Raw genomic sequence first — 48,965 nt, forward strand, 5'->3', positions numbered from 1 at the left:
GGCCCGGTGCCCTCGGGGGAGGGGTAGAGGACGACGCCGAAGCCGTGCTCCGCCGCGACCCGGGACGCGCCCGCGTAGACCCGGGCGAAGAACTCGTTCGTCAGCGCCGGGACCACCAGCAGCGCCGTCCGGGTGCCGCCCATGCGGAGGCTGCGGGCGGCGAGGTTGGGGCGGTAGCCGAGGTCGGCGGCGGCCTGGCGGACGGTGGCGGCGGTGCGTTCGGAGACGCGGCCGCGCCACTTCCCGCCGAGCACGAGCGAGACGGTGGCCTGCGAGACGCCGGCGCTGCGCGCGACATCGCGGCTGGTCACGGCCGGTGGAGCCATGCTGCACCGCCTTTACGAATAGACCCGGGAACGGACGCCATGGTACGTATACGTACAGCAAGTTATACGTACAACGTCATGGCATCACCAGGGTGAGGGGCGGGCCGATGTCCACCGGTTACATGCAGCTGCTGCGCACGAGACATGCCGCGCGGCTGCTCGCCGGCACCCTCCTGGGCCGGCTGCCGAACGCCACCGCCGCCCTGGCGATCGTGCTGTTCACCCGGGCCGAAGGCGGCTCGTACACGCTCGCCGGCATCCTCTCCGCCGTGTACGGCGTGGGCACGGCCGTCGGGCAGCCGCTGCTCGGCCGGGCCGTCGACCTGTGGGGGCAGCCGCGCGTCATGCTCCCCGCCGCGATCCTGTCGGGCCTCGGCATGGCGCTGTACGCCGCTGTGGGCCTCGAGCCGCTGCCGGTCGCCTACGCCGCCATGGTGATCGCCGGCGTCTTCACACCGCCGCTGGAGGGCGGGCTGCGGGCGCTGTGGCCGAGCGTGGTGGGGCGCGGCGAGAAGGTGCACGCCGCGTACGCGCTGGACGCCGTCGCGCAGGAGCTGATGTTCGCGCTCGGCCCGCTGTTCCTGACGCTCCTGGTCGGCGCCTGGAGCGAGGCCGCCGCGCTGCTCGTCATCAACGCCGCCGGCGTCCTCGGTGCGCTGTCCGTCGTCATCTCGGGGCCGTCCCGCCGCTGGCGCTCCGAGCCGCGGGAGGCGCACTGGCTCGGCGCGCTGCGCTCCAAGGGCCTGCTCGTGCTGCTCGGCACCTTCTTCTTCGTGGGGCTCGCGCTCGGCTCCATCGCCGTCGCGGCCGTGGCGTACGGGACCGAGGAGCACAACGACGCGGCCGCCAGCTATCTGCTCTCGGCGCTCGGCTTCGGCGCCCTCATCGGCGGCCTGACCTACGGGGCGCGGCAGTGGGCGGGGCGGGCGGAGAAGCGGCTGCTGCTGCTGATCGGCTGTCTGGCGGTGGGCTATCTGCCGCTCGCGCTGACGCCCGGCGTGGCGGCCATGACCGTACTGGCCGCCGTCTCCGGGGTGTTCCTGGCGCCCGCGCTCGCCTGCTCCTTCGTCGTCGTGGACCGGGTCGCGCCCACGGGGACGGTGACGGAGGCGTTCTCGTGGCTCGTGACCACCTTCGGCGTCGGCGCCGCGGTCGGCACCGGGGTGGCGGGACCGGCCGTGGAGACCGGCGGCGCGCCCGGCGGTTTCCTGGTCGCGGGGGCCGGCGGGATCGCCGCACTGGCCGTCCTGCTGGCCGCCGTTCCGGTACTCATGCGCCCCGTAGGCACCGCCGGACCAGGAGTGTTGCCGGAAAATGATCGAATCGGTGCGGTCGAACCCGGTTTCACGACCGGGCATCAGGCGTAATGTTCAGTCATGGACCGCCGCATCTTCGGGCTGGAGAACGAGTACGGCGTCACATGCACGTTCAGGGGGCAGCGCCGGCTGTCGCCGGACGAGGTGGCGCGGTACCTCTTCCGCCGAGTCGTTTCCTGGGGCCGCAGCAGCAACGTCTTTCTCCGTAACGGGGCCCGTCTCTATCTCGACGTGGGCTCGCACCCGGAGTACGCCACTCCTGAATGCGACAACGTCATCGAGCTCGTCACCCACGACAAGTCCGGTGAGCGCATTCTCGAGGGGCTGCTGGTGGACGCGGAGCGCCGGCTGCACGAGGAGGGCATCGCCGGCGACGTCTACCTCTTCAAGAACAACACCGACTCCGCCGGGAACTCCTACGGCTGCCACGAGAACTATCTGGTGGCCCGGCACGGCGAGTTCTCCCGGCTGGCCGACATCCTGATCCCCTTCCTGGTGACCCGCCAGCTGATCTGTGGCGCAGGGAAGGTGCTGCAGACCCCCCGCGGCGCCGTCTACTGCGTGAGCCAGCGCGCCGAGCACATCTGGGAGGGCGTGTCGTCCGCGACCACCCGCTCCCGGCCGATCATCAATACCCGCGACGAGCCGCACGCCGACGCCGAGCGCTACCGGCGCCTGCACGTCATCGTGGGCGACTCCAACATGTCCGAGACCACGATGCTGCTGAAGGTCGGGGCCACGGACCTCGTCCTGCGCATGATCGAGGCAGGCACGGTCATGCGCGACCTCACTCTGGAGAACCCGATCCGGGCCATCCGCGAGGTCAGCCATGACATGACAGGGCAGCGCAAGGTGCGGCTGGCCAGCGGGCGCGAGGCGTCCGCGCTGGAAGTCCAGCAGGAGTACTACGAAAAGGCCGTGGACTTCTGCGAGCGCCGCGGTATCCGCAGCGGCACCATCGAGCGGGTCCTGGAGCTCTGGGGCCGTACGCTCGAGTCCATCCGCAATGAGGAACTGGACAAGATCTCCACCGAGATCGACTGGGTGATGAAGCACCAGCTCATCGAGCGCTACCGGGCGAAGAACAACATCACGCTGTCGCACCCCCGGATCGCCCAGATAGACCTCGCGTATCACGACATCCACCGCCGCCGCGGCCTGTACTACCTGCTGGAGCGGAAGGGCCAGGCGGCCCGGGTGTGCAATGACGTGAAGATCTTCGAGGGCAAGTCGGTGCCACCCCAGACCACCAGGGCGCGGCTGCGCGGCGACTTCATCCGCCGGGCACAGGAGCAGCGCCGGGACTTCACGGTGGACTGGGTGCATCTGAAGCTGAACGATCAGGCGCAGCGCACCGTGCTGTGCAAGGACCCGTTCCGGTCGGTCGACGACCGGGTGGAGAAACTGATCGCCGGGATGTGAGTCCGTACCTGCGTCCGTAACGGGCCGGAAGGGGTCTGTGACCGAGGGTGTGAGGGCCGTAATGGCCGCATAAAGGGATACGCCATCCGGGCCCGGCCCAGGCGTGTGACCTTCAGGGGCCGGGCAGTCGAGGCCGTACAGTGGCAGGACTGCCTGGCCCCTCACATTCGGTTTGGACCTCCATGAACCTCCGTAAGACGACGCGCCTGGGCGCGGCCCTGGTCGTTCCTGCCCTCCTCTTCACCGCTGCCTGCGGCTCCGACGACGGCTCCGACTCCGGGAAGGGCTCGGGCGCCACGGTGTCCCAGGTGTCCGGGAAGTTCGGGCAGCAGCCGAAGATCAGCGCGCCCAAGGACGCCAAGGCTCCGGACGAGGTGGCGGTCAAGACCCTCGTCGAGGGCAAGGGCGACAAGATCGCCAAGGGTGACCAGGTGCGCCTGGACATCGCCGGGCAGGCGATGAAGGACAAGCGCGACCTCGGCTCCACCTGGGCCACCGCCAAGAAGGGCGACAAGGGCCCGCACCAGCAGCTGATCGAGAAGATCGGCCAGCCGAGCCAGAGCCTGCCCCCGAAGGTGCAGGAGGCGCTCGTCGGCGCCAAGCCCGGCAGCCGGCTGCTCGTCGAGGGCACCGCGGGCGCCATCGTCGGCAAGGCGCTGAACCCGCAGGCGGGCATCAAGAAGACCGACGGCCTCACCTGGGTGCTCGACGTCCAGGGCGCCGCCAAGGTCGACTCCAAGGCCGAGGCCGAGGGCAAGAACGCCGCCGTGAAGGCCGGCCTGCCGAAGGTCGAGAGCCCGGCGCAGAAGCCCGCCAAGATCACCATCCCGAAGGGCGAGGACGCCCCGGAGAAGCTCGAGCAGCAGACGCTGATCAAGGGCGACGGCAAGACGGTCAAGGCCGGCGACGGCGTCATCGCGCAGTACACCGGCGTGGCGTGGGAGGACGGCAAGAAGTTCGACTCCTCCTGGGACAACGGCGGCGCCACCCCGTTCCAGATCGGCACCGGCGCGGTCGTCAAGGGCTGGGACAAGGCGCTGGTCGGCAAGAAGGTCGGCGACCGGGTGCTGATGGTCGTCCCGCCGAAGGACGCCTACGGCACCGACAAGAAGGCGCACAAGCTGGGCGGCAAGACCCTGGTCTTCGTCGTCGACGTCGTCGGTACGGTCTGAGCCGGGCCTGTTCGGGAAAGCGGCGGCGGGTCTGGAAGACTTGGCCCGTCATCGCATTGAGGAGTATTCGTGAGCATCGACAAGCCCGAGGTCGACTTCCCCGGCGGCGAGCCCCCGGCCGACCTGGAGATCAAGGACCTGTGGGAGGGCGAAGGCCCGGTGGCGAAGGCCGGCGACAACGTCGCCGTGCACTACGTCGGGGTCTCGTTCTCCTCCGGTGAGGAGTTCGACGCGTCCTGGAACCGCGGCCAGCCGCTGCGCTTCCAGCTCGGCGCCGGCCAGGTCATTCCCGGCTGGGACAATGGCGTGCAGGGCATGAAGGTCGGCGGCCGCCGGCAGCTGATCATCCCGCCGCACCTGGCGTACGGCGACACCGGCGCCGGCGGCGGCCGGATCAAGCCGGGCGAGACGCTGATCTTCGTCTGCGACCTGGTGTCCGTCTGACCACAGACGTACCCAGCGGCCCCCGTCCTGTGAGGCGGGGGCCTGCGCTTTTGCGGCGGGCCGCGGTAGCGGTACCGTCGAGGTTTGCAGCCGCCCGGGCGCGGCTGACGGGCGAAGGGGACAAGGGACGTCGATGGCGATCGCCAAGGCAGAGCGGTTGATGAACCTGGCGCTGTGCCTGCTCAGCACGCGTCGCCCGCTCACCAAGCGTGAGCTGCGCGGCTCCATCGAGGCGTATGTCGAGGCCTTCGGCCAGGGGCAGTACCGGCCGGAGCCCGATGCCGCCGATGAATCCTTCAACCGGATGTTCGAGCGCGACAAGGACGATCTGCGCGAGCTCGGCATGGTCATCGAGACGGTCGAGAGCCTCGACGGCGAGACCGGCTATCTGGCCCGCCGCGACCGCAACACCCTGCCGCCCGTCGCCCTCGACCCGGAGGAGGCCGCCGCGCTCGGCCTCGCCGCGAAGGTGTGGCAGCACGCCCGGCTGGCGGGCGCCGCGAGCGGCGCGCTGCAGAAGCTGCGCGCGGGCGGCATGCCGGACGGCGGCGACCCGTACGAGGGTGGACACAGCGCCATCGAGCCGCGGATCCCGGCGCGGGAGGCCGCCTTCGAGCCGCTGATGCTCGCCTGCCGGGACCGGCGTCCGGTCGTCTTCGACTACCGCAAGTCCAACTCCCCGCAGCCCCAGCCGCGCCATGTCGAGCCGTGGCAGCTGGAGTGCTGGCGGGGGCAGTGGTATCTCGCCGGGTACGACCGGGACCGGAGCGCCGAGCGGGTGTTCCGGCTGTCCCGGATCACCGGCAAGGTGCGCAACCGCGGCCGTGGTTTCACCGCCGAGGTGCCCGACCGGGTCACCGTGCGCGAGACGGTGGCGGCCTGGGCGGGCGAGCTCACCGACCGTACGGCCCGGATCCGGCTGCGGACCGGGGCCGGCTATCCGCTGCGGGCCAAGGCGCTGTCGGCGCGGGAGGCGGCCCAGCCGGGGTGGGACGAGCTGGAGATTCCGTACGGGCACGGGCTCGACGCCTGGCTGGTGGAGTTCGGTCCCGATGTGGTGGTGCTGGAGCCGGCGGAGCTGCGCGCCGATGTGATCGACCGGCTGCGCGCGGTCGCCAAGGGCTGAAGGGGAGCGACGTAACGGCCATGGCCAATGCCATCGATCAGACCCGGCGGATGCTGTCGCTGGTCACGTATCTGCGGGAGCGGAACGGGGCCCGGGTGGGCGATGTCGCCCGCGCCTTCGGGATCAGCGAGGACGAGCTGATCTCCGATCTTGATGTGCTGCCGATGTGCGGCACCTCCTTCCGCGGCGGCGATCTGCTGGACATCGACACGGACGGGGAGCGGATCTGGTTCCGCAACCCCGGCGCCACCGACACCGGCGAGCCGCTGCGGCTCGCGGCCGACGAGGCGACGGCGCTGCTGGTCGCGGCGCGGGCGGTGGCCACGCTGCCCGGGCTGCGGGCGGGGGACCGGGACGCGCTGGTACGGGCGACGGCGAAGCTGGAGGCGGCCGCGGGGGAGGTGGCTTCGGCATCGTCGCGGCTCTCGGTCACCTTCGAGTCGGAGGGCGGCGTCTTCGCGGATGTCGACCGGGCGATCTCGGAGGGGCGGCGGCTGTGGCTGCGCTACTACTCGCCGGCCCGGGACGAGCTCACCGAGCGCGAGGTCGACCCGATCCGGCTGTTCGCGGTGGGGCACACGTACGTGGAGGCGTGGTGCCGGCTGACGGAGGCGCGGCGGACCTTCCGGCTCGACCGGGTCGCGGAGATCAAGATCCTCGACGAGCCGTCGGATCCGCCGCCGATCGAGCCGCGGGACCTGTCCGAGGGGATCGTGCGGACCACGGACGAGGATCCGGAGGTCGTGGTCGAGGTGGGGCCCGGCGGGCGCTGGGTCGCCGAGTACTACCCGCACGACAGCGCCGAGGAGCTGCCGGACGGCGGGCTGCGGGTGACGCTGCGGGCGCCGGACCCGTCGTCGCTGCGGCGGCTGGCGCTGCGGCTCGGGCGGGACGGCCGTATCACGGCGCCGAGCGATCTCGCCGATGCGGCGCGGGAAGCGGCGGTCAAGGCGCTGGCGGCGTACGAGGACGCGTAGGGTGACCGTCATGTTCTGGGCCATGATCGCCGTCGTGCTCGGGTTTGCCGGGATCGCCGTGCTCGGGGTGCTCGCCATCCGCGTCGGGATCGAGGTGCGGCGGCTCGCGCGGGAGGTCGCGGCCTCCGAGCGGGCCGTGTCAGCTGCGGCGGAGTCACTGGAGCGGGCCGCAACGCCACTGGTGAAGCGGAGGTGACCCTCCCCACCAAGGGGTAGTGGGGGGTACGCTTCAAGCTGGCCGTGGCCCTGCGAGCGAGGCGGGGGCCGCAACCAGGTGTCCGCACAGGCATTGCCGGGCGTTCACCCAGTCGGGTTACGATCCCAGCCAGACCCACGCCGCCTCGGTGAGAAGGTATAGCCAATGTTTGGACGGCTCGGAGCACCCGAGATCATCCTGATCCTCGTTGTCATCATCCTGCTGTTCGGCGCGAAGAAGCTTCCCGACATGGCCCGGTCCCTCGGCAAGTCCGCGCGGATCCTCAAGAGCGAGGCCAAGGCGATGAAGAAGGACGGCAAGGACGACGACGCCGCCCCGTCGGACCCGCCGGCCAACGAGGCCCCGAAGACCATCCAGGCCGCTCCTGGCGACGTCACCAGCTCCCGTCCCGTCACCGAGCCGTCCGACCAGACCACGCAGCGCTAGTACGCTGCGCACGGTGGTCGTACCGGACATGCGCATGAGATGAGGACGTGGGTTGCTGAAGGTTGCCCGCCGCAGCGAACGCGAGGACAGGGACCCCGAGGGGCGGATGCCACTCGCGGAGCACCTGCGCGAGCTGCGTAACCGCCTGGCGAAGGCGTTGCTGGCGATCGTGCTGGTCACGATCGTGGCGGCGTTCTTCTACATGGACATCGTCGACTTCTTCACGAAGCCGGTGCTCGATTCGGTCGGCTGCAGTCAGTCGTTCGAGCAGCTGGCCAAGATGGAGGAAGGTGAGCGCTGCGCGCAGATCACCATCAATGGTCTGCTGACGCCCTTCACCCTCGCCCTGAAGGTGTCGCTGATGGCCGGCCTCGTCCTGGCCTCGCCGATCTGGCTGTACCAGCTGTGGGCCTTCCTCGCGCCCGGCCTGCACCGGCACGAGAAGAAGTACGCGCTCAGCTTCGTCGCCGCCGGTTTCCCGCTGTTCCTGCTCGGCGGCCTCTTCGCGTACCTCGTCCTGCCGACCACCGCGTCGGTGCTGATCGAGTTCACGCCCTTCGGCGTGGACAACCTGCTGCCGCTCGACGACCTGCTCGACCTGATCGTCCGCATGGTGGTCGTCTTCGGTCTCTCCTTCGAGATGCCGCTGCTGCTGGTCATGCTGAACATCGGCGGCGTCATCACAGGGCGCCGGATGATCGGCTGGTGGCGCGGCATGATCATGGGCATCACGGTCTTCGCCGCGATCGCCACCCCCTCCACCGACCCGCTGACGATGCTGGCGCTGGCGCTGCCGATCGTGATCCTCTACTTCGGCGCGTCGTTCTTCTCGCTCGCCAATGACCGGCGCCGGGACCGTATCGAGGCGGCCAAGACCGACCCGGACGAGGCCGAGGACCTGGACCTGCCGGAGGACGTCGGCGACGTCGAGACGGTGGCGGCGGCGCCGGTGCTGCCCGAGCAGTCCACCGGCAGCTCCGACGACGACGGCCCGGCCCGTCGCAACGGCTACGACGACATCACCTGATCCGCGCCGGGCGCGGCAGCCGCGGGCGGTCACCGTAAAAGATCGCGTGCACTGTCACACCCGGCCGGTAGGCTCGGTTCCAAGATGACCGACGACGAGACCCTCGCGCCCGCCGAGGCGTACGCCGCATCCCGGCGTCGCGCCGTAGAGCAGGCCACCGACCTGTACGCCTTCCGCGAGCTGTACGACTTCGCTCTGGACGAATTCCAGGTCGACGCGTGCCAGGCCCTCGAGGCCGGGAAGGGGGTGCTGGTCGCGGCCCCCACCGGCTCGGGCAAGACGATCGTCGGCGAATTCGCCGTGCACCTCGCCCTGGCCCAGGGCCGCAAGTGCTTCTACACCACACCCATCAAGGCGCTGTCGAACCAGAAGTACGGCGATCTGGTGAAGCGCTACGGCGCCGACAAGGTCGGCCTGCTGACGGGGGACAACTCCGTCAACTCCGAGGCCCCGGTGGTGGTGATGACCACCGAGGTGCTGCGGAACATGCTGTATGCCGGTTCCCAGACCCTCACCGGACTCGGCTATGTGGTCATGGACGAGGTGCACTACCTCTCCGACCGCTTCCGCGGCGCCGTCTGGGAGGAGGTCATCATCCACCTCCCGGAGTCGGTCACGCTGGTCTCCCTGTCGGCGACCGTCTCCAATGCCGAGGAGTTCGGCGCCTGGCTCGACACCGTCCGCGGCGACACCGAGGTGATCGTCTCCGAGCACCGCCCCGTGCCGCTGTGGCAGCACGTGATGGCCGGGCGGCGGATGTACGACCTGTTCGAGGAGAAGGCCGGCAAGAAGGGCGGCACCGCCCGCGAGGTCAATCCCGATCTCGTACGGCTGGCGCGGATGGAGGCCTCCCGGCCGTCGTACGGGCGGGACCGCGGCGGCCGCCGCCGGATGCGCGAGGCGGACCGCGAGCGGGAGCGGCGCGCCCGCAGCCGCGTCTTTACGCCCAGCCGGGTCGAGGTCATCGAGCGGCTCGACGCCGAGGGGCTGCTGCCCGCGATCACCTTCATCTTCAGCCGCGCCGGCTGCGCGGCCGCCGTGCAGCAGTGCCTGTACGCCGGGCTGCGGCTCAACGACGAGGCGGGCCGGGTGCAGGTCCGCGAGATCGTCGAGGAGCGTACGGCCGACATCCCCCGCGAAGACCTCCATGTGCTGGGCTACTTCGACTGGCTGGAGGGCCTGGAGCGGGGCATCGCCGCGCACCACGCCGGGATGCTGCCGACCTTCAAGGAGGTCGTCGAGGAGCTCTTCGCCAAGGGCCTGGTCAAGGCGGTCTTCGCGACCGAGACGCTGGCCCTCGGGATCAACATGCCGGCGCGCTCGGTGGTGCTCGAGAAGCTGGTGAAGTGGAACGGCGAGCAGCACGCCGACATCACTCCGGGTGAGTACACGCAGCTGACCGGCCGCGCCGGGCGCCGTGGCATCGATGTCGAGGGCCACGCGGTGGTGCTCTGGCAGCGGGCGATGAGCCCGGAGCATGTCGCGGGTCTCGCCGGCACCCGCACGTATCCGCTGAAGTCCTCCTTCCGGCCGTCGTACAACATGGCGGTCAACCTGGTCTCGCAGTTCGGGCGGCACCGTTCCCGGGAGCTGCTGGAGACGTCGTTCGCGCAGTTCCAGGCGGACCGGTCGGTCGTCGGGATCTCGCGGCAGGTGCAGAAGAACGAGGAGGGGCTGGCGGGCTATCGCGAGGCGATGACCTGCCATCTCGGCGACTTCGACGAGTACGCGCGGCTGCGCCGCGATCTGAAGGACCGCGAGACGGAGCTGGCGCGGCAGGGTGCGGCGCAGCGGCGGGCCGCGGCCGCGGTCGCGCTGGAGAAGCTGAAGCCGGGCGATGTCATCCACGTGCCGACGGGGAAGTTCGCGGGACTCGCGCTCGTCCTCGACCCCGGCGTGCCGGCCGGGCGCAGCAATGGCGGCCACCGCGGTTACGACCACCACGACGGCCCGCGGCCGCTGGTGCTGACCGTCGGCCGCCAGGTGAAGCGGCTGGCCTCCGGTGACTTCCCGGTGCCGGTGGAGCCGCTGGAGCGGATGCGAATCCCGAAGTCGTTCAATCCGCGCAGCCCGCAGTCCCGCCGCGACCTCGCCTCCGCGCTGCGTACGAAGGCGGGGCACTTCGAGCCGAACCGGCACCGCAAGGACCGCTCGGCGGCCGCCGACGACACCGAGATCGCCCGGCTGCGGACCGCCATCCGCGCCCACCCCTGCCACGGCTGCGACGAGCGCGAGGACCACGCCCGCTGGGCCGAGCGCTATCACCGGCTGCGCCGCGACACGCGCCAGCTGGAGCGGCGCATCGAGGGCCGTACGAACACCATCGCCAAGACCTTCGACCGGGTCTGCGCGCTGCTGACCGAGCTCGGCTACCTGGAGGGCGAGAAGGTCACCGCCGACGGCAAGCGGCTGGCCCGGCTCTACGGCGAGCTCGACCTGCTCGCGTCCGAGTGCCTGCGCGAGGGCGTCTGGGAGGGGCTCGGCGCGGCCGAGCTGGCCGCCTGCGCCTCGGCGCTGGTCTTCGAGGCCCGGCAGTCCGACGACGCGATGCCGCCCAAGCTGCCGACGGGCAACGCCCGGCACGCACTGGGGGAGATGGTGCGCATCTGGGGCCGCCTCGACGCCCTGGAGGAGTCCCACAAGATCGACGAGGCGGAGGGTGTCGGGCAGCGCGAGCCGGACCTCGGCTTCGCCTGGTCCGCGTATCAGTGGGCGTCCGGGGCCAGCCTGGACACGGTGCTGCGCGACTCGGAAATGCCGGCGGGCGACTTCGTGCGCTGGTGCAAGCAACTCGTCGACGTCCTCGGCCAGATCGCGGCGGCGGCGCCGCCCGACGGCACGGTGGCGCGCGCCGCGCGCAAGGCCGTGGACGAGGTGCGGCGCGGGGTAGTGGCGTACAGCTCGGTCGGCTGATCGCCGGAGCGTCTACCCTGCTGGGGTGCTGAGCTACGACGATCTCACCGCGCCGGAACGGGAGTTGTGGGACGCCTTCCCCGAGGGCCGCGAGGTCGACCTGTCGGGCGGTGAGCCGCAGCGGGAGGCTCTGGGCGCTGCCGAGTGGGGCGCGGACCGCACCGTACGGGCCGCCGTCCTGTCGGCCCTGCTGCTGGGCGCCAACCCCGCCCGGCCCGGGGCGGTTGCCGGGCTGCGGCTGCGGGGCGCGCGGATAACAGGGCCGCTGGACCTGGGCGGTGCCGAGGTCACGCACCTGTTCTGGCTGCGTGGCTGCCGGCTCGACGAGCGAATCGCGCTGCAGGGTGCCACGCTGGCGTCGGTCCGTATGCACGACTGCCGCATCCCCGGCATCGACGCCCACCTGTGCCGCATCGAGGGCAGCCTCAATCTCTACGGGACCCAGCTGGACGGCCAGCTCGGTCTCAACGACGCGCGGATATCAGGGCAATTGCACCTGACGGGGGTGCGGATCACCGCCCCGGGGGACTGGGCGCTGCCCGCGGGGGGCCTGGAGATGGGCGGCGGTGTCTTCTGCCGGCTGGGGTTCTCTGCGCACGGCAGCGTGCGGTTCGCAGGTGCGCGGCTGGGGGGCGGGCTGTTCATGGAGGGCGCCCGCATCATTGCCCCGGGCCGGCTTGCGCTGTCCGCGGACGGCGCGAGCGCGTCGGTGATGGACCTGACGGACGGCTTCGCAGCGGCCGGCACGCTGGACTTCACCGGCGTACAGGTCACCGACCAGTTGTCGCTGGCGCGCGCGGACCTGTCGGAGACCGACACCGTCGTGTGCCGCCGGCTGCAGGGCGGCGACCTGGATTTCACTCCCGCGGCGGCGCCCGCGAAGTCCGTGGACCTGCGCGGCGCCAAGGTCGCCACGCTGCACCACGGGCCCGACTCCTGGCCCGCCGAAGTGCGCCTCGGCGACCTGCAGTACGAGTCCCTGCACCACACCGACCCCGAGAACGTGGGCATGCCGGAGCGCATCGCCTGGCTGCGCCGCTCGCGCGGCTACAGCCCGCAGCCGTACGAGCAACTCGCCGCCTGGTACCGGAGGATCGGGCATGACCACAACGCCCGCGGAGTGCTGCTGGAGAAGCAGCGGGCCCGCCGCCGGACCCTGCGCCCGCTCGCGCGCCTATGGGGCTATCTGCTCGACGGCGCCGTCGGCTACGGCTACCGGCCCTGGCTGGCCGGGCTGTGGCTGGCGGTGGTCGCGGCGGCGGGGTCGGTGGTGTTCGGGCTGGCGGAGCGTATCCAGGTCAAGCCGGACGACGAGCCCGGCTTTCACTCGCTCGTCTACACCCTCGACCTCCTCGTCCCCATCGGCGGCTTCGGCATGCGGGACGAGTGGCGGTGGGAGCACGGGGGAGTGCAGGCGCTGGCGTATGTGCTGGTGGCGGTGGGGTGGATTCTCACCACCGCCGTCGTCGCCGGGGTCAGTCGGACTCTGAACCGGACCTGACCGCCGCGTCGTCCGGCTCGGCGTCCGCGGCGGCGTCGGAGACCGCCGGGCCCGTCCCGTGCACCGGGCCGCCGTTGACCAGGACCGCCGCGGCCACCGCCGCCAGCAGCAGCGCGCCTGCCGCCCACCACGTCGCGGTGTGGAAGCCCTCCACGGTCGACTTCAGGCCCAGGGCCCGCTGCTGCGCCGGGCCCATGCCCGGCACCGCGTGGTCTTTCGCGTACGCCGTCGTCGCGCTCGTCGCGATCGTGTTCAGCAGCGCGGTGCCGACCGAACCGCCCACCTGCTGGGCGGTGTTCAGCGTCGCCGAGGTGACGCCTGAGTCGTGCGGCGCCACGCCGGAGGTGGCGGTGGCGAAGACCGGCATGAAGGTGCAGCCCATGCCGAAGCCCAGGATCATGATCGCGGGCAGCACGCGGCTCGCGTAGGCCGGCTCCACGCCGATGCGGGTCAGGAGCACCAGCCCGAGCGAAGCCAGCAGCAGGCCCGGCACCATCAGCGCGCGCGGCGGCAGCCGGTCCAGCAGCCGGGCGGAGACCTGCGTCGAGCCGATGATGATCATCGCGGTCATCGGCAGGTACGCGAAGCCGGTCTTCAGCGGCGAGTAGCCGAGGACGCCCTGCAGGTAGTACGTGAGGAAGAGGAAGACGCCGAACATGCCGATCGTCGTCAGGCCCATCGCCAGGAAGGCGCCGGCACGCTGCCGGTCCTTCACGATGTGCAGGGGCAGCAGCGGGTGGCGGGCACGCGTCATCCAGAACGTGAACAGCGCCAGCAGCACCACGCCGCCGATGAGCATGCCGAGGACGAGGCCGTCGTCCCAGCCGCGCGGCTCGGCCTCGCTGAATCCGAAGACGATGGCCAGCAGGCCGCCGCAGCCGAGCAGCACGCCGGGTACGTCGAGCCGCGCGCCCGGGCGGCCGGGGGAGTCGTGCAGCAGCCGGAGGGCACCTGCCGCGGCGACGATCGCGATGGGGATGTTGACGTACAGGCACCAGCGCCAGTCCAGGTACTCGGTCAGCAGCCCGCCCGCCATCAGGCCGATCGCCGAGCCGCCGCCCGCGATCGCGCCGAAGATGCCGAAGGCCTTGCCGCGTTCCTTGGGGTCGGTGAACGTCGTCGTCAGCAGCGACAGCGCGGCCGGCGCGAGCAGTGCCGCGAAGACGCCCTGCAGGGCGCGGGCGGCGTACAGCATGCCCTCGCCGGTGGCCGCGCCGCCGAGCGCGGAGGCGGCGGCGAAGCCGATGAGGCCGATGATGAACGTCCGCTTCCGGCCCGCGAGATCCGCGATGCGGCCGCCGAGGAGCAGCAGGCCGCCGAAGGCGAGCGTGTAGGCGGTGATGACCCACTGCCGGTTGTTGTCGCTCATGCCGAGCTCGCGCTGCGCGGAGGGGAGCGCGATGTTCACGATGGTCATGTCGAGCACGACCATCAGCTGGGCGAGGGCGATGACGACGAGCGCCCACCAGCGGTTCGGGTCCGGCTCGTCCGGCTGGGTCGGCCGTATGCCTTGATCGCTCATTGCTCCATGGTCGCTCCGCATGGGGGAAGGCGCTTGGCGGCAGGTTGCGATGTATCGCGTGTTGACCGAAGCCTGCCATCGCGATATGTTCGGTTACGGATATACGGCTACGAGGAGGTGGGCGACATGGCCCGGTTCAGGCGCGGCAATCCGCTGGCGCTGGCCGTACTGGCCTTCCTCAGCGAGCGGCCGATGCATCCGTACGAGATCGGGCAGCTGCTGCGGCAGCGGGGCAACGCCGAGACCATCAAGATCAACTATGGCTCGCTCTATACCGTCGTGCAGAGCCTGGAGAAACACGGCCTCGTGGAGGTCGCGGGTGTGCAGCGGCAGGGCAACCGGCCCGAGCGCACCGTCTATGCGCTCACCGACCCCGGCCGCGCCGAGCTGCACGAGTGGCTGACCGAGCTCGTGTCGGTGCCCGCCAAGGAGTACCCGCTCTTCGGGGCCGCGCTCTCGCTGATGGGGGTGCTCGGCCCGGACGAGGTGTGCGAGCTGCTCACCTCGCGGGCCGCGGAGCTCGAAGTGCGGGCCGCCGGCGTGCGCGGGGTGGCCGAGGGGCTCGGCACGAAGCTGCCGCGGCTCTTCCTCGTCGAGACCGAGTATCAGGCCCACATGATGGCGGCCGAGGCCGCCTGGGTGCGGGGGCTGGTCAAGGAGATCGAGTCCGGCTCGCTGGACGGGGTCGAGGAGTGGCGGCAGATGCGCGCGACGGGCGAAGTGCCCGAGAAGTGGAAGGACTTGGAGGAGCCCGGCACGGACACGTAAGAGCACAAGAGAAAACCCGGCGGCGCTGCGGCAACAGCCCCGCCGGGGAACGACCCGAGACATTTCCAAGAACCCGCCGGAGGCGGGCGCCGGACGTCCGAGACGCAGCACTTCCAGGATAGCCCGGCGCCGCTCGGCGGAGATCACCCATCTTCGTAGGAAGCGGAGCTTTGTCATGCCCGGAAACGATGCGCTTGCAGTGGATGCGCGCGAACTGATCAAGACCTATTCCGGAGGCGTCACGGCCCTGGACGGCATGTCCGTCCAGGTGGCCGCCGGCACCGTCTTCGGCCTGCTCGGCCCGAACGGCGCCGGGAAGTCCACCACCGTGAAGATCCTCACCACCCTGGCCCGCCCCGATTCCGGCGCCGCCAGCGTGGCGGGGCACGACGTGGCGAAGAAGCCCGGCAAGGTGCGGCGCGCGATCGGCGTCGTATCGCAGAAGTCCGGCGCCGATCCGGTGGCGACCGGGCGGGAGAATCTGATCCTGCAGGGGCGGCTCTACGGGCTGCGCGGGCCTGAGCTGCAGCGGCGGGCGGACGAGCTGCTGGAGCGGTTCGACCTGACTGACGCAGGGAAGCGGCCCGTCAAGGGCTACTCCGGTGGCATGCAGCGGCGCCTCGACGTCGCACTCGGGCTCGTCCACCGGCCCGAGGTGCTCTTCCTCGACGAGCCGACCACCGGGCTCGACCCGGAGGCCCGGCAGGCGATGTGGGACGAGATCGCGCGGCTGGCCGGGGACGAAGGGCTGACCATCCTCCTCACCACCCACTATCTGGAGGAGGCCGACAAGCTCGCCGAGCGGATCGCCATCGTCGACCGCGGCCGGGTCGTGGTCGAGGGCACCCCGGACGCGCTGAAGGGTGAACTGCGCGGCGACGCCGTGCATGTGGAGCTGCGCGATCCGGTGGGGGAGGTGGACGCGCGGCTGCTGACGACCGCGCTGACCGAGTTCGCGGGCGTGCGGGACGCCGCCATCGACGGGCGCCGGCTGAGCGCCCGCGCCGACGACGGGGCGGCCGCCGTGCCGCAGGTGCTCGCCGTGCTGGAGCGGGAGGGCGCGAAGGTCGCGGCCGTCACCGTGGCGCGGCCGTCGCTGGACGACGTGTATCTGCGGTACGCGGGCCGGCGCTTCCCCGACGTGGACGCCGGGGGTGCGCGATGAGCAACTCCCTTACCCAGACCTGGTTCATGACCCAGCGGCAGCTGATGGCGCTCGTCCGTCAGCCCGCCTTCCTGGTCATCACGCTCATCCAGCCGGTGATCTGGCTGTTCCTCTTCGGCAACCTCTTCAAGAAGGTCACCGAGCTGCCCGGCTTCGGCTCCGGCTCGTATCTCGACTATCTGGTGCCCGGCGTCGTCGTGATGAGCGCGCTGAGCTCCAGCATGTGGGCCGGGATGGGGACGCTGGAGGAGATCGAGCGCGGCACGCTCAACCGCTTCCTGACCACGCCGGTCAGCCGCGGCGCCATCATGAACGGCAACGTGGTGCAGAACGCGCTGAGCGTCGCCCTGCAGTCCGTGATCATCGTGGTGCTGGGCAAGCTCGGCGGGGCCGACTACCCGGGCGGGGCGGCCGGCCTGATCATCCTCGTCGTGGCGGGCGTGCTGCTCGGCACCATCTTCGGGGCGATGTCGAACGCGATCGGCATGACCGTCCGCCAGCGAGAGTCGATCATCGGCATCAACACCTTCCTGCTGCTGCCGCTGACCTTCCTCTCGTCGGCCTTCATGGCGCCGGAGCTGATGCCGTCGTGGATGCGGCACATCGCCGACTTCAACCCGGTCAACTGGGCGATCGTGGCGGGCCGTTCCGCCATGGCCGCGGATCCGGACTGGGGTGACGTCCTGACCCGCGGCGGGGCGCTGCTGGCGCTGGCGGTCGCGGCGGTGTGGCTGTCGACGCGGACGTTCCGGACGTACCAGCGGTCCGTCTGAGCCGTCCCCGCGGGAGGGTGTGGCCTTACGCGGCCACGCCCTCCTGCTCCGCCTCGACCTCGGCGTTCCAGTCCTTCTTCGACGCCTGCCAGCCGTCCTCGTTGTGGCCCAGGCGCCAGTAGCCGGAGATGGACAGCTGCTCGCGCGGGATCTCGTGGTCGACCCGCAGGTGGCGGCGGAGCTGCTTGACCATGCCCGCCTCGCCGTGCACGAAGGCGTGCACCCGGCCCTCGGGGAAGTCGAGGGTGCGGACGGCGTCGACCAGGGCGGCGCCGACCGGCATGCCGTTACGGAACAGCCAGGTGATGTCCGCGCCGGCGGGCGCGGGCAGCGGCTGGCGCTCCTCGCGGTCGGCGACCTCGACGAAGCAGTGCACCTTGGCGCCGGCCGGCATGGCCTCCAGCGCGGCGGCGATCGCCGGGAGCGCGGACTCGTCGCCGGCGAGCAGATGCCAGTCGGCGTCGGGGTTCGGGGCGTACGCGCCGCCGGGGCCGAGGAAGAGCACCTCGTCGCCGGGCACGGCCTTGTCGGCCCACGGGCCCGCCAGGCCCTCGTCGCCGTGGACGACGAAGTCGACGGTGAGCTCGAGGAGTTCGGGGTCCCAGCTGCGGACCGTGTACGTGCGGGTGACCGGCCACTCGGCGCGCGGGAACTCCTCGCGGATCTGCGCCATGTCGAACGGCTCCGGGTACGTGACGTCCGGGAGCGGGAAGACGATCTTGATGTAGTGGTCGGTGTACTCGCCGGCCCCGAAGCCGGCCAGCCCTTCCCCGCCGAGCACCAGCCGCACCATGTGCGGCGTGAGCCGCTCGGTGCGTACCACTCGGGCGCGGTTGACCTTGGGCTTCTTGCGGGCTGGACGGTCTGCCACCAGGGGCCTCCCCGACGCGATGTTAGTTAGGTGACCCTAACCTAACAGTTCAGGCCTGCAGAGTGGAGAGCACCCGGTCAAGAGAGCCGCCGAGACCCCATCGCTTTGCCAGCGCCTGGAGCCGCTCCGGGTCCTTCGGCGTGCGGGGGAGGGCCGGGTCGTACGGGGGGAGCGGGATGTCGGCGGCGACCTTGACCACTGTCGGGGCCACCGCGATGTAGGGGCGGGACTCGTCCAGCTTGCGGCGCTGGGACGGGGTGAGGCCCGACTTCGGGTCGTCGACCGCCGCCATGATCCCGGCCAGGTCGCCGTACGCGTCGAGCAGCCGCGCGGCCGTCTTCTCGCCGATGCCGGGGACGCCGGGCAGGCCGTCGCTGGGGTCGCCGCGCAGCAGGGCGAGGTCCACGTAGCCGGGGCCGTTGACGCCGTACTTCTCGTGCAGGGCCGCCTCGTCCATCACCGTCGCGTTGCCCACGCCCCGTACCGGATAGATGACGCGGATGCCGCGGGCGTCGTCGATCAGCTGGAAGAGGTCGCGGTCGCCGGTGACGATGTCGACCGGTCCGGTGGCCTTGGCGGTCAGCGTGCCGATGACGTCGTCCGCCTCGTAGTGCGGGACGCCGACGCGGGCGATGCCGAGCGAGTCGAGGACCTCCTCGATCACCGGCACCTGCGGGGAGAGGGTGTCCGGCACCTCCTCGACGTCCGGGTCCTCCTCGCCCGGGTGCTCCTCGACGACGCGGTGCGCCTTGTAGGAGGGGATGAGGTCCACCCGCCACTGCGGGCGCCAGTCGGCGTCCATGCAGGCGACGAGGTCGTCAGGGTGGTGGTCCGCCGTGAGCCGGGCGATGAAGTCGAGCAGGCCGCGGACGGCGTTCACCGGGGTGCCGTCGGGGGCCTTGATCGACTCGGGGACGCCGAAGTAGGCGCGGAAGTACAGGCTGGCGGTGTCGAGAAGCATCAGGCGTCGGGTCACGCGACCGATGATGCCTTACGGCGTCGCGCCCTGCGGGGGTGTGACGCAGTTCGCTCGCGGCGGCGCGGTTCCGTGCGCGCGCTGTGAAGTCGATCACCGGCGCGAGGGGGTGTCCGTGGCCGCGCGCGGCTGTCGGTCCGTACCCGTGACGAGGTCGTCATACCCCTTCCCACCGGGGAGTTCGGCCTGCCGGGGGCAAGGCGGATGACCCGGATGAGGGTCGCGCCCGGCGGGGCCCGCGCCTCAGGGGCCCAGGGTTCAAAGGTGTAAAACTTGGTGCAGTTGCCAACGAAGGCGTTTGGCGACGGGTGCGGAAACCTCCCGGAGGGACGCGTGTGTTGAGCGTGACGCGCGTCACCGATGTGTTTGAGACACATAAGTCTGGGCAGCGGCGCATCCGGAGTGGATCCGGCCTGCCTTAGGGCAGAACGGGGCAAAACGGGCAGAACCCGCACCACTCTGCGACCCGCCGGCGGGGGAGGCGGGTCGTTTTACGTACGACTCGTGAGGTGTATGTGAGCAGGCTGCAAGCCGAGCACTTGTACAAGGTGTTCGGCAAACAAGCGGAACAGGCGGTGAGCCGGCTCGAATCCGGCGTCGACCGCGACGAACTGCGCAAGAACGGCACCACCGCCGCGGTCATCGACGCTTCCTTCGAGGTCGAGTCCGGCGAGATCTTTGTCGTCATGGGTCTGTCGGGCTCCGGCAAGTCCACCCTGCTGCGGCTGCTGAACGGGCTCCTCGAGCCCACGTCCGGCGCCGTGAAGTTCGACGGCGAGGATCTGACGAAGCTCAGCCCCGCCGCCCTCCGCGCGGTCCGCGCCAAGAAGATCTCCATGGTCTTCCAGCACTTCGCCCTCTTCCCGCACCGCAGCGTTCTGGAGAACGCCGGGTACGGGCTCGAGGTGCAGGGTGTCGAGAAGAAGGAGCGCGAGGAGCGCGCCACCGAGGCCCTGCATCTCACCGGTCTCGAGGGCTGGGAGAAGTCCTGGCCCGACGAGCTGTCCGGCGGCATGCAGCAGCGCGTCGGCCTGGCCCGCGCGCTGGCCACCGACGCCGACCTGCTCCTGATGGACGAGTCCTTCTCCGCCCTGGACCCGCTGATCCGCCGCGATATGCAGGACCAGCTCCTTGAACTGCAGGAGAAGCTGAAGAAGACCATCGTCTTCATCACCCACGACCTGAACGAGGCCATGCGCCTGGGCGACCGCATCGCGGTCATGCGCGACGGCGAGATAGTTCAGATAGGCACCCCCGAGGACATCCTCGTCCGCCCGGCGAACGACTACGTCCGCCGCTTCGTCGAGGACGTCGACCGCACCCGCGTGCTCACGGCCGGCTCGATCATGGAGCAGCCGCAGGACGGCGGGATCAAGGGCTTCACGGCCGCGGTCAGCGTCCCCGAGGACACCCCGGTCGCCGAGCTGTTCGCGCCCTTCGCGGGCGGCGACTCGGCCGTCGGCGTGACCGGCGACGACGGCGACCTGGTCGGCCGCGTCGAGCGGGACCGGCTGCTGTCCGTGCTGGGTGAGTCGGTCACCGGCGCCGAGGGCGACACGGACGCCGACGAGGGTGAGAGCGAAAAGGTGACGGCCGGTGCCTAGGATCGACTTCGGGTCGAAGGTCGAGTCGTTCATCGACTGGCTGCAGACCCATCTGACGTGGCTGTTCGATGCGATCAGCACCGTACTGACCAACTGCTTCGACGGCGTCAACGCCGTTCTCAGCGGCCCCGAGCCGCTGCTCATGGGCGGCATCCTCGCCGTCATCGCGTTCTGGCTGCGCGGCCTGTTCCCGGCGATTCTCGCCATGATCGGCTTCATGGTCATCGACTCGGTCGAGCTGTGGGAACACGCGATGATGACGCTGTCCCAGGTCCTCGTCTGCGCCGTGATCACGCTGATCATCGCGGTGCCGCTGGGCATCTGGGCCGCGCGCAGCAAGACGGTCTCCGCGGCCGTGCGCCCGGTGCTCGACTTCATGCAGACGATGCCGGCGATGATCTACCTGCTGCCGGGTGTCGTCTTCTTCGGCGTCGGCGTCACGCCGGGCTTGCTGGCCACCGTCATCTTCGCGATGCCGCCGGCCGTGCGCATGACCGAGCTGGGCATCCGGCAGGTCGACCCCGAGCTCGTGGAGGCCGCCGAGGCCTTCGGTACGACGCCGGGCAACACCCTGCGCCGGGTCCAGCTGCCGCTCGCGCTGCCGACGATCATGGCCGGTGTCAACCAGGTCATCATGCTCGCCCTGTCCATGGTCGTCATCGCCGGTATGGCCGGTGGCGAGGGCCTCGGTGAGGACGTCTACAACGCGGTCACCCGCGTCGAGATCGGCGCCGGCTTCGAGGCGGGCCTCGGCGTCGTCATCCTGGCGATGTACCTGGACCGCATGACCGCCGCGCTGAACCAGCGCGTCTCCCCGCTCGGCCGCCGCGCCCTGGCCAAGGCCGCGGCCATGGCCAGCGGCTGGAAGCTGGTGCACTACCGTCCGGCCACCTCGGTCGCCGGCGTCGGCGTCATCGTCCTCGCGCTCGTCGCGGGCGGCATGAGCTTCGCCGGCTCCGACGACGACAGCCAGCAGGCCTCGGCGTCCACGAACGTCGGCAAGGGCAAAGAGATCAAGATGGGCTACATCCCGTGGGACGAGGGCATCGCCTCCTCGTACCTCTGGAAGGAAGCCCTGGAGCAGCGCGGCTACAAGGTCGACCTGCAGCAGCTCGACCCGGGCCCGATGTTCACCGCCCTCTCGAAGGGCGACCTGGACTTCCAGACCGACACCTGGCTGCCGACCACCCACGAGCAGTACTGGAAGAAGTACGGCAGCAAGCTCGAGGACCTCGGCGACTGGTACGGCCCCACCTCGCTGGAGCTGTCCGTGCCCTCGTACATGAAGGGCATCAAGTCCCTCGAGGACCTGAAGAAGAACGAGGACAAGTTCGGCAAGAAGATCATTGGCATTGAGGCCTCGTCCGGCGAGATGGGCATCCTCAAGGACAAGATCGTCAAGGAGTACGGCCTCGAGGACTGGAAGATCGTCTCCTCGTCGACCGCGTCGATGCTCGCCGAGCTCGACCGTTCGTACAAGCAGGAGAAGCCGATCGTCACCACCCTGTGGTCGCCGCACTGGGCGTACAGCAAGTACGACCTGACCAAGCTCAAGGACCCGAAGGGTGCCTGGGGCAAGGGCGACAAGATCCACACGGTGGCCCGGAAGGGCTTCAGCCAGGACGACCCGACGGTCGCCAAGTGGCTGAAGGGCTTCAAGATGTCCGAGAAGGACCTCACCGACCTCGAGGGCATGATCACCGACGCCGGTAAGGGCAAGGAGCAGGACGCGGTCAAGGAGTGGCTGAAGAAGCACCCCGGCTACGTCAACAAGATGGCTCCGGTCGCCGGCGGCGGTGGTGACACCGCCAAGGGCAAGGACGCCGGCAAGACCGTGAACCTCGGCTACTTCCCGTGGGACGAGGCCATCGCCTCGACCTACCTGTGGCAGAACATCCTCGAGGACCGCGGCTACAAGCCGAACGTCAAGCAGCTCGACCCGGGTCCGCTGTACACGGCGCTGTCGAAGGGCGACATGGATGTCCAGATGGACTCCTGGCTGCCGACGACGCATAAGCAGTACATGGACAAGTACGGCGACAAGCTGAGTGATATCGGCAAGTGGTACGGCCCGACCTCGCTCGAGCTGTCCGTGCCGTCGTACATGAAGGACGTGAACTCCCTCGAGGACCTGAAGGACCACAAGGGCGAGTTCAAGGGCAAGATCATCGGCATTGAGGCCTCCGCCGGCATGATGGGGATCCTCAAGGACAAGGTGGTCAACGAGTACGGCCTGAAGGACTGGAAGGTCGTCTCGTCCTCCACCGCGTCGATGCTCTCCGAGCTCGACCGCTCCATCAAGAAGAAGGAGCCGGTCGTGGTCACCCTTTGGTCGCCGCACTGGGCCTACGCCCAGCACGACCTGAAGAAGCTCAAGGACCCGAAGGGCGCCTGGGGCAAGGGTGATGACATCCACATCACCGGCAAGAAGGACTTCAAGAAGGACTTCCCCGAGCTGAACGGCTGGCTGAAGAACTTCAAGATGTCCGAGAAGGACCTCGCCTCCCTGGAGGCCGAGATCCAGAAGGGCGGCCAGGGCAAGGAGAAGGAGTCCGCCCGCAAGTGGATGGACGCCCACCCCGGCATCGTGGACAAGCTGGCTCCGGTCGGCTGACGCCACTTGCCCGCGGCTGCTGACGCCGCATCTCACCGAGGGGCCCCGCCCCGGTCGTCATCGCGACGGCCGGGGCGGGGCCTTCGGCGTTTATTCGGATGACACCGACTCCCGGCGCTCGTACGGTATTTACCGGAGAGAGCGGAGCGCCCGGTGCGCAGGCTGCGGTTACTTCTCTGGATCCAAAGGTTGCGGGTTCGAGTCCCGTCGTCACCTCTGGGGTGGCGTAGCTCAAATCGGATAGAGCATTGGAATGAATCCGCCGCCGAATTCTGAACTCGGGCGCTCCGGAAAATGACGGGGGAATCATGGGCAAGTTCACGTACGAGGGCGGCGCGGCCTATACCCGTGACAGCAAGTCCGATCTCGTGCTGCTCGCCGTCGTCAACATGGTCGGCGAGGGCACCTTTTACGAGAAGGCCGCCGACCGCGACGACCGGTTCCGCGATCTGGTGCGTACCGTCGCCGTGGCCGACGGCGCGTGGACCGCGGGCTTCGTGGCCTGGCTGCGCGGCGAGGCCAACATGCGGTCGGCCTCGCTGGTCGCCGCCGCCGAGGCGGTCGCGGCCCGGCTGGCCGAGGGGCTGCACGGCGGTAACCGCGCCATCGTCGCCGCCGCGTGCCGGCGCGCCGACGAGCCGGGCGAGTTCCTCGCGTACTGGATGGGTGCGTACGGCCGCACGCTGCCGAAGCCGGTCAAGCGTGGCCTCGCCGACGCCGTCCGCCGCCTCTACACCGAGCGTGCGCTGCTGAAGTACGACACCGGCGGCGCCCGGGACTTCCGCTTCGCGGACGTGCTGGAGCTGGTGCACGCGGCGCCCGACGCGGGCAAGCCGTGGCAGGGTCCGCTGTTCCAGCACGCGCTCGACCGGCGGCACGGCCGCCGCGAGGGCGCGGTGCCGGAGGCGCTGCGGACCGTACGGGCGCGGGGCGAGCTGATGGCGCTGCCCGAGGCCGGGCGGCGGGAGCTGCTCGCCGCGCCGGACGCGCCCGCGCGGCTGCGTGCGGCCGGCATGACCTGGGAGGCGCTGGCCGGCTGGCTGCAGGGGCCGATGGACGCGGAGGCATGGGAGGCCGTGCTGCCGTCGATGGGGTACATGGCGAAGCTCCGTAACCTGCGGAACTTCGACGAGGCCGGGCTGAGCGACGAGGCCGCCGCGCAGGTGGCCGAGCAGCTCGCCGACCCCGCGGAGGTCGCGGCGTCGCGGCAGTTCCCGTACCGCTTCCTGTCGGCGTACCGGGCCGCCCCTTCGCTGCGCTGGGGCCACGCGCTGGACAAGGCGCTGACCGCGGCCACGGGCAACGTGCCGGTGCTGCCGGGGCGTTCGCTGGTGCTCGTGGACACCTCGGCGTCGATGGGCGGCCGGCTCTCGCGGCGGTCGGAGGTCCGGCACGTGGACGTCGGCGCGCTCTTCGGGGCGGCGCTGGCGCACCGGGGCTGCGATGTCGACCTGGTCGGCTTCGCGAACGGGCACTTCCGGCACGGACTGACGCCGGGGGGTTCCGTGCTGCGGGACATCGAGGCGTTCTGCGCGCGGATCGGCGAGGTCGGGCACGGCACGGAGACGGTGGCGGCGCTGCGCGCGACGTATCGCGGGCACGACCGGGTCGTGATCGTCTCGGATATGCAGGCGTTCGCGTACCCCGGCTACGGGCTCGGGAATGTGTCGGTGTCGGACGCGATCCCGGCGCAGGTGCCGATGTTCGGGGTCAACACCACCGGCTACGCCACCGTGTCGATCGACGCCACCCGGCGGAACCGGTACGAGATCGGCGGCTTCAGCGACAAGCTGTTCAGCATGGTCGGGCTGCTCAGCGACGATCGCGTGGCCGCTTGGCCGTGGGAGACCGCGGCCTGACTGGGGGCGTACGGTGCCGGGGTGGACAACTCCGGCACCGTACGCGTGCGTCGCGTCGTTTCCCTGGTTCCGTCGCTGACCGAGGCGGTCGCGGAGACCGCCCCCGGCCTGCTGGTCGGGGCCACCGACTGGTGCAGCCATCCGGCGGACCTGGACGTGGAGCGCGTAAAGGGCACGAAGAACCCGGATGTCGAGCGGATCATCGAGCTCGGACCCGACCTGGTCATCGCCAACGAGGAAGAGAACCGCGAGCCCGACCTCGCCGCGCTGCGGGAGGCCGGGCTGGACGTGCTGGTGACCGAGGTGCGGACCCTGGAGCAGGGCTTCGCGGAGCTGCATCGCGTGCTGGTGGACGGCTGCGGACTGCCGCGGCCTTCCTGGCTGGATGCTGCCGAGGCGGCCTGGGCGGCGGTGGTACGGGCGGAGCCGCCGCGGCGGGCCGTGGTGCCGATCTGGCGGCGGCCGTGGATGGTGCTGGGACGGGACACGTTCGCCGCGGATCTGCTGGCGCGGCTGGGCGTGGAGAACGTATACGCGCACCATCCCGAGCGCTATCCGAAGATCCCCCTGCCCGAGCTCCAGGCCGCCGACCTCGTCGTCCTGCCGGACGAGCCCTACGCCTTCGCCGCGGACGACGGCCCGGAGGCCTTCCCCGGCCTTCCCGCCGCGCTCGTCAGCGGCCGGCACCTGACCTGGTACGGGCCGTCGCTGGTGGAGGCGCCGGAGGTGCTGCGGGCCGCGCTGGCCGCCGCCCGTCCCGGATAAGGCCTCAGCTGTACGGGAGCAGCGCTCCGGAGGCGACCCCGCGCACCGTGCGCACCAGGGCGATCAGCCAGGCCGCCACCAGGAAGGCGTAGAGCGCGGCCGACAGCCAGAACAGCGCGTCCAGACCGGTATGCCGGGCCAGCCCCGCCGCGCCGGTGACGCAGGTGCCGACCGGGAAGGTGAAGCCCCACCAGGTCATGGCGAAGGTCATGCCGTCCCGGACCGCCCCGACCACCAGCGCGGCGGCGAAGGCGAACCAGAGCAGCGCGAAGCCCATCACCGGGGCGCCGTAGAGGAAGGCGAAGGCCTGCGCGGCCCCGGCGTACTCCGGGGACCCGAGCGGGGCCGCGGCGGCGATGTTGTTGAGCGCCGTCGTCGACTGCCCCAGCGGGCCGAGAACCAGGAAGAGCGTCGGCGTCAGGGTGAGCGGCAGCGGCCCGCCGTGCAGCAGCCGGGAGAAGACGACGGGCAGGATGATGAGGGTGGCGAACAGGCTGATGCCGAAGAACGCGTAACAACCCATGATCATCGCCAGCCGCCACTGCCCTTCCGGCAGGTGCGGGACGAAGGCCGGGCCGGTGGCGGCGGACACCATGGGCGCCACCACCGGCAGCAGCCACACGGGGGAGGCGGAGCCGGTCTCGATGCGATGGCGGGCCACCATGAGATACGGGACGGCGGCCGCGGCCACGACGCCGATGACGGTGCCGGCGATCCACAGGACCGCGTCGAGGACGACGGCGGCGTGCTCGCCGAGGAGGTCGACGCCGACAGCGCTGGTGGCGGCGCCGACCGCGAGCAGGGCCATGGAGAGGCAGCCGTAGAAGGGCGCGACCCCCGGGTCCAGCAGGTGCAGCCGGGCCTGGTCGCGGTGGCGCGTCCAGTGCACGGCGCGGCCGGCGAGGATGGTCGCGAGCATCAGCAGGGACAGGGCCCAGACGGCGTGCAGCAGCAGTCCGGGGACCTGGAAGCGCTGGGCCGCGCCGGCCGTCGCCACGATGGCGGTGCCCATGACCGCCGCGTACCAGTTCGGGCCGAGGTTGCGGACCGAGAGACGGTGGCCCGTGAGCGGGCCCGCCGTGGCGGGGGCGATCATGAGTACAGCTTGCGGCCAGGCGGTCGGCAGGGCGCGCGTTATTCGTTCGACCGAGTCCCGGGGCGCTGCCACGATTGATCGATGAGCCACACCATCGTCCCCGCCGAAGGCGTCCGGCTTCCCTGGGAAGGGGTCCCGGACCACGTCCGGCGTGCCGTCGAGGCCGAACTCGGCGCCGCCGTCGTCGCGGCCGTGACGCAGACCGGTGGGTTCTCCCCGGGTGTGGCCGCCCGGCTCCGGCTCGACGACGGGCGCCGGGTGTTCGTCAAAGCCGTCAGCGCCGAGACCAACGACATCTCCGCCCGGATGCACCGCAAAGAGGCCCGGAAGGTCGCCCTCCTGCCGCCCGGGACCCCCGCGCCGCGGCTGCTCGGGTCGTACGACGACGGGACCTGGGTCGTGCTCGTCTTCGAGGAGGTCGAGGGGCGGCAGCCCCATATCCCCTGGGAGCGCGACGAGTTGCGGCGCGTGCTGGCGGCCCTCGGCGAACTTGCCCGTATCCCCGCGCCCGACGGCGTCCACGCGCCGCGCGAGGACGGGTTCGGGCGATGGCGCGAGATCGTCGCCGCGTACGACGCCGGCGAGGACGACTTGCACGGGCTCGACCCCTGGGTGCGGGACCGTATCCACGAACTCGCCGAGCGCGAGGACCGCTGGGCGGTGGCCGCCGCCGGTGACACGCTCGCCCACGGCGACGTGCGCGCCGACAACATCCTTCTGACGGCCGACGGCGCCGTCTTCGTCGACTGGCCGCACACGCTGCGCGCCGCGCCCTGGTTCGACCTCCTCATCTCGCTGCCCTGCATCGCCATGCAGGGCGGGCCGGACCCGGAGGAGACGTTCGCCGCGCACCCGCTCGGGCGGGACGCGGACCCGGACGACGTCACCACCGTCCTCGTCGCCGTCACCGGCCTGTTCCTCGGCGGCGCCCGTCTCCCCGCGCCGCCCGGGCTCCCCACCCTGCGCGCCTTTCAAAAGGCGCAGGGGGACCAAGCCCTGGCCTGGCTCAGGAAGCGGCTCTGACCAGCCCTTGCATGACCCGCAGGTCGTCGCCCATCTCCGGGTGCCACTGCACGCCGAGGACGAAGGCGTCGCCGGGGCGCTCCAGGCCCTCCACCGTGCCGTCGTCCGCGTGCGCCGAGACCACCAGGCCCTCGCCCACGCGGTCCACCGCCTGGTGGTGATACGTCGGGACCACCGTCCCGGCGTCCTCAAGCAGCGCCGCGAGCCGCGTGCCGGGGACCGGCTTCACCGCGTGCTCGGCGAAGACGCCGGGCGGGCCGTCGTGTCCGTCCAGGTGCTGCAGCAGCGTGCCGCCGCAGGCCACGTTCAGCAGCTGGGAGCCGCGGCAGATCCCCAGCAGCGGCAGCTCGCGCTCCAACGCCGCCTCGATCAGGGCCAGTTCCCAGGCGTCCCGCTCCGGCGCGGGCGGGCCCGTACGCTCCTCGGGCGAGGCCCCGTAACGTCCCGGCTCCACGTCCGGACCGCCCGCCACCACCAGCCCGTCCAGCCGCGCGACGGCCTCATGGGCCGCGCCTGGCACGGAGTCCGGCGGCAGCAGCGCCGCCATCCCGCCCGACCGCTGCACGAGGCGGTGATAGCCCGACGGCAGCAGCGCGGCGGGCAGCCGCCAGTGCGACCAGGCGGCCTCGTCCACGAGGTAGGTCGAGATGCCGATCAGCGGACGTCGCATGAGTTCTCCCCGGCGTGGGAATGCCCGTTCCCGATCAAGGGTAGTCAGGATTACCTTTCAGTGGCCTCCCGGCAGCTCCACCTCCCCGAAAGAGGAAGGCGATTGCAGTGCCAGACCGCACACCTCCGCTCACCGTCGACGAGCTGCGCCGGCGTGCCGACGACGGCAGCATCGACACCGTCGTCGTCGCTTTCGCCGATATGCAGGGGCGCCTCCAGGGCAAGCGCTTCGCCGTCCGCCACTTCCTCGACGACGTGCTCGGGCACGGCACCGAGGGGTGCAACTACCTCCTCGCCGTCGACGCCGACATGAACACCGTCGACGGCTTCAAGATGTCCTCCTGGGACCTCGGCTACGGCGACTTCGCCATCCACCCGGACCTGGACACCCTGCGCTTCACCCCCTGGAACGAGGGCAGCGTCCTCCTCATCGCCGACCTCGCCTGGCACGACGGCGCGCCCGTCGCCCCCGCGCCCCGGCAGATCCTGCGCCGCCAGCTCGACCGCCTCGCCGACCGCGGCTGGACGCCGTACGTCGGCACCGAGCTCGAATTCATCGTCTTCCGGGACTCGTACGAGGAGGCCTGGTCGAGCGGCTATCGCGAGCTGACGCCGGCCAATCAGTACAACATCGACTACTCGATCCTCGGCACCGGCCGCATCGAGCCGCTGCTGCGCCGGATCCGCAACGAGATGGGCGACGCCGGCATGCGCGTCGAGTCCGCCAAGGGCGAGTGCAATCTCGGGCAGCACGAGATCGCCTTCCGCTACGAGGACGCGCTGACGACATGTGATCAGCACAGCGTCTACAAGACCGGTGCCAAGGAGATCGCCTCGCAGGAGGGCATGTCGCTCACCTTCATGGCGAAGTACAACGAGCGGGAGGGCAACTCCTGCCATATTCACCTGTCGGTGCGGGACGGCGACGGCGCGCCGGTCTTCGCCGGGGACCGGCCGGGCGGGATGTCGGAGGTCATGGAGCACTTCCTCGCCGGACAGCTCGCCGCGCTGCGCGAGTTCTCGCTGCTGTACGCGCCCAACATCAACTCCTACAAGCGCTACCAGCCCGGCTCCTTCGCCCCCACCGCCGTCGCCTGGGGCCCCGACAACCGCACCTGCGCGCTGCGCGTCGTCGGCCACGGCCACTCGCTGCGGCTGGAGAACCGGATGCCGGGCGGCGACGTGAACCCGTACCTCGCCGTCGCCGGGATGATCGCCGCCGGGCTGCACGGCGTCGAGCAGAAGCTGGCGCTGCCGGAGCGGGTGACCGGCAACGCGTACGACCTCGACGGCATCGCCCACGTCCCCACCACCCTCCGCGAGGCCGCCGAGCTGTGGAACGACAGCGCGCTCGCCCGCGAGGCCTTCGGCGAGGACGTCGTCAAGCACTACCTGAACATGGCGCGGGTGGAGCAGGAGGCGTACGACAGCACGGTCACGGACTGGGAGCGGTTCCGGTCCTTCGAGCGGATGTGAGCAGGCAGTTGGAACTCGAGATCGTCAACCCCGCCACCGGGGAGCCCGTCACCACCGTCCCCGGCACCACCCGCGAGGAGGTGGACGCCGCCGTCGCCCGGGCCGCCAAGGCGCAGCAGGCCTGGGCCGCCCTCGTGCCCGGCGACCGGGCCTGGCTGCTGCGCAAGGTCGCCGACGCCATCGATACGCACCTGGAGGAGCTGGCGCAGCTGGAGGTGCGCGAGGCCGGGCACCCGATCGGCAGCGCCCGCTGGGAGGCGGGCAATGCGCGCGACCTCTTCGAGTACGCGGCCGGGGGAGTGGAGCGGCTGACGGGGCGGCAGATCCCGGTGACCGGCGGGGTGAACCTGACCTTCGCCGAGCCGCTCGGCACCGTCGCCGTCATCGCACCCTGGAACTTCCCGCTCCCGATCGCCTCCTGGGGCGTCGCCCCGGCGCTGGCGGCGGGCAACGCGGTCATCCTCAAGCCCGCCGAGACCACGCCGCTGACGGCGCTGCTGCTGGCCGAGCTGGCGCTGCAGGCGGGGCTGCCGGAGGGGCTCTTCCAGGTGCTGCCGGGGCCCGGGTCCGTAACCGGGGACGCGCTGGTGGAGCATCCAGGCGTCGCCAAGGTCGTCTTCACCGGGTCCACCGCCGTCGGCAAGCAGATCATGGCCAAGTGCGCCGCCCAGGTGAAGCGGGTGACGCTCGAACTGGGCGGCAAGAGCCCCAACATCGTCTTCGCCGACGCCGATCTGGAGCGGGCCGCGGCCGCAGCGCCGTCCTCGTTCCTCGACAACACCGGGCAGGACTGCTGCGCCCGCAGCCGCATCCTGGTGGAGCGCTCCGTCTACGACCGCTTCGTGGAGCTGCTGGAGCCGGCCGTCCTCGGCTTCACGGTCGGCGACCCGGCCGACCCGGCCACGGAGATGGGGCCGCTCATCTCCGCCGCGCACCGGGAGCGGGTGCGTTCCTACGTACCCGAGGACGCGCCCGCCGCCATCCGCGGCAGCGTGCCCGACGGGCCCGGCTTCTGGTACCCGGCCACCGTCCTCACCGACATCCCGGCCGACGACCGGCGGTCGGTCGAGGAGATCTTCGGCCCGGTCGCCATCGTCACCCCTTTCGACGACGAGGCCGAGGCGGTACGGCTCGCCAACGCAGGGCCGTACGGGCTCTCCGGCTCCATCTGGACCCGCGACGCCGGCCGGGCGCTGCGCGTCTCGCAGGCGGTCGAGGCGGGGAATCTGTCCGTCAACTCCCATGGCAGCGTGCGCTATTGGACCCCCTTCGGGGGCTATAAGCAGTCTGGACTCGGCCGCGAGCTGGGCCCGGACGCGCTGCATGCCTTCACCGAGACGAAGAACGTGTTCATCAGCACCGAGGAGAGCTAAGTGTCTGAAGCAGCCCCCGTCTGCCGCCGCCTGGTCGGCCGCACCGCCGTCGTCACGGGCGCGGGCAGCGGCATCGGCCTCGCCGCCGCCCGCCGGCTCGCCTCCGAGGGGGCGAGGGTCGTCTGTGCCGACGTCGACGTCCGGGCCGGGAAGGCGGCCGAGGAGGCGACCGGCGGCCTGTTCGTACGGGCCGATGTGACGAGCGAGGAGGATGTGGCGACCCTCTTCCAGACCGCCTACGACACGTACGGCTCGGTCGACGTCGCCTTCAACAACGCCGGCATCTCACCGCCCGACGACGACTCGATCCTCACCACCGACCTGGCCGCCTGGAAGCGGGTCCAGGACGTCAACCTCACCTCCGTCTACCTGTGCTGCAAGGCCGCCATCCCGTACATGCAGCGCCAGGGCCGCGGCTCGATCATCAACACCGCCTCCTTCGTCGCCCGCATGGGCGCCGCCACCTCGCAGATCAGCTACACCGCCTCCAAGGGCGGCGTGCTGGCGATGTCGCGGGAGCTGGGCGTGCAGTTCGCCCGCGAGGGCATCCGGGTCAACGCGCTGTGCCCCGGGCCCGTGAACACCCCGCTGCTGCAGGAGCTCTTCGCCAAGGACCCGGAGCGGGCGCAGCGCCGCCTCGTGCACATCCCGGCGGGCCGCTTCGCGGAGGCGGACGAGATCGCCGCCGCTGTCGCCTTCCTCGCCAGCGACGACTCGTCCTTCGTCAATGCCGCCGACTTCCTGGTCGACGGAGGAATTTCCGGCGCGTATGTGACGCCGGTCTGACAAATGGATGTACGGTGCATGGGTTTCGATCCGTAAGACGATGACGTACGTACGGAGGCACCACCTTGCGCACCGCACCGCTGCTGTCCGCCCTGAGCCTGGCCGCGGCCGCCACCCTGACGGCCGCGCCGGCGGGCGCCGCAGCCCCGCAACAGGAGGGGCGTGACTGCCCGCAGCTCTCCCGCGAGCTCGCCTGGCACGGCGACAACCGGGAGCAGCTGCAGCAGGCGATCGACGAGGCCGGAAGCTGTTCCGGCGGCCACCGCGCCCGGCCCGTCGCCGCCTTCGACTGGGACAACACGATCACCAAGAACGACGTCACCGACGCGGTCATCGCCTGGTCGCTGCGGCACGACAAGATCCTCCGGCCCGAGCGCTGGAGCGACACGAGCAAGTGGCTCACCCCGGCCGCCGAGAAGGCGCTGACCGAGGCGTGCGGCACGGAGGTGCCGGTCGGCGAGCCGCTGCCCACCTCGACCGACACCGACTGCGCCGACGAGATCTTCGAGATCCGCGCCGAAGCCAAGACCATGGCCGGCGACGAGGCTTTCGAGGGCACCTGGAACCACCGCCGCACCGTCCCCGAGTACGCCTGGGTGCCGCAGCTGTTCGTCGGCCACACGGTGGCGGAGCTGCGCTCGTACGCCGCGAAGTCGCGCGCCGAAGCGCTGGCCGCGCCCGTCGGGGCGAAGCAGACCGTCGGCACCCACGAGATCCCCGCCTACGTGCGCTACTACGACCAGCAGCGCGACCTGCTGAAGACCCTGAAGAAGGCGGGCTTCGACGTCTACATCGTCTCCGCCGGGTCCGAGCCGGTGACCGAGGTGTGGTCGAAGGGCGTCGGCATCGACCGCAAGCACACCATCGCGATCCGCAGCGTGCTGAAGGACGGCCGGATCACGCCGTACAACTACGGCTGCGGCGATGTGGGCGTCACCGAGGGCGAGTACATCCCGTACATCGACGGCAAGCGCTGCGCGGTGAACCAGGAAATCTTCGGCGTGCAGGGCGCCGATGCCTGGAAGAAGCAGGGGGAGAAGCACCGCATCGCGATCGGCGGCGGCGACGCGGACACCGACGTCACCTTCGTCGGCGACGCGACGGCCGCGCACCTGGTCCTGAACCGTAACAAGCCGGAGATCATGTGCCGCGGCTACGACGACGCCGACGGCAAGTGGGTGGTGAACCCGATGTTCATCGAGCCGCTGCCGCAGCAGCAGGCGCCGTATCCGTGCGCCACCAGCGCGTACGCGAACGAGGACGGCACCCACGGGCCGGTGCTCCGGGAGAACGGCGACGTGGTCCCGGACCAGGAGGACAAGGCGTACTGAGCGCGGGCGCTCATTGACGGACACGGGAACTGTAACTAGCCTGATTGCAGTTTGGTCGGCGCCGAGGGAGTGGTGATGGCGGTCAGTACCCGTACCGCGGTGGCGGCGCACGCGCTGACGTTCCTGGCCGGCCGGGAAGCGGACGGGCTGCAGTCGTCGGCGCGGATCGCGGAGAGCCTGGAGAGCAACCCGGTGCTGGTGCGCCGGGTGCTCGGGCAGCTGCGGAGCAAGGGCCTCGTCGATGCCGTCGAGGGCAGCGGAGGCGGCTGGCGGCTCGCGAAGCCGGCCGCGGAGATCAGCCTGCTCGACACGTATGCCGCCGTCGAGGACGACCTCACGCTGCTGCCGACGCACGCCCATCCGCCCAGCCGTAACTGCGCGGTGGGCCGGCATATGCAGTCCCTCCTGGAGGAGGAGTTCTGCGCCGCGCGCCGCGCGATGGAGCGGCAGCTTGCCGAGACGAGCATCGCCGACATGCACCGCCGCATTCAGCGGCGCGAAAGCGCACCGCCGATAAGCGGTTAGCCGCCGGGAATTGGCCGGAGTCCAGCTCCGGTCTATTTCTTTGCCTTAACTGCAACCAGTGTAGTTACAGTTTCGATGAACGGAGTAGCTGTGCAGCCAACGACCGTCCCGCTCTCGCGTCTGCTGAGTGCGCTGATCCCGGCGATGCTGCTGATCCCCATCGCCGCCGACATGGTCTCGCTCCTGCTGCCCCGGATCGCGGCGGAGTTCTCGGCCTCGACCGCGCAGGCCGCCTGGGTGGTGACCGGCTTTCTGCTGGCGTGCGCCATCGGGATTCCCGTTTACGGGCGGCTGGCCGACCGGTTCAGCCTGCGCCGGCTGTTCACGGTGGCGCTGGTGGTCTTCGCGGCCGGCAGCCTGATCTGCGCCGTGGCGCCGAGCCTGATCGTCCTGGTGGCGGGCCGGGTCGTCATGGGGGCGGGCGGCGCCGCCATCCCGGTGCTCGCGATCGTGTCCGCGGCGCGGCTGCTGTCCGGGCGCGAGGCCGCGGTCGGCATCGGGTTCCTCGGGGCGGCGGCGGGCGCCGGTACGGCGGCTGGGCCCGCCGTCGGCGGGATTCTCGGGGACGCGCTGGGGTGGTCGGCGCTCTTCTGGCTGATGACGGCCGTCGCGCTGGTGCTGGTACCGGTGGTCCGGCGGATCCTCACCGACGCGACCCCGGACGACCGGCGGTCGATCGACCTGCTCGGCGGCGTCGTGCTCGGGGCCGGCGTCGGTCTCGCGCTGTTCGGGATCACCCGGATCGAGAGCGCGGGGCTCGGCTCGGCGTCCTCCTGGGGCTCGATGGCCGCCGGGGCCGGCCTGCTCGCGCTCTTCGGCTGGCGGATCCGCGCCGCCGAGCACCCCTTCGTACCGCCCTCGCTCTTCGCGAACCGCGGCTATGTCGCGGCCGTCCTGGTGATCTTCCTGGCCATGGTCGTGAACCTGGCGACGCTCGTCCTGGTGCCGATCCTGCTCATCGACGAAGGCGGCCTGACACCGACCGAGGGCAGCCTGGTCATGATCCCCGGAGGGCTGGCGCTGGCGGCGACCTCGCCGCTGGCCGGACGGCTCAGCAGCCGCGGCGCGGACGCGGGGACCCTGATCGTGACCGGGCTCGCCGTGATCGGTGCGTCGATGCTGCTGCTGTCCACGCTGGCCGACGGCGGCTCGCCGGTGCTCGCCGGGGTGGCGGTGTTCGCGCTCGGCGCCGGGTTCGCGATCGTCGTCACCCTCACCACCACCGCGGTCAGCCAGGTGCTGCCGCCCGACCAGGTCGGGGTCGGCGTCGGGATCTTCCAGGGCGCCCAGTTCCTGGGCGCCGGTGCGGGACCCGCCCTCTTCTCCGCCCTGCTCTCGGCCCGGCTGAGCGGCGCGGACGACGCGGTGAATCCCCTCTATACGGACGCGGCGCCGCCGTATTCCGACACCTTCCTCGCCCTCGCCGCGGTGGCCGTCCTGGCCGTGCTCGCCGCCCTGCGCCTGCGGAGGGCCTCCGGGCGGGCCCGCGGCGGCGAGCCGGCCGCCGGCTACAAGAAGGTGCGCCCCTCGCCCCGGTAGGTCGGCACCGTCTCGACGACCCCGTCGCCGTCGATGAGGTGCAGCTCGTCGAAGCGCTCGCACAGCTCGCCCGCCTTGGCGTGCCGGAACCACACCCGGTCGCCGACCAGCAGGTCGTCCGCGGGCGCGCCGAGCAGCGGCGTCTGCACCTCCCCGGCTCCCTCCTGCGGGTCGTAGCGCAGGCCCTCCGGGAGATACGGAACGGGCAGCCGGTCCGCGCCGGCCGCGCCCGACGCCGGGTAGCCGCCGCCGAGCACCGTCACCACGCCGACGCCCGGGCGCCGCACCACCGGGTGCGCGAACAGCGCCGCGGGACGGCCCCGGTACGACGTGTAGTTGTCGAACAGCCGCGGCTGGAACAGGCCGGAACCCGCCGCCACCTCCGTCACCGCGTCCTCGGCCGCGGTGTGCTGCACGCTCCCGGTGCCGCCGCCGTTGACGAACTCGAGCCCGTCGGGCCCGGCCACCGCCCGCACCGCCGCGACCGCCTCCGCCCGCCGGTCGGCCAGCTCCTTGCGCGCCTTGGCCTGCATCAGCCGGATCGCCCGGGAGCGCAGCGGCCGCCCGGCGACCGCGTCGCCGACGCCGGCGATATGGCCCTCGTACGCCATGATGCCGACGAGCTTGAAGCCGGGGCGGCGGACCACCGAGCGGGCCAGCTCGGCCAGTTGGGCGGGGGTGGCGAGGGGGGAGCGGCGGGCGCCGACGCGTATCCGGCCGCCGAGCATGCGCAGGGCGGTGTCGAGCTCGATGCAGACCCGGATCTCCTCGCGGCCGCCCTCCCGCGCCGCGTCGATGAAGTTCAGCTGCGACGGGTCGTCGACCATCACGGTGACGGCCTCGGCGAGCTTCGGGTCGGCGGCCAGCTCGGCGAAGCCGGTGCGGTCCGCGGAGGGATAGGCGAGCAGCACGTCGTCGAAGCCGGAGCGGGCCAGCCACAGCGACTCGGCGAGGGTGAAGCTCATGATTCCGGCGAATCCGGGGCGTTCCAGGACGCGTTCCAGCAGCGCCCGCACCCGCACCGACTTGCTCGCCACCCGGATCGGCTTGCCGCGCGCCCGTCGTACGAGATCGTCGGCATTGGCGTCGAAGGCCTGGAGGTCGACGATCGCCAAGGGGGCGTCGAGGTGCGCGGTGGCCCGGTCGTACCGTGCCCGGTCTGCTGTCGGTCCGTGCATGCGTGCAGCGTGCCAGAGTATCCGTACCGGCCGGTAGAGGCCGGAAAGAGCGGTGTCATCGAGTCAAGGGGTGGACTGGGTGCCCATCGGCGCCGAGACCTAAGTAAAGTGTCCGAGCGCATCGGGGAGCAGGTGCCGCAGGTCAGAGGGGACAGAGGGGAGGGCTGCGGTGAGCACGGATACCGGGGAGGCGTCCGCGGAACAGTCACCCGAGTCACAACTCGAGCCGCCGCCCGCGCCGCCGCGCCCCTTCGCGCCGCCGAAACCCGTCGAACCGCCCGCCCGCGTCGGCGCCCCGCTGCACATCGCCGCGGTGCTGCCGAAGGACGCCCCGAAGCCGGCCGAACCCGATGAGGAGCCGCAGGGCCGCAGCCTGCGCCGCACGATCATCGCGGTGGCCTGCGCCATCCTGGGCCTCGGCCTGCTCGCAGGATCGGTGGCCGGCACCTGGCTCAGCGGCGGCGACGAGAACCCGGACCAGGCCGCGTACGAGACCGCGCGCGAGCTGTGGCACACCGCCGAGGTCGGCACCCTCTTCCCGCGCACGCTGCGCGGCGAGGCGGCCGGGCCCGGCGACGCGGACCGCACCTGGAAGCGGATCGGGGTGGCCGGGGACGGCGACTGCCGCCGCGCCTTCGACCCGAATCTCGCCAAGGCGCTCGCCCCCGTCGGCTGCGAGCGGCTGCTGCGGGCCACGTACGCGGATGCCACCGGGACCCATGTGACCACGGTCGGGATGCTGTTCACCAAGGCAGGCCCCGAGCGGATGCAGGCGCTGCGCGCCCGCTTCGCGGACGAGGACCTGGGCGAGCGCAAGGACCTGCTGCCGCTGCCGTACGCCGTGCCGGGCACCCCGGCCGCCGACTTCGGGAAGCGGCAGCGGGCCAGCTGGACGGTGGGCGTGGTGACGGACGCGCCGGTGGTGGTGTATTCGGTGAGCGGCTTCGCGGACGGGCGTGAGGTGTCCGATCCGCAGCCGGCCCAGACGGCCGTGCGCGCCGGGCAGACCACCGCGCCCGCGCAGGCCGGTCTCGGCCATGACGCGCAGGGCATCGCCGACCGGATCGAGAGCAAGCTGCGCAGCCAGGCGGGCGAGGCGGCGGCAGAGGCCGGGGGCGTCAAGTGAGCCGTATCTTCCGTATCGGAGCTTCCCGTACGCGCCGGGCCGCCCGCGCCGCGAGCGTGCTCGCCCTCGCCGGCGCCCTGCTCGCGCCCACGTCGGCGCACGCCGACAGCGTGCGCGACCTGGAGTGGGGCCTGGACGCCGTACGGGCGCCGCAGGCCTGGGCCACGACCAAGGGCGAGGATGTCACGGTCGCCGTGCTGGACACCGGCGTCGACGACCGGCATCCGGACCTGACCGGCTCCGTGCTGCCCGGCAAGGACCTGGTCGGCTTCGGCGCCGAGCGCGGCGACCAGTCGTGGGCCCGGCACGGCACGGCGATGTCCGGGATCATCGCGGGCCACGGACACGGGTCCGGCGATACGGAGGGCGTCACCGGCGTGGCACCCGAGGCGAAGATCCTGCCGATCCGCGTCATCCTCGAGGACAGCGACTCGGAGCGTAAGAAGGCACGGTCGCAGCGGGGCGGCGCGCTCGCGGAGGGCATCCGCTGGGCGGTCGACCACGGGGCGGATGTCATCAACCTCTCGCTCGGCGACGACAGCCGCTCCGCGCACCCCGAGCCGGGGGAGGACGCGGCGGTGCAATACGCGCTGCGCAAGGGCGTCGTGGTGGTCTCCTCGGCCGGCAACAGCGGCGAGAAGGGCGACCACATCTCGTACCCGGCGGCGTATCCGGGCGTGATCGCGGCGACGGCGGTGGACCGCGGCGGCATCCGGGCACCGTTCTCCACCCGGCGCTGGTACGCGACGGTGTGCGCGCCGGGCGTCGACGTGGTCATCGCCGACCCGGACCGCAGCTACTACGAGGGCTGGGGCACGAGTGCGGCTGCCGCCTTCGTCTCCGGCGTGGTGGCCCTGGTCCGCTCGGCCCACCCGAAGCTGACCCCGGCCCAGATCCGCGATCTGCTCCAGGACACCGCGCGGTATCGGCCGGAGGGCGGCCGGAGCGACTCGCTGGGCGCGGGCCTGGTGGACGCGGCGGCGGCGATCAGCGCGGGCGGGAAGCTCTCGACGCGAGCGTCGAAGCCCCGCGCGGCCTCGCAGCCCCCGCGCTACTTCGGCGCGGGTCCCGCGCTGGCGGGCGTGGGCACGTCCGACAGCGGCCCCGGCCCCGTGGCGCTGGCGGCGGGCTTCGTGGGCGTGGGCCTGCTGGGCGGCGCGTGGATCGTGTGGCGGGGGCCGCGGCGGGATCCGGACGAGGACTGACGCCGCCGTCCGGGTCCGGTGCCCTCACGTCGGCGGCCGCCGGAACATCCGGGCCCACCCGTCCCGCCTTGCGGGACGCCTGCCCCCGAGCGGCAGCCTCATGGCCGCCGGATACCCTCGTGCGCGTGGCAGCGCCCAAGAACATCCCGGATTCTCCCTTCGCCGCTGACGACGGCACCGCCGACCCTCGCCTGGCCGAAGCTCTCGCCGCGCATGCGAAGGAGCCCACCGCCGGCAATCACGCCGCCGTCCTCGCGGCGCTGCGCGGCGCCCGCCTCCTCGTGCCGGTCGTCGCGCTGCTGACCGAGGCCGAGACCGGGTCGGACGGGCTGCGGCGGGACAAGACGAGCGAGATGGCGATCCCGACCCTGAAGGGCCCCGGCGGCCGCAAGGCCCTCCCCGCCTTCACCTCCACCGAAGCCCTCACCCGCTGGGACCCCGAGGCCCGCCCCGTGGCCGTACCGCTGCACCAGGCCATCCAGGCCGCGGTCAGCGAGCGCGCCGACACCCTCGCGCTCGACATCGCGGGCCCGGCCCCGTACGAGCTCAGCGGCCCGGCCCTGCTGGCCGCCGCCGAGGGCCGCGACAGCGCCGACCCGCTGACGGATCCGGCCGTGCGGGAGGCCGTACGGGAGGTGCTGGCCGGGGACGAGGCGGTACGGCTGGCCCATCTCGGGCCCGGCGGGGCGGACGCGGACGGCACTTTGGCGCTGGTGCTGGAGCCCGGCACACAGGAGCAGACCGCCGAGGCCGCCCAGCGCATCGCCCGGGCGCTCGCCTCCCACGAGGCGCTGCGCGCGCGGCTGGGGCGGGGCATGACGCTGGCGCTGCTCCCGCCGGAGGCGGCGGCCAGGCTCACGGGGGAACCGATCTACGAGCGCTGACCTCGTTTCAAGCCCGGCCGGCGCTTGAGGCCGAGCGCCGCAGGCGCGATATCCGCGCGCAGCGCGGCAGAGCCCGACAGGCAGCCGCCAGGCATCCATCGCACAATGCAGAGAGCGGCAAAACGATCTCCACACGTCCACAAGGGAGAGGTCATGGAGACGCGCAAACTGGTATCCGAGTTCATCGGCACACTGCTGCTGGTGCTCTTCGCCGTAGGCGCGGCCGTCCTCGCCGCCGAATACATCGGCACCCTCGGCATCGCCCTGGCCTTCGGCTTCACCCTGCTGGCCCTGGCGTACGCCCTCGGCCCGGTCTCGGGCTGCCACGTGAACCCGGCCGTCACCCTCGGCATGCTGCTCTCGAAGCGGATCGGCGTGAATACGGCCGTCGGCTACTGGATCGCCCAGTTCCTCGGCGGCATCGCCGGCGCCGCGCTGCTGTACCTGCTGGCGAAGCAGGTGCCGGGCCTGCAGACCTCCGAGGCCTTCGGCAGCAATGGCTTCGCCGACCGCTCGGCCGTGCACATCAACACCGGCGGCGCCTTCATCGCCGAGGTGCTGCTGACGTTCCTGCTGGTCTTCGTGGTGCTGGCGGTCACCCACCGGTCCGCGAAGCTGACCGCGGGCTTCGGCGGCCTGGCGATCGGCATCTCGCTCGCCGCCATCCACCTGATCGGCATCCCGCTGACCGGCACCTCCGTGAACCCGGCCCGCAGCCTCGGCCCGGCGCTCTTCGCCGGCGGGCAGGCGCTGTCGCAGGTGTGGCTGTTCATCCTGGCGCCGCTGGTCGGCGGCGCGCTGGCCGCGGCGGTGCACGCCGTCGTCCACGGCGACGACACGGCGGACACGGCGGACGAGCCGGAGCCGGCCGCCGCCGCCAAGGCGTAATCGCCCGATCAGCCGAAGACCGGGCCGGTAAGCTTCTCGCCCGGCCCCTGGCCCGGCTCGTCCGGCACCGTCGAGGCCTCGCGGAAGGCCAGCTGCAGCGACTTCAGCCCGTCCCGCAGCGGTGCCGCGTGATACGAGCCGATCTCCGTCGCGCTCGCCGTGACCAGGCCGGCCAGGGCCGTGATCAGCTTCCGGGCCTCGTCCAGGTCCTTGTGCTGCTCGCCCTCCTCGGACAGGCCGAGGTTCACCGCGGCGGCGCTCATCAGGTGCACCGACAGGGTCGTGATCACCTCGACCGCCGGCACATCCGCGATGTCACGGGTCATGGCGTCGAAGTTCGGCTGCGCGTCAGCGGCGGGAGGGGTGGGCTCACTCATGCCCCGTAGCCTAGATGAGCGGGGCCGAGCCCCCGCCTGCGCCCCGACGCCCGGCACGCACGCTCGCCGCTCGGCCGGATAGGCCGCTGGCGCGCTCGGCCCCGCTCATCCGCGAGACCGCCGATGTGCTTGCTTCCGCCCCGGCCTGCTACTCTTGGGTGTCAGACCGGCCGGATACGTGTGTGTCCGGCCCGCAAGTGGAGGCTCCGAACTCCCACCTGATCGGCCTTACGGTCGGCAGGTCACCGGTCAAGATGCGCCCCGCGGCCTGCCGTGGCGGTGCTCCCCCGGCAGGAGCCCCGTCACTTGTGTCCCGTTCGGGGCATTTTTCATGCCCCGCAGCGAGTGGTCACCACAGACGATTACGCGGCTGTCCGCCAGGCATCCGCGTAGGAAGCCCGAGGAGGCCCCATCAGCGCCGAGCCCCGCATCAACGACCGGATTCGCGTCCCCGAGGTGCGACTCGTCGGTCCCAGTGGCGAGCAGGTCGGCATCGTGCCGCTTGCCAAAGCCCTGGAGCTTGCGCAGGAGTACGACCTCGACCTGGTCGAGGTCGCGGCGAACGCCCGTCCGCCCGTGTGCAAGCTCATGGACTACGGGAAGTTCAAGTACGAGTCGGCCATGAAGGCCCGTGAAGCGCGCAAGAACCAGGCGCACACGGTCATCAAGGAGATGAAGCTCCGGCCGAAGATCGACCCGCACGACTATGACACCAAGAAGGGTCACGTCGTCCGGTTCCTCAAGCAGGGTGACAAGGTCAAGATCACGATCATGTTCCGTGGTCGCGAGCAGTCCCGCCCCGAGCTGGGCTACCGACTGCTGCAGCGGCTCGCGGACGACGTCCAGGACCTGGGTTTCGTCGAGTCGAACCCCAAGCAGGACGGCCGCAACATGATCATGGTCCTCGGTCCGCACAAGAAGAAGACCGAGGCCATGGCAGAGGCCCGCGAGGCGCAGGCCGCCCGCAAGGCGGAGCGTCGCGGGGATGCCCCCGCTGAGGCACCCGCCGAGGAGCCCGCCGAGGCGTGAGTCTTCCGGGGTGCCCCGGAAGGGGTCGCCCCGAGCGAGCAGTAACGAACAGCAGCTGACGCTTCAGCCTGCCGGTTTACGGCCGGATGGAGCGCCAACACTGAGGAGAGACGGCCACCATGCCGAAGAACAAGACCCACAGCGGCACCAAGAAGCGCTTCAAGATCACCGGCTCCGGCAAGGTGCTCCGCCAGCGCGCCGGCCGTCGCCACTACCTCGAGCACAAGCCCTCCACCCTGACGCGTCGCCTTGCCGGCACCGTCGAGGCGGCCCCGGGCGACGCCAAGAAGGTCAAGAAGCTTCTCGGCAAGTGAGGCGAGGCGCCCCCGACCGGGGCGCCGCCTCTTACGCGACCGGGACCCATTCGTACTAGGAGAAGATCAAAGTGGCACGCGTCAAGCGGGCAGTGAACGCCCAGAAGAAGCGCCGGGCAATCCTCGAGCAGGCCAGCGGCTACCGCGGCCAGCGCTCGCGCCTGTACCGCAAGGCCAAGGAGCAGGTCACCCACTCCTTCGTCTACAACTACAACGACCGCAAGAAGCGCAAGGGCGACTTCCGTCAGCTGTGGATCCAGCGGATCAACGCCGCTGCCCGCGCCAACGGCATCACCTACAACCGCTTCATCCAGGGTCTGAAGGCCGCCAACATCGAGGTGGACCGCAAGATGCTGGCCGACCTCGCGGTCAACGACGCGAACGCCTTCACCGCCCTCGTCGAGGTGGCCCAGAAGGCCCTTCCGAGCGACGTGAACGCGCCGAAGTCGGTTGCCTGACCCGCTGGCAGGTCAGAATTGACGGACCCGCAGGGCTTGCCCTGCGGGTCCTGTTGTTGCCGTATCCCTTTGCCGGGATCACTTCGTCGAGGCCAGGAGCGTCGTGCAGACCCCCCAGATCACGTCCGTGCGGTCCGCGCGCGTGACCGCCGCGCGCAAGCTGCAGAAGCGGAGCGCCCGCGGCAAGGAGCGCCGCTTCCTCGCCGAGGGGCCGCAGGCCGTGCGGGAGGCGGTGGCGTGCGTACGGGGCGGGGAGCCGGTGCTGGACGAGCTGTTCGCGACGCCCGAGGCCGCCGAGCGGTACGCGGAGATCGTCGAGGACGCCCGTAAAGCCGGGGCGCGGGTGCATCTCGCCGTCGACGAGGTCGTCGAGGGGCTCTCGGACACCGTGACGCCGCAGGGCCTGGTCGGGGTGTGCCGCTTCCTGGACACGCCGTACGCCGACATCCTCGCCGCGCGGCCGAAGCTGGTCGCCGTCCTCGCCCACGTCCGCGACCCGGGGAACGCCGGCACCGTGCTGCGCTGTGCCGATGCCGCGGGCGCGGACGCCGTGGTGCTCACCGACGCCTCCGTGGACCTGTACAACCCGAAGGCGGTACGGGCCTCCGCAGGGTCCGTCTTCCACCTACCGGTGGCGGTAGGCGTGCCCGTGGCCGAGGCCGTCGCCGGGCTGCGCGGGGCCGGGGTGCGGGTGCTCGCCGCCGACGGGGCGGGGGAGCGGGACCTGGACGCCGAGCTGGACGACGGGGCCCTCGGCGGCCCGACCGCGTGGGTCTTCGGCAACGAGGCCTGGGGGCTGCCCGAGGAGACCCGGGCGCTGGCGGACGAGGTGGTGCGCGTCCCCATCCACGGGCGGGCCGAGAGCCTCAACCTCGCCACGGCCGCCGCCGTGTGCCTCTACGCCTCCGCGCGCGCACAACGCCCGGCCGGCGGCTCCCGGTTCGCGCCGACGACCGAGTAAGGTGTGCCTGATCGGGGGGACCGGGCGAATTCCGGGACCAATCCCCGTGTCAGGAGAGGGGGTTGCGAGGTGGACATCTCACATGGTGAGAGCGCTTCCACGGCGTCCTGCGACCCCGATGATCTGCCCGACGGACTCGTGGTCGCCGACGCGGAAGGCCGCGTGGTGATCTTCAACGCCGCGGCTGCGAAGATCACCGGCCAGGACGCGGCGAAGGCGCTCGGCAGCCGCTTCGAGGAGGCCCTCGCGCTCGAGGATCTCAAGGGCCGCAGCTGGTGGTCGATCACCGATCCGTACGGCGGGCTCGCGGTCCGTACCGGACAGCCGGAACGCAATCTGCTGCTGCCGGGCAATCACGAGGTGCTGGTCGCCGCCAAGTACGTCCGCCGCCGGCCCGCGGGGCCGCTGCACCGGCTCGTCGTCACGCTCCGCTCCACCGAGGCGCGGCGGCGCGACGAGCGCAGCCATGCCGAGCTGATCGCCACCGTCGCGCACGAGCTGCGGTCGCCGCTGACGTCAGTGAAGGGCTTCACGGCCACGCTGCTGGCCAAGTGGGAGCGGTTCACGGACGACCAGAAGCGGCTGATGCTGGAGACCGTGCACGCCGACGCCAACCGCGTCACCCGGCTGATCGCGGAGCTGCTGGACATCTCCCGGATCGACTCAGGACGGCTCGAGGTGCGGCGGCAGAAGATCGACATCGCGGCGGCGATCCGGCGCCATGTCGAGGCGCAGATCACCGCGGGGGAGGACCCGGTGCGGTTCGCCGTGCAGGTCTCGGAGGGGCTGCCGGAGCTCTGGGCCGATCCCGACAAGATCGACCAGGTGCTCGGGAACCTGCTGGAAAATGCCGTGCGGCACGGCGCGGGCACTGTCACGATCGAGGTGACCCGGACTGTACGGCGCGATGAGGAAGGGACGACCGTCACCGTGAGCGACGAGGGCCCCGGCATCCCCGAGGAGTCGATGAGCCGCGTCTTCACCCGCTTCTGGCGGGGCTCCAAGCGCGGCGGCACCGGGCTTGGGCTGTACATCGTCAAGGGGATCGTCGAGGCCCACGGCGGGACCATCGCGGTCACCAGGGCCGACGGCGGCGGTGCCCGGTTCCGATTTACCTTGCCCGTCGGGGCCCCGGCCTATCTGGCCTGAGCGGCGCGACGGGCTCAGCACACTCTCTCGAGGCTCTAGACTCGACCTTTGGCACCAGCGGTGTCCCATGCGTCGGGCGAGGACGCCACAGCCAGCCAATCGGAAGACACGGGAAGAGATGTCGGCACCCAATAAGTCGTACGACCCTGTCGAGGTCGAGGCACTGAAACCGGAGCAGGTCGAGCGGATGCGCGACGAGGCGATTGCCGCCTTTGCCGCCGCCGGTGACCTCGAGGAGCTCCAGGAGGCCAAGACCGCCCACACCGGCGGCACCTCCCCGCTCGCCCTCGCCAACCGCGAGATCGGCGCCCTCCCGCCGTCCGCCAAGGCGGACGCCGGCAAGCGCGTCGGCCAGGCCCGCGGCGCGGTGAACCAGGCGCTGAAGAAGCGCCAGGAGGAGCTGGAGGCGGAGCGCGACAGCCGCGTGCTGGTCGAGGAGGCGGTGGACGTCACGCTGCCGTACGACCGCGTCCCGGCCGGCGCCCGGCACCCGCTGACCACGCTCTCCGAGCGGATCGAGGACATCTTCGTGGCCATGGGCTACGAGGTGGCCGAGGGCCCGGAGGCGGAAGCCGAGTGGCTGAATTTCGACGCCCTCAACATCGGCCCCGACCACCCGGCGCGCGGCGAGAGCGACACCCTCTTCGTGCAGGGCCAGGACCCCGAGCAGGACTCCGGCGTCGTGCTGCGCACGCACACCTCGCCGGTGCAGATCCGCTCCCTGCTGGAGCGCGAGCTGCCGGTGTATGTCATCTGCCCCGGCCGTACGTACCGCGCGGATGAACTGGACGCGACGCACACGCCCGTCTTCTCGCAGGTCGAGCTGCTCGCCATCGACGAGGGCCTGACCATGGCCGACCTGAAGGGCACGCTCGACCACATGGTCCAGCAGCTCTTCGGCGGCGAAGGCATGAAGACCCGGCTGCGGCCGAACCACTTCCCGTTCACCGAGCCGTCCGCCGAGATGGACATGGTCTGCTACGTCTGCCGCGGCGAGTCCGTCGGCAACCTGGACCGCCCCTGCCGCACCTGCTCCTCCGAGGGCTGGATCGAGCTCGGCGGCTGCGGCATGGTCAACCCGAAGGTGCTCATCGCCTGCGGCGTCGACCCCGAGAAGTACAGCGGATACGCCTTCGGCTTCGGCATCGAGCGGATGCTGATGTTCCGCCACAACGTTCAGGACATGCGAGACATGGTCGAGGGTGACGTCCGCTTCACCCGGCCCTTCGGGATGGAGATCTGATGCGAGCCCCGCTTTCTTGGCTGCGGAGTTACGTGGATCTCCCGGCCGACGTCACCGGTCGTGACGTCCAGGAAAAGCTGATCTCCGCGGGTCTCGAGGTCGAGACCGTGGAGCAGCTCGGCGCGGGCCTGACCGGCCCGCTGGTGGTCGGCAAGGTGCTGGCCATCGAGGAGCTGACCGAGTTCAAGAAGCCGATCCGCTACTGCCAGGTCGACGTCGGCGACGCCAACGGCACCGGCGAGCCGCAGAACATCGTCTGCGGCGCGACCAACTTCGTCGTCGGCGACAAGGTCGTCGTGGTGCTGCCGGGCGCCGTGCTGCCCGGCGACTTCAAGATCGCCGCCCGTAAGACCTACGGCCATGTCTCCGAGGGCATGATCTGCTCGGCCAGCGAGCTGGGCATGGGCGACGACCACGACGGCATCATCGTGCTGCCGCCGGAGTACGAGCCGGGCACCGACGCCATCGAGCTGCTCGAGCTCAAGGACGAGGTCCTGGACATCGCGGTCACCCCCGACCGCGGCTACTGCCTGTCGATGCGCGGCATCGCCCGCGAGACGGCGACCGCGTACGGGCTGCCGCTGCACGACCCGGCGCTGCTCGACGTGCCGACGCCCAACGACCAGGGCTACCCGGTCAAGGTCGAGGACCCGGCCGGCTGCGACCGCTTCACGGCCCGCGTCGTCACCGGCGTCCGCCCGGAGGCGCGCTCGCCGCTCTGGCTGCAGCGCCGGCTGCAGAAGGTCGGCATGCGCCCGATCTCCCTGGCCGTCGACATCGCCAACTACGTGATGATGGAACTCGGCCAGCCGCTGCACACGTACGACAAGGAGCGCCTGCAGGGCCCGATCGTGGTCCGGCGCGCCCGGCAGGGCGAGCAGGTGACCACGATCGACGACGCCGAGCGCACGCTCGACGAGGCCGATCTGCTGATCACCGACGACCGCGGCCCGATCGGCATCGCGGGTGTGATGGGCGGCCAGAACACCGAGATCGCCGACGTGGAGGAGAACGACCACCTCTTCGGCGAGGCCACCGGCACCACCGAGATCGTCATCGAGGCGGCGCACTTCGCCCCGGTGTCGGTCGCCCGCACCGCCCGCCGGCACAAGCTGTCGTCCGAGGCCTCCCGCCGCTTCGAGCGCGGCGTCGACCCGGAGGCGGGCCCCGCGGCCGCGCAGCGCGCCGTGGACCTGCTGGTGCTGCTCGCCGGCGGCACCGCTGACCCCGGCGTGACCGAGGTCGTCACGCCCAGCGGTCCGCACACCATCCAGATGCGCGTCGATCACCCCGACCGGGTGGCGGGTGTCGTGTACGGCCGGGAGATCGTCGTACGCCGCCTGCAGGAGGTCGGCTGCGATGTCTACGGCACCGACGAGCTGACCGTCACGGTCCCGTCCTGGCGCCCGGACCTGCGCGAGATCAACGACCTGGCCGAGGAGGTGCTGCGGCTCGAGGGCTACGAGAACCTGCCCTCCACGCTGCCGAAGCCGCCGCCTGGCCGTGGCCTGACCGCGCGCCAGCGGCTGCACCGCCGGGTGGGCCGGGCGCTGGCCGGGGCCGGTTACGTGGAGGCGCCGAACTACCCGTTCATCGGCGACGCCGCCCTCGACCAGCTCGGTCTCGACGCGGACGACGCCCGCCGCTCCACGGTCAAGCTGGTCAACCCGCTCAGCGACGAGGAGCCGGCGCTGCGCACCACGATGCTGCCGGGCCTGCTGGCGGCGCTGCGCCGCAACGTCAGCCGCGGCGCGAGTGACCTGGCGCTCTTCGAGACCGGCCTGGTCTTCCACCCGGCATCGGGTCCGGCCGCGGCCGCGGCCTCGCCGCGGCTGCCCGTGGACCGGCGGCCGACGGACGCGGAGATCAAGCAGCTCGGCGCCGCGCTGCCGGACCAGCCGCGCCGGGTCGCGGCCGTCCTCGCGGGCGCCCGCGAGCAGGCCGGCTGGTGGGGCAAGGGCCGGCCGGAGAGCTGGGCGGACGCCGTGGAGGCGGCGCGTACGGTGGCCCGCGAGGCGGGCGTCGAGCTCGTCATCGAGGCCGACCAGCACGCCCCGTGGCATCCGGGCCGGTGCGCCGCGCTGTACGCGCAGGTCGGCGGCGCGAAGACGCTCATCGGCCACGCCGGCGAGCTGCACCCGCGGGTGGTCAAGTCGATGGGGCTGCCGGAGCGCACCAGCGCGATGGAGCTGTCCCTCGACCTGCTGCAGCGGGCGGGCGGCGATGTGCGGATGACCGCGCCGGTCATCTCCACGTACCCGGTGGCGACGCAGGATGTGGCCCTCGTGGTCGACGCGTCCGTGACCGCGGCGTCGGTCGAGGCGGCCCTGCGCGCTGGCGCGGGGGAGCTGCTGGAGTCGGTGCGGCTGTTCGACGTATACGAGGGCGAGCAGGTCGGCGAGGGCAAGAAGTCGCTGGCCTACGCGCTGCGCTTCCGCGCGGCCGACCGGACGCTGACGGTCGAGGAGGCCTCGGAGGCCCGGGACGCCGCTGTCGCTGTCGCGACGGAGCGGACGGACGCTGCTCGACCACTGGCGGGACGGCTTCGACT

Annotated in this window: 44 protein-coding genes; 36 read left to right on the forward strand and 8 right to left on the reverse strand. The window is 71.4% G+C overall.

All coding sequences use genetic code 11. From position 1 onward, the window contains the following. The coding region (locus tag G5C51_RS10210; RefSeq protein WP_165235288.1) for a LacI family DNA-binding transcriptional regulator at nucleotides 1-326 on the reverse strand (326 nt) is incomplete at its 3' end. A 107-nt stretch (nucleotides 327-433) separates the two neighbouring features. On the opposite strand from G5C51_RS10210, the gene G5C51_RS10215 reads away from it, so the two are divergent. The 11 genes from G5C51_RS10215 to G5C51_RS10265 all read left to right on the forward strand — a co-directional run bounded on the left by G5C51_RS10215 (nucleotide 434) and on the right by G5C51_RS10265 (nucleotide 12,867). Then, entirely contained in the window at nucleotides 434-1,693 is a 1,260-nt protein-coding gene (locus G5C51_RS10215) for an MFS transporter (RefSeq protein WP_165235291.1), read from the forward strand. Nucleotides 1,694-1,702: 9 nt separating this feature from the next. Then, nucleotides 1,703-3,064 carry a Pup--protein ligase gene (pafA, locus tag G5C51_RS10220; RefSeq protein ID WP_165235295.1) on the forward strand — a complete coding sequence of 454 codons (1,362 nt, stop codon included), beginning with the start codon at nucleotides 1,703-1,705 and terminating at the stop codon, nucleotides 3,062-3,064. Nucleotides 3,065-3,246: 182 nt separating this feature from the next. After that, nucleotides 3,247-4,236, forward strand: a complete 990-nt coding sequence (locus tag G5C51_RS10225) for an FKBP-type peptidyl-prolyl cis-trans isomerase (protein ID WP_206313665.1) — start codon at nucleotides 3,247-3,249, stop codon at nucleotides 4,234-4,236. A 69-nt stretch (nucleotides 4,237-4,305) separates the two neighbouring features. Continuing rightward, the gene (locus G5C51_RS10230) at nucleotides 4,306-4,680 is read left to right on the forward strand and encodes an FKBP-type peptidyl-prolyl cis-trans isomerase (RefSeq protein WP_165235298.1); all 375 of its coding nucleotides are present in this window, start codon (nucleotides 4,306-4,308) and stop codon (nucleotides 4,678-4,680) included. 133 nt (nucleotides 4,681-4,813) lie between these two features. Beyond that, nucleotides 4,814-5,806, forward strand: coding sequence for a helix-turn-helix transcriptional regulator (locus G5C51_RS10235; RefSeq protein ID WP_165235300.1), 993 nt, complete (start codon nucleotides 4,814-4,816; stop codon nucleotides 5,804-5,806). Nucleotides 5,807-5,826: 20 nt separating this feature from the next. Next, the gene (locus tag G5C51_RS10240) at nucleotides 5,827-6,783 is read left to right on the forward strand and encodes a helix-turn-helix transcriptional regulator (RefSeq protein ID WP_165235302.1); all 957 of its coding nucleotides are present in this window, start codon (nucleotides 5,827-5,829) and stop codon (nucleotides 6,781-6,783) included. A gap of 10 nt (nucleotides 6,784-6,793) precedes the next feature. After that, entirely contained in the window at nucleotides 6,794-6,979 is a 186-nt protein-coding gene (locus tag G5C51_RS10245) for a hypothetical protein (RefSeq protein WP_165235304.1), read from the forward strand. A gap of 165 nt (nucleotides 6,980-7,144) precedes the next feature. Continuing rightward, entirely contained in the window at nucleotides 7,145-7,426 is a 282-nt protein-coding gene (gene tatA, locus G5C51_RS10250; protein WP_165235306.1) for a Sec-independent protein translocase subunit TatA, read from the forward strand. Nucleotides 7,427-7,478: 52 nt separating this feature from the next. Then, complete coding sequence (tatC, locus tag G5C51_RS10255) at nucleotides 7,479-8,453, forward strand: twin-arginine translocase subunit TatC (RefSeq protein WP_165235308.1); 975 nt, start codon at nucleotides 7,479-7,481, stop codon at nucleotides 8,451-8,453. Between the two features lie 84 nt (nucleotides 8,454-8,537). Next, entirely contained in the window at nucleotides 8,538-11,366 is a 2,829-nt protein-coding gene (locus tag G5C51_RS10260; protein WP_165235310.1) for a DEAD/DEAH box helicase, read from the forward strand. Nucleotides 11,367-11,391: 25 nt separating this feature from the next. After that, the gene (locus G5C51_RS10265) at nucleotides 11,392-12,867 is read left to right on the forward strand and encodes an oxidoreductase (protein ID WP_165235312.1); all 1,476 of its coding nucleotides are present in this window, start codon (nucleotides 11,392-11,394) and stop codon (nucleotides 12,865-12,867) included. On the opposite strand, the gene G5C51_RS10270 is transcribed toward G5C51_RS10265, so the two are convergent. Then, nucleotides 12,842-14,389 (reverse strand): MFS transporter, encoded by a 1,548-nt coding sequence (locus tag G5C51_RS10270; protein WP_206313666.1) that lies wholly within the window; start codon nucleotides 14,387-14,389, stop codon nucleotides 12,842-12,844. The two genes, G5C51_RS10265 and G5C51_RS10270, sit on opposite strands and share 26 nt — an antisense overlap. A 126-nt stretch (nucleotides 14,390-14,515) precedes the next feature. On the opposite strand from G5C51_RS10270, the gene G5C51_RS10275 reads away from it, so the two are divergent. The 3 genes from G5C51_RS10275 to G5C51_RS10285 all read left to right on the forward strand — a co-directional run bounded on the left by G5C51_RS10275 (nucleotide 14,516) and on the right by G5C51_RS10285 (nucleotide 17,095). Continuing rightward, on the forward strand, nucleotides 14,516-15,157 hold the full coding sequence (locus tag G5C51_RS10275; protein ID WP_165235320.1) for a PadR family transcriptional regulator: 642 nt from the start codon (nucleotides 14,516-14,518) through the stop codon (nucleotides 15,155-15,157). A gap of 175 nt (nucleotides 15,158-15,332) precedes the next feature. Continuing rightward, nucleotides 15,333-16,322, forward strand: a complete 990-nt coding sequence (locus G5C51_RS10280; RefSeq protein WP_165235323.1) for an ATP-binding cassette domain-containing protein — start codon at nucleotides 15,333-15,335, stop codon at nucleotides 16,320-16,322. Further along, nucleotides 16,319-17,095 (forward strand): ABC transporter permease, encoded by a 777-nt coding sequence (locus tag G5C51_RS10285; protein WP_165235326.1) that lies wholly within the window; start codon nucleotides 16,319-16,321, stop codon nucleotides 17,093-17,095. Before G5C51_RS10280 ends, G5C51_RS10285 begins: the two co-directional genes overlap by 4 nt. 25 nt (nucleotides 17,096-17,120) lie before the next feature. On the opposite strand, the gene G5C51_RS10290 is transcribed toward G5C51_RS10285, so the two are convergent. Then, nucleotides 17,121-17,966, reverse strand: coding sequence for an SIP domain-containing protein (locus G5C51_RS10290; RefSeq protein ID WP_165235329.1), 846 nt, complete (start codon nucleotides 17,964-17,966; stop codon nucleotides 17,121-17,123). A gap of 49 nt (nucleotides 17,967-18,015) precedes the next feature. Beyond that, on the reverse strand, nucleotides 18,016-18,927 hold the full coding sequence (locus G5C51_RS10295) for a 5'-3' exonuclease (protein WP_165235402.1): 912 nt from the start codon (nucleotides 18,925-18,927) through the stop codon (nucleotides 18,016-18,018). Between the two features lie 530 nt (nucleotides 18,928-19,457). Here G5C51_RS10295 and G5C51_RS10300 point away from each other — a divergent pair. The 4 genes from G5C51_RS10300 to G5C51_RS10315 all read left to right on the forward strand — a co-directional run bounded on the left by G5C51_RS10300 (nucleotide 19,458) and on the right by G5C51_RS10315 (nucleotide 25,784). Continuing rightward, nucleotides 19,458-20,546 (forward strand): betaine/proline/choline family ABC transporter ATP-binding protein, encoded by a 1,089-nt coding sequence (locus tag G5C51_RS10300; protein ID WP_165235332.1) that lies wholly within the window; start codon nucleotides 19,458-19,460, stop codon nucleotides 20,544-20,546. Then, complete coding sequence (locus tag G5C51_RS10305) at nucleotides 20,539-23,160, forward strand: glycine betaine ABC transporter substrate-binding protein (RefSeq protein ID WP_165235335.1); 2,622 nt, start codon at nucleotides 20,539-20,541, stop codon at nucleotides 23,158-23,160. Before G5C51_RS10300 ends, G5C51_RS10305 begins: the two co-directional genes overlap by 8 nt. Before the next feature lie 308 nt (nucleotides 23,161-23,468). After that, a complete protein-coding gene (locus tag G5C51_RS10310) occupies nucleotides 23,469-25,019 on the forward strand; it encodes a TROVE domain-containing protein (RefSeq protein ID WP_165235338.1) in 1,551 nt (516 codons plus the stop codon). 45 nt (nucleotides 25,020-25,064) lie between these two features. Beyond that, the gene (locus G5C51_RS10315; RefSeq protein WP_165235405.1) at nucleotides 25,065-25,784 is read left to right on the forward strand and encodes a helical backbone metal receptor; all 720 of its coding nucleotides are present in this window, start codon (nucleotides 25,065-25,067) and stop codon (nucleotides 25,782-25,784) included. A gap of 4 nt (nucleotides 25,785-25,788) precedes the next feature. Here the strand turns inward: G5C51_RS10315 and G5C51_RS10320 are convergent, their stop codons facing one another. After that, nucleotides 25,789-26,880 (reverse strand): TDT family transporter, encoded by a 1,092-nt coding sequence (locus tag G5C51_RS10320; RefSeq protein ID WP_165235341.1) that lies wholly within the window; start codon nucleotides 26,878-26,880, stop codon nucleotides 25,789-25,791. Between the two features lie 81 nt (nucleotides 26,881-26,961). On the opposite strand from G5C51_RS10320, the gene G5C51_RS10325 reads away from it, so the two are divergent. Then, nucleotides 26,962-27,903 (forward strand): phosphotransferase family protein, encoded by a 942-nt coding sequence (locus tag G5C51_RS10325; protein ID WP_165235344.1) that lies wholly within the window; start codon nucleotides 26,962-26,964, stop codon nucleotides 27,901-27,903. On the opposite strand, the gene G5C51_RS10330 is transcribed toward G5C51_RS10325, so the two are convergent. Further along, complete coding sequence (locus G5C51_RS10330; RefSeq protein ID WP_165235347.1) at nucleotides 27,887-28,573, reverse strand: gamma-glutamyl-gamma-aminobutyrate hydrolase family protein; 687 nt, start codon at nucleotides 28,571-28,573, stop codon at nucleotides 27,887-27,889. The genes G5C51_RS10325 and G5C51_RS10330 overlap by 17 nt on opposite strands. 107 nt (nucleotides 28,574-28,680) lie before the next feature. On the opposite strand from G5C51_RS10330, the gene G5C51_RS10335 reads away from it, so the two are divergent. The 6 genes from G5C51_RS10335 (at nucleotide 28,681) to G5C51_RS10360 (ending at nucleotide 35,602) form a co-directional block, all read left to right on the forward strand. Beyond that, nucleotides 28,681-30,048 (forward strand): type I glutamate--ammonia ligase, encoded by a 1,368-nt coding sequence (locus G5C51_RS10335; protein WP_165235350.1) that lies wholly within the window; start codon nucleotides 28,681-28,683, stop codon nucleotides 30,046-30,048. Then, nucleotides 30,045-31,421, forward strand: coding sequence for an aldehyde dehydrogenase family protein (locus G5C51_RS10340; protein WP_165235353.1), 1,377 nt, complete (start codon nucleotides 30,045-30,047; stop codon nucleotides 31,419-31,421). The genes G5C51_RS10335 and G5C51_RS10340 overlap by 4 nt, the downstream gene beginning before the upstream one ends. Next, nucleotides 31,422-32,207, forward strand: a complete 786-nt coding sequence (locus G5C51_RS10345) for a 3-oxoacyl-ACP reductase (RefSeq protein ID WP_165235356.1) — start codon at nucleotides 31,422-31,424, stop codon at nucleotides 32,205-32,207. It abuts the gene before it with no gap. Between the two features lie 65 nt (nucleotides 32,208-32,272). Next, complete coding sequence (locus tag G5C51_RS10350) at nucleotides 32,273-33,538, forward strand: HAD family hydrolase (protein ID WP_165235359.1); 1,266 nt, start codon at nucleotides 32,273-32,275, stop codon at nucleotides 33,536-33,538. A gap of 75 nt (nucleotides 33,539-33,613) precedes the next feature. Next, on the forward strand, nucleotides 33,614-34,063 hold the full coding sequence (locus tag G5C51_RS10355; protein ID WP_206313667.1) for an Rrf2 family transcriptional regulator: 450 nt from the start codon (nucleotides 33,614-33,616) through the stop codon (nucleotides 34,061-34,063). A 90-nt stretch (nucleotides 34,064-34,153) separates the two neighbouring features. After that, the gene (locus G5C51_RS10360; RefSeq protein WP_206313668.1) at nucleotides 34,154-35,602 is read left to right on the forward strand and encodes an MFS transporter; all 1,449 of its coding nucleotides are present in this window, start codon (nucleotides 34,154-34,156) and stop codon (nucleotides 35,600-35,602) included. Here the strand turns inward: G5C51_RS10360 and G5C51_RS10365 are convergent. After that, entirely contained in the window at nucleotides 35,572-36,780 is a 1,209-nt protein-coding gene (locus G5C51_RS10365) for an amino acid deaminase/aldolase (protein ID WP_165235367.1), read from the reverse strand. The two genes, G5C51_RS10360 and G5C51_RS10365, sit on opposite strands and share 31 nt — an antisense overlap. Nucleotides 36,781-36,949: 169 nt before the next feature. Here G5C51_RS10365 and G5C51_RS10370 point away from each other — a divergent pair, with 169 nt between their 5' ends. From G5C51_RS10370 to G5C51_RS10385, 4 genes are all read left to right on the forward strand, one after another. Next, nucleotides 36,950-37,906: a hypothetical protein gene (locus G5C51_RS10370; protein ID WP_338118083.1), complete on the forward strand. Its 957-nt coding sequence runs from the start codon at nucleotides 36,950-36,952 to the stop codon at nucleotides 37,904-37,906. Further along, a complete protein-coding gene (gene mycP / locus G5C51_RS10375; RefSeq protein ID WP_420824795.1) occupies nucleotides 37,903-39,111 on the forward strand; it encodes a type VII secretion-associated serine protease mycosin in 1,209 nt (402 codons plus the stop codon). Before G5C51_RS10370 ends, mycP begins: the two co-directional genes overlap by 4 nt. 125 nt (nucleotides 39,112-39,236) lie before the next feature. Then, nucleotides 39,237-39,995, forward strand: a complete 759-nt coding sequence (locus G5C51_RS10380) for an SseB family protein (protein ID WP_165235370.1) — start codon at nucleotides 39,237-39,239, stop codon at nucleotides 39,993-39,995. A 153-nt stretch (nucleotides 39,996-40,148) separates the two neighbouring features. Continuing rightward, complete coding sequence (locus G5C51_RS10385) at nucleotides 40,149-40,883, forward strand: MIP family channel protein (RefSeq protein WP_165235374.1); 735 nt, start codon at nucleotides 40,149-40,151, stop codon at nucleotides 40,881-40,883. A gap of 8 nt (nucleotides 40,884-40,891) precedes the next feature. On the opposite strand, the gene G5C51_RS10390 is transcribed toward G5C51_RS10385, so the two are convergent. Beyond that, nucleotides 40,892-41,260, reverse strand: a complete 369-nt coding sequence (locus G5C51_RS10390) for a DUF1844 domain-containing protein (protein WP_165235377.1) — start codon at nucleotides 41,258-41,260, stop codon at nucleotides 40,892-40,894. 411 nt (nucleotides 41,261-41,671) lie between these two features. Here G5C51_RS10390 and infC point away from each other — a divergent pair, with 411 nt between their 5' ends. From infC to pheT, 7 genes are all read left to right on the forward strand, one after another. Then, nucleotides 41,672-42,289: a translation initiation factor IF-3 gene (gene infC / locus G5C51_RS10395; protein WP_165235414.1), complete on the forward strand. Its 618-nt coding sequence runs from the start codon at nucleotides 41,672-41,674 to the stop codon at nucleotides 42,287-42,289. 119 nt (nucleotides 42,290-42,408) lie between these two features. Beyond that, the gene (gene rpmI / locus G5C51_RS10400) at nucleotides 42,409-42,603 is read left to right on the forward strand and encodes a 50S ribosomal protein L35 (RefSeq protein WP_165235380.1); all 195 of its coding nucleotides are present in this window, start codon (nucleotides 42,409-42,411) and stop codon (nucleotides 42,601-42,603) included. Between the two features lie 71 nt (nucleotides 42,604-42,674). Then, nucleotides 42,675-43,061 (forward strand): 50S ribosomal protein L20, encoded by a 387-nt coding sequence (gene rplT, locus G5C51_RS10405; protein WP_165235383.1) that lies wholly within the window; start codon nucleotides 42,675-42,677, stop codon nucleotides 43,059-43,061. 103 nt (nucleotides 43,062-43,164) lie between these two features. Next, the gene (locus G5C51_RS10410) at nucleotides 43,165-44,022 is read left to right on the forward strand and encodes a TrmH family RNA methyltransferase (protein WP_165235386.1); all 858 of its coding nucleotides are present in this window, start codon (nucleotides 43,165-43,167) and stop codon (nucleotides 44,020-44,022) included. A 69-nt stretch (nucleotides 44,023-44,091) separates the two neighbouring features. Continuing rightward, nucleotides 44,092-45,171, forward strand: a complete 1,080-nt coding sequence (locus tag G5C51_RS10415) for an ATP-binding protein (protein WP_165235389.1) — start codon at nucleotides 44,092-44,094, stop codon at nucleotides 45,169-45,171. A gap of 118 nt (nucleotides 45,172-45,289) precedes the next feature. Beyond that, a complete protein-coding gene (gene pheS / locus G5C51_RS10420) occupies nucleotides 45,290-46,414 on the forward strand; it encodes a phenylalanine--tRNA ligase subunit alpha (protein ID WP_165235392.1) in 1,125 nt (374 codons plus the stop codon). Further along, nucleotides 46,414-48,965, forward strand: a 2,552-nt coding sequence (gene pheT, locus G5C51_RS10425) for a phenylalanine--tRNA ligase subunit beta (RefSeq protein ID WP_165235395.1), incomplete at its 3' end; no start/stop codon positions are given. The genes pheS and pheT, both read left to right, overlap by 1 nt.

The organism is Streptomyces coryli, assembly GCF_011044975.1.
Classification (GTDB): domain Bacteria; phylum Actinomycetota; class Actinomycetes; order Streptomycetales; family Streptomycetaceae; genus Streptomyces; species Streptomyces coryli.

Bases quoted from the DNA above. Each gene is read 5' to 3' on its own strand.
- G5C51_RS10390 (WP_165235377.1), bottom strand. From the start codon at position 41,260: ATGAGTGAGCCCACCCCTCCCGCCGCTGACGCGCAGCCGAACTTCGAC.
- G5C51_RS10275 (WP_165235320.1), top strand. From the start codon at position 14,516: ATGGCCCGGTTCAGGCGCGGCAATCCGCTGGCGCTGGCCGTACTGGCC.
- pafA (WP_165235295.1), top strand. From the start codon at position 1,703: ATGGACCGCCGCATCTTCGGGCTGGAGAACGAGTACGGCGTCACATGC.
- G5C51_RS10280 (WP_165235323.1), top strand. From the start codon at position 15,333: ATGCCCGGAAACGATGCGCTTGCAGTGGATGCGCGCGAACTGATCAAG.
- G5C51_RS10295 (WP_165235402.1), bottom strand. From the start codon at position 18,927: ATGCTTCTCGACACCGCCAGCCTGTACTTCCGCGCCTACTTCGGCGTC.
- G5C51_RS10320 (WP_165235341.1), bottom strand. From the start codon at position 26,880: ATGATCGCCCCCGCCACGGCGGGCCCGCTCACGGGCCACCGTCTCTCG.
- G5C51_RS10240 (WP_165235302.1), top strand. From the start codon at position 5,827: ATGGCCAATGCCATCGATCAGACCCGGCGGATGCTGTCGCTGGTCACG.
- G5C51_RS10260 (WP_165235310.1), top strand. From the start codon at position 8,538: ATGACCGACGACGAGACCCTCGCGCCCGCCGAGGCGTACGCCGCATCC.
- G5C51_RS10365 (WP_165235367.1), bottom strand. From the start codon at position 36,780: ATGCACGGACCGACAGCAGACCGGGCACGGTACGACCGGGCCACCGCG.
- G5C51_RS10325 (WP_165235344.1), top strand. From the start codon at position 26,962: ATGAGCCACACCATCGTCCCCGCCGAAGGCGTCCGGCTTCCCTGGGAA.
- G5C51_RS10245 (WP_165235304.1), top strand. From the start codon at position 6,794: ATGTTCTGGGCCATGATCGCCGTCGTGCTCGGGTTTGCCGGGATCGCC.
- G5C51_RS10310 (WP_165235338.1), top strand. From the start codon at position 23,469: ATGGGCAAGTTCACGTACGAGGGCGGCGCGGCCTATACCCGTGACAGC.
- G5C51_RS10235 (WP_165235300.1), top strand. From the start codon at position 4,814: ATGGCGATCGCCAAGGCAGAGCGGTTGATGAACCTGGCGCTGTGCCTG.
- tatA (WP_165235306.1), top strand. From the start codon at position 7,145: ATGTTTGGACGGCTCGGAGCACCCGAGATCATCCTGATCCTCGTTGTC.
- pheS (WP_165235392.1), top strand. From the start codon at position 45,290: ATGTCGGCACCCAATAAGTCGTACGACCCTGTCGAGGTCGAGGCACTG.
- G5C51_RS10330 (WP_165235347.1), bottom strand. From the start codon at position 28,573: ATGCGACGTCCGCTGATCGGCATCTCGACCTACCTCGTGGACGAGGCC.
- G5C51_RS10285 (WP_165235326.1), top strand. From the start codon at position 16,319: ATGAGCAACTCCCTTACCCAGACCTGGTTCATGACCCAGCGGCAGCTG.
- G5C51_RS10385 (WP_165235374.1), top strand. From the start codon at position 40,149: ATGGAGACGCGCAAACTGGTATCCGAGTTCATCGGCACACTGCTGCTG.
- G5C51_RS10215 (WP_165235291.1), top strand. From the start codon at position 434: ATGTCCACCGGTTACATGCAGCTGCTGCGCACGAGACATGCCGCGCGG.
- G5C51_RS10270 (WP_206313666.1), bottom strand. From the start codon at position 14,389: ATGAGCGATCAAGGCATACGGCCGACCCAGCCGGACGAGCCGGACCCG.
- G5C51_RS10225 (WP_206313665.1), top strand. From the start codon at position 3,247: ATGAACCTCCGTAAGACGACGCGCCTGGGCGCGGCCCTGGTCGTTCCT.
- rpmI (WP_165235380.1), top strand. From the start codon at position 42,409: ATGCCGAAGAACAAGACCCACAGCGGCACCAAGAAGCGCTTCAAGATC.
- G5C51_RS10355 (WP_206313667.1), top strand. From the start codon at position 33,614: ATGGCGGTCAGTACCCGTACCGCGGTGGCGGCGCACGCGCTGACGTTC.